Origin of the sequence: Bradyrhizobium sp. 22 (genome assembly GCF_000482425.1) — a bacterium.
GTDB lineage: Bacteria > Pseudomonadota > Alphaproteobacteria > Rhizobiales > Xanthobacteraceae > Bradyrhizobium > Bradyrhizobium japonicum_B.
The window spans coordinates 523,702-581,372 of the sequence record NZ_KI519399.1; the positions used below are offsets into that span (position 1 = coordinate 523,702).

Annotated in this window: 46 protein-coding genes and 1 pseudogene (1 of these 47 running past the window's edge); 9 read left to right on the forward strand and 38 right to left on the reverse strand. The window is 65.8% G+C overall.

Features of this window, described 5'->3' with window-relative positions:
• Positions 1–138: 138 nt before the first annotated feature.
• The 12 genes from K410_RS0103840 to ubiE all read right to left on the reverse strand — a co-directional run bounded on the left by K410_RS0103840 (position 139) and on the right by ubiE (position 18,356).
• A complete protein-coding gene (locus K410_RS0103840) occupies positions 139–1,146 on the reverse strand; it encodes an ATP-dependent DNA ligase (RefSeq protein WP_028133614.1) in 1,008 nt (335 codons plus the stop codon).
• Between the two features lie 146 nt (positions 1,147–1,292).
• A complete protein-coding gene (gene trxA / locus K410_RS0103845) occupies positions 1,293–1,613 on the reverse strand; it encodes a thioredoxin (RefSeq protein ID WP_007598398.1) in 321 nt (106 codons plus the stop codon).
• A gap of 69 nt (positions 1,614–1,682) precedes the next feature.
• Positions 1,683–5,192, reverse strand: a complete 3,510-nt coding sequence (gene addA, locus K410_RS0103850) for a double-strand break repair helicase AddA (protein ID WP_028133615.1) — start codon at positions 5,190–5,192, stop codon at positions 1,683–1,685.
• Positions 5,186–8,332 (reverse strand): double-strand break repair protein AddB, encoded by a 3,147-nt coding sequence (gene addB, locus K410_RS0103855; protein WP_028133616.1) that lies wholly within the window; start codon positions 8,330–8,332, stop codon positions 5,186–5,188. The genes addA and addB overlap by 7 nt, the downstream gene beginning before the upstream one ends.
• A 242-nt stretch (positions 8,333–8,574) precedes the next feature.
• Positions 8,575–9,297, reverse strand: coding sequence for a nucleotidyltransferase family protein (locus K410_RS0103860; RefSeq protein ID WP_028133617.1), 723 nt, complete (start codon positions 9,295–9,297; stop codon positions 8,575–8,577).
• A 118-nt stretch (positions 9,298–9,415) separates the two neighbouring features.
• Positions 9,416–9,733 carry a PilZ domain-containing protein gene (locus K410_RS0103865; protein ID WP_028133618.1) on the reverse strand — a complete coding sequence of 106 codons (318 nt, stop codon included), beginning with the start codon at positions 9,731–9,733 and terminating at the stop codon, positions 9,416–9,418.
• Between the two features lie 87 nt (positions 9,734–9,820).
• Positions 9,821–11,353: a tRNA (adenosine(37)-N6)-threonylcarbamoyltransferase complex ATPase subunit type 1 TsaE gene (gene tsaE, locus K410_RS0103870; RefSeq protein WP_028133619.1), complete on the reverse strand. Its 1,533-nt coding sequence runs from the start codon at positions 11,351–11,353 to the stop codon at positions 9,821–9,823.
• Positions 11,350–13,854 (reverse strand): sensor histidine kinase, encoded by a 2,505-nt coding sequence (locus tag K410_RS0103875; protein ID WP_028133620.1) that lies wholly within the window; start codon positions 13,852–13,854, stop codon positions 11,350–11,352. The genes tsaE and K410_RS0103875 overlap by 4 nt, the downstream gene beginning before the upstream one ends.
• Before the next feature lie 206 nt (positions 13,855–14,060).
• Positions 14,061–14,519, reverse strand: a complete 459-nt coding sequence (gene dut, locus K410_RS0103880) for a dUTP diphosphatase (protein WP_028133621.1) — start codon at positions 14,517–14,519, stop codon at positions 14,061–14,063.
• Positions 14,516–15,967, reverse strand: coding sequence for a bifunctional phosphopantothenoylcysteine decarboxylase/phosphopantothenate--cysteine ligase CoaBC (gene coaBC / locus K410_RS0103885; RefSeq protein WP_028133622.1), 1,452 nt, complete (start codon positions 15,965–15,967; stop codon positions 14,516–14,518). The genes dut and coaBC overlap by 4 nt, the downstream gene beginning before the upstream one ends.
• Before the next feature lie 56 nt (positions 15,968–16,023).
• Positions 16,024–17,598, reverse strand: coding sequence for a 2-polyprenylphenol 6-hydroxylase (gene ubiB, locus K410_RS0103890; protein WP_028133623.1), 1,575 nt, complete (start codon positions 17,596–17,598; stop codon positions 16,024–16,026).
• Entirely contained in the window at positions 17,595–18,356 is a 762-nt protein-coding gene (gene ubiE / locus K410_RS0103895; RefSeq protein ID WP_028133624.1) for a bifunctional demethylmenaquinone methyltransferase/2-methoxy-6-polyprenyl-1,4-benzoquinol methylase UbiE, read from the reverse strand. Before ubiE ends, ubiB begins: the two co-directional genes overlap by 4 nt.
• Before the next feature lie 81 nt (positions 18,357–18,437).
• Here ubiE and mutM point away from each other — a divergent pair, with 81 nt between their 5' ends.
• Entirely contained in the window at positions 18,438–19,337 is a 900-nt protein-coding gene (gene mutM / locus K410_RS0103900) for a bifunctional DNA-formamidopyrimidine glycosylase/DNA-(apurinic or apyrimidinic site) lyase (protein WP_028133625.1), read from the forward strand.
• Positions 19,338–19,554: 217 nt separating this feature from the next.
• Here mutM and K410_RS0103905 read toward each other — a convergent pair whose 3' ends face one another.
• Positions 19,555–20,298 carry a ParA family protein gene (locus K410_RS0103905; protein ID WP_028133626.1) on the reverse strand — a complete coding sequence of 248 codons (744 nt, stop codon included), beginning with the start codon at positions 20,296–20,298 and terminating at the stop codon, positions 19,555–19,557.
• 368 nt (positions 20,299–20,666) lie between these two features.
• Positions 20,667–22,028, reverse strand: coding sequence for a serine protease (locus K410_RS0103910; RefSeq protein WP_028133627.1), 1,362 nt, complete (start codon positions 22,026–22,028; stop codon positions 20,667–20,669).
• A gap of 221 nt (positions 22,029–22,249) precedes the next feature.
• Between K410_RS0103910 and K410_RS0103915 the strand changes: the two genes are divergently transcribed.
• Positions 22,250–23,053, forward strand: a complete 804-nt coding sequence (locus K410_RS0103915; RefSeq protein ID WP_028133628.1) for a HesA/MoeB/ThiF family protein — start codon at positions 22,250–22,252, stop codon at positions 23,051–23,053.
• 25 nt (positions 23,054–23,078) lie between these two features.
• Here the strand turns inward: K410_RS0103915 and K410_RS0103920 are convergent, their stop codons facing one another.
• A complete protein-coding gene (locus K410_RS0103920; RefSeq protein WP_028133629.1) occupies positions 23,079–24,080 on the reverse strand; it encodes a 2-hydroxyacid dehydrogenase in 1,002 nt (333 codons plus the stop codon).
• Between the two features lie 324 nt (positions 24,081–24,404).
• Between K410_RS0103920 and K410_RS0103925 the strand changes: the two genes are divergently transcribed.
• Positions 24,405–24,932: an SH3 domain-containing protein gene (locus K410_RS0103925; RefSeq protein ID WP_028133630.1), complete on the forward strand. Its 528-nt coding sequence runs from the start codon at positions 24,405–24,407 to the stop codon at positions 24,930–24,932.
• A gap of 137 nt (positions 24,933–25,069) precedes the next feature.
• On the opposite strand, the gene irrA is transcribed toward K410_RS0103925, so the two are convergent.
• The gene (gene irrA / locus K410_RS0103930; protein ID WP_028133631.1) at positions 25,070–25,561 is read right to left on the reverse strand and encodes an iron response transcriptional regulator IrrA; all 492 of its coding nucleotides are present in this window, start codon (positions 25,559–25,561) and stop codon (positions 25,070–25,072) included.
• 385 nt (positions 25,562–25,946) lie between these two features.
• Between irrA and fabA the strand changes: the two genes are divergently transcribed.
• The 4 genes from fabA (at position 25,947) to K410_RS0103950 (ending at position 30,847) form a co-directional block, all read left to right on the forward strand.
• On the forward strand, positions 25,947–26,468 hold the full coding sequence (gene fabA / locus K410_RS0103935; RefSeq protein WP_028133632.1) for a bifunctional 3-hydroxydecanoyl-ACP dehydratase/trans-2-decenoyl-ACP isomerase: 522 nt from the start codon (positions 25,947–25,949) through the stop codon (positions 26,466–26,468).
• Between the two features lie 51 nt (positions 26,469–26,519).
• Positions 26,520–27,743, forward strand: coding sequence for a beta-ketoacyl-ACP synthase I (gene fabB, locus K410_RS0103940; protein ID WP_028133633.1), 1,224 nt, complete (start codon positions 26,520–26,522; stop codon positions 27,741–27,743).
• Between the two features lie 165 nt (positions 27,744–27,908).
• The gene (gene fabI, locus K410_RS0103945) at positions 27,909–28,709 is read left to right on the forward strand and encodes an enoyl-ACP reductase FabI (RefSeq protein ID WP_028133634.1); all 801 of its coding nucleotides are present in this window, start codon (positions 27,909–27,911) and stop codon (positions 28,707–28,709) included.
• A 128-nt stretch (positions 28,710–28,837) separates the two neighbouring features.
• Complete coding sequence (locus K410_RS0103950; protein WP_433994194.1) at positions 28,838–30,847, forward strand: autotransporter family protein; 2,010 nt, start codon at positions 28,838–28,840, stop codon at positions 30,845–30,847.
• Positions 30,848–30,857: 10 nt separating this feature from the next.
• On the opposite strand, the gene K410_RS0103955 is transcribed toward K410_RS0103950, so the two are convergent.
• The 5 genes and pseudogenes from K410_RS0103955 to K410_RS0103975 form a co-directional block, all read right to left on the reverse strand.
• Positions 30,858–31,454, reverse strand: coding sequence for a glutathione S-transferase family protein (locus tag K410_RS0103955; RefSeq protein WP_028133636.1), 597 nt, complete (start codon positions 31,452–31,454; stop codon positions 30,858–30,860).
• A gap of 112 nt (positions 31,455–31,566) precedes the next feature.
• A complete protein-coding gene (locus K410_RS36465) occupies positions 31,567–31,890 on the reverse strand; it encodes a hypothetical protein (protein WP_245269322.1) in 324 nt (107 codons plus the stop codon).
• A gap of 38 nt (positions 31,891–31,928) precedes the next feature.
• Positions 31,929–32,762 carry a hypothetical protein gene (locus tag K410_RS0103965; protein WP_028133637.1) on the reverse strand — a complete coding sequence of 278 codons (834 nt, stop codon included), beginning with the start codon at positions 32,760–32,762 and terminating at the stop codon, positions 31,929–31,931.
• Between the two features lie 86 nt (positions 32,763–32,848).
• Positions 32,849–33,310: pseudogene (locus tag K410_RS0103970) on the reverse strand (GNAT family N-acetyltransferase).
• Between the two features lie 6 nt (positions 33,311–33,316).
• Complete coding sequence (locus K410_RS0103975; RefSeq protein ID WP_028133638.1) at positions 33,317–34,243, reverse strand: hydrogen peroxide-inducible genes activator; 927 nt, start codon at positions 34,241–34,243, stop codon at positions 33,317–33,319.
• Positions 34,244–34,357: 114 nt separating this feature from the next.
• On the opposite strand from K410_RS0103975, the gene katG reads away from it, so the two are divergent.
• The gene (gene katG / locus K410_RS0103980; protein ID WP_028133639.1) at positions 34,358–36,523 is read left to right on the forward strand and encodes a catalase/peroxidase HPI; all 2,166 of its coding nucleotides are present in this window, start codon (positions 34,358–34,360) and stop codon (positions 36,521–36,523) included.
• Positions 36,524–36,736: 213 nt separating this feature from the next.
• Here the strand turns inward: katG and pnp are convergent, their stop codons facing one another.
• From pnp to rimP, 8 genes are all read right to left on the reverse strand, one after another.
• Positions 36,737–38,893 carry a polyribonucleotide nucleotidyltransferase gene (gene pnp / locus K410_RS0103985; RefSeq protein ID WP_028133640.1) on the reverse strand — a complete coding sequence of 719 codons (2,157 nt, stop codon included), beginning with the start codon at positions 38,891–38,893 and terminating at the stop codon, positions 36,737–36,739.
• Positions 38,894–39,362: 469 nt separating this feature from the next.
• The gene (gene rpsO, locus K410_RS0103995; RefSeq protein WP_028133641.1) at positions 39,363–39,632 is read right to left on the reverse strand and encodes a 30S ribosomal protein S15; all 270 of its coding nucleotides are present in this window, start codon (positions 39,630–39,632) and stop codon (positions 39,363–39,365) included.
• 2 nt (positions 39,633–39,634) lie between these two features.
• Positions 39,635–40,768: a tRNA pseudouridine(55) synthase TruB gene (gene truB, locus K410_RS0104000; protein ID WP_028133642.1), complete on the reverse strand. Its 1,134-nt coding sequence runs from the start codon at positions 40,766–40,768 to the stop codon at positions 39,635–39,637.
• A complete protein-coding gene (rbfA, locus tag K410_RS0104005) occupies positions 40,765–41,199 on the reverse strand; it encodes a 30S ribosome-binding factor RbfA (protein WP_028133643.1) in 435 nt (144 codons plus the stop codon). Before rbfA ends, truB begins: the two co-directional genes overlap by 4 nt.
• 154 nt (positions 41,200–41,353) lie before the next feature.
• Positions 41,354–44,053 carry a translation initiation factor IF-2 gene (gene infB, locus K410_RS0104010; RefSeq protein ID WP_028133644.1) on the reverse strand — a complete coding sequence of 900 codons (2,700 nt, stop codon included), beginning with the start codon at positions 44,051–44,053 and terminating at the stop codon, positions 41,354–41,356.
• 70 nt (positions 44,054–44,123) lie between these two features.
• Complete coding sequence (locus K410_RS0104015; protein ID WP_028133645.1) at positions 44,124–44,807, reverse strand: RNA-binding protein; 684 nt, start codon at positions 44,805–44,807, stop codon at positions 44,124–44,126.
• Between the two features lie 78 nt (positions 44,808–44,885).
• On the reverse strand, positions 44,886–46,496 hold the full coding sequence (nusA, locus tag K410_RS0104020) for a transcription termination factor NusA (RefSeq protein WP_028133646.1): 1,611 nt from the start codon (positions 46,494–46,496) through the stop codon (positions 44,886–44,888).
• A 2-nt stretch (positions 46,497–46,498) separates the two neighbouring features.
• Positions 46,499–47,254, reverse strand: a complete 756-nt coding sequence (gene rimP / locus K410_RS0104025; protein ID WP_028133647.1) for a ribosome maturation factor RimP — start codon at positions 47,252–47,254, stop codon at positions 46,499–46,501.
• A 359-nt stretch (positions 47,255–47,613) separates the two neighbouring features.
• Between rimP and K410_RS0104030 the strand changes: the two genes are divergently transcribed.
• On the forward strand, positions 47,614–48,696 hold the full coding sequence (locus K410_RS0104030) for a DUF2336 domain-containing protein (RefSeq protein ID WP_028133648.1): 1,083 nt from the start codon (positions 47,614–47,616) through the stop codon (positions 48,694–48,696).
• Here the strand turns inward: K410_RS0104030 and K410_RS0104035 are convergent.
• The 9 genes from K410_RS0104035 to K410_RS0104075 form a co-directional block, all read right to left on the reverse strand.
• Positions 48,693–49,403, reverse strand: coding sequence for a tRNA (guanine(46)-N(7))-methyltransferase TrmB (locus K410_RS0104035; protein ID WP_028133649.1), 711 nt, complete (start codon positions 49,401–49,403; stop codon positions 48,693–48,695). The two genes, K410_RS0104030 and K410_RS0104035, sit on opposite strands and share 4 nt — an antisense overlap.
• Positions 49,400–50,557: a M20 family metallopeptidase gene (locus tag K410_RS0104040; protein WP_028133650.1), complete on the reverse strand. Its 1,158-nt coding sequence runs from the start codon at positions 50,555–50,557 to the stop codon at positions 49,400–49,402. Before K410_RS0104040 ends, K410_RS0104035 begins: the two co-directional genes overlap by 4 nt.
• An 86-nt stretch (positions 50,558–50,643) precedes the next feature.
• Positions 50,644–51,057, reverse strand: a complete 414-nt coding sequence (locus tag K410_RS0104045; protein ID WP_028133651.1) for a helix-turn-helix domain-containing protein — start codon at positions 51,055–51,057, stop codon at positions 50,644–50,646.
• A 222-nt stretch (positions 51,058–51,279) separates the two neighbouring features.
• Positions 51,280–52,893, reverse strand: coding sequence for an apolipoprotein N-acyltransferase (gene lnt / locus K410_RS0104050; RefSeq protein ID WP_028133652.1), 1,614 nt, complete (start codon positions 52,891–52,893; stop codon positions 51,280–51,282).
• Positions 52,890–54,008, reverse strand: coding sequence for a hemolysin family protein (locus K410_RS0104055; protein WP_028133653.1), 1,119 nt, complete (start codon positions 54,006–54,008; stop codon positions 52,890–52,892). Before K410_RS0104055 ends, lnt begins: the two co-directional genes overlap by 4 nt.
• Position 54,009: 1 nt before the next feature.
• The gene (ybeY, locus tag K410_RS0104060; protein WP_257178984.1) at positions 54,010–54,498 is read right to left on the reverse strand and encodes an rRNA maturation RNase YbeY; all 489 of its coding nucleotides are present in this window, start codon (positions 54,496–54,498) and stop codon (positions 54,010–54,012) included.
• A gap of 82 nt (positions 54,499–54,580) precedes the next feature.
• Entirely contained in the window at positions 54,581–55,576 is a 996-nt protein-coding gene (locus tag K410_RS0104065) for a PhoH family protein (protein WP_028133655.1), read from the reverse strand.
• Between the two features lie 64 nt (positions 55,577–55,640).
• Positions 55,641–57,035 carry a tRNA (N6-isopentenyl adenosine(37)-C2)-methylthiotransferase MiaB gene (miaB, locus tag K410_RS0104070; protein ID WP_028133656.1) on the reverse strand — a complete coding sequence of 465 codons (1,395 nt, stop codon included), beginning with the start codon at positions 57,033–57,035 and terminating at the stop codon, positions 55,641–55,643.
• Positions 57,036–57,218: 183 nt separating this feature from the next.
• Positions 57,219–57,671 carry the 3' portion of an HAD family hydrolase gene (locus tag K410_RS0104075; protein WP_028133657.1) on the reverse strand. 228 nt of this gene lie beyond the right edge of the window, so the window shows 453 of its 681 coding nt (coding positions 229–681); the start codon falls outside the window, past its right edge; the stop codon is at positions 57,219–57,221.

Consider the following 57,671-nt stretch of genomic DNA (forward strand, 5'->3'; position numbering starts at 1 on the left):
CCGGACAAGGCGCATCGCGCAAGCGATGAGCCGCAGAGCCGGGATCCAGGAGTGACAGAGCACATTTGCCGCGACATGGGCCTGGCTCTGCAGCGCAACGCTGAAGAAGCGCTGCTGCGTCCGGGGCACGAGACCACGCTACTTCAACAGCTTCATCGGATCCGCCGCCTTCTGCGTCAGCTGCTCGAATGTGCATTGTCGCGGGGCCTTGTCGGGACGCCAGCGCAGGATCGAGGTGCCGTGGCGAAAGCGCTCGCCGCTGAAATGGTCGTAGCAGATTTCGATCACGAGCTTCGGCTTCAGCGGACACCATTTCGCCGAGCGCTCGGTCGACCAGCGGCTCGGCCCGCCCGGCGCATTGCCGGTGAATCCAGGCTCGCCGATCAGCGCCTCCAGCCGGTCGGTCAGATCAGGCTTTGCCTCCGCCTTGATCGCCGAGGTGAAGCCGACATGGTGCAGCATGCCCTTGGCGTCGTAGAGCCCGAGCAGCAGCGAGCCGACCACTTTTCGGCCCGCGATCTTGTTGCTGGCATAGCGGAAGCCGCCGACCACGCAATCGGCGCTGCGGAATTTCTTGATCTTCTGCATGCCGTCGCGATTTCCGGCCTGATAGGGCAGGTCGATGCGCTTGGCGATGACGCCGTCCGAGCCACCGCCGGATTGCGCCAGCCATTTCTTGGCCGTGGCGTAACTTGTCGTCGCTGGCGAAAGGCGGAAGGGGCTACCCTTGAGGTTGGCTTTCGCAAAGGCATCCAGCACCGGCCGGCGCTCGTTCAGCGTCTTCTCCGACAAGCCTTTCTCCCGAGCCGTCGCAAGCAGATCGAACGCGAGGTACAGGGCCGGCGTTTCCTGCGAGAGTTTTTTCACGCGGCTTGCCGCAGGATGGATCCGTTGCAGCAGCGCGTCGAAGGAAAAGCCCTTGCCGTGCGGCACGACGAGCTCACCGTCGAGCGTGAAACGATCCGCCTTCAGCTGCAGCGCGGCGGAAACGATCTCGGGAAAATAGCGTGCGAGGTCCTCGCCGGATTTCGAGCGCAGATCGACGACGCTGCCGTCGCGCGAGAGCAGGCAGCGAAAGCCATCCCATTTCGGCTCGTACTGCCACTCCTTGCCGCGCGGGATTTCGTCGACCGACCGCGCCTCCATCGCGACAAGCGAGGTCGATCGTCGGGGGCGCTTTGCGGGAGGAGCAGGCAAGGGCGGGACTCGTCATACGCTGAACACGTCCCATCAACGCAGAACGGCCGGCATTTCGCCGGCCGTTGTCGAAAATATTCCTGATCGCAGGTGGATCAGACCGCCGAGGTGATCCACTGCTGCAGCTTCGCCTTCGGCGCCGCGCCGACCTGGCGGGAGGCCATCTCGCCACCTTTGAAGATCATCAGGGTGGGGATCGACATCACGCCGTACTTCGAGGCGGTCTTCGGGCTCTCGTCGACGTTGAGCTTGACGATCTTGACCTTGTCGCCCATCGCGCCGGCGATCTCGTCGAGGGCGGGCGCGATCATGCGGCACGGGCCGCACCACTCGGCCCAGAAATCGACGACGACAGGGCCGTTCGCCTTGAGCACTTCGGCTTCGAAATCAGTGTCGGAAACCTTGCCAACGGCCATGGGAATACCTCGTTCGGTTGAAAGAGAATCGGCGCGACCTGGAATCGCGCCGGGGATCATGGCGTCAACCTATGAACGGCCCCTTGCCGGGTCAAGGACGCTCACGCCGAGATGAAGGGATGCCAGCGCCGCGTCCAGCGCGGGGGCTGAAATCTCCATATATTCAAGGGTCTCGGTCCAAAGCAGGACGGCCCGGATCGGGGTCTGGGGATAAAGTCGCGAGAGCACCGCCCGGTACAGCGCCAACTGCCGCACATAGGCCGCGGGCGCCTCACTGGCGCTCCTGGGCGCGGCCTGGTTGGTCTTGAAATCGACGATCAAGACCTCATCCGGGCCAACGACCAGCCGGTCGATCTGCCCGGACACCAAGGCCGGAGGTCGGCCCGGCCGTTCCAGCCTCCCGGCGATGGCGACCTCGGCCCGGCTGCCGGCGGCAAAGACCGGCGCAAAGCGCGGCTCGGTGATCAAGGCGAGCACCTTGTCGGCCAGGGCGGCGCGGTCGGCCTCGCTCCAGTCCGAGGCATTGCGCGCCATGAAGCCGAGTGCCGCCTCGCGCCGGCGCTCGGTGGCGATATCGGGCAGCGATTGCAGCAGACGGTGCACCAGCGTGCCGCGTTGCAGCGCCAGCGCGCGGGACTGCACCGATTCGCCGGAGCGTACGCTGCGGCCCTCCTCGGCCGGCTGACCGGACGGGCGGACCAGGTCATCGTCGACGGTCTCGCGCGGTGCCGGCGTTCGCAGCCAGTCGGGCAGCGCGATCGTCTGCTGCACGGACGCCGCCGGCATGCCCAAGGCCGCCACATCCTCCGGGCGGGCGAAACGGGTGACCTTGCCGAGCGGCGTCTCGATCACCTGCTTGTCCAGGCCCGAGCCGGCGAGGCCGGTGTCGACCAGGTCATACCAGCTCAGCTTGCGGACCGTCTTCATGTTGCCGGGCATGCAGCCGCCGACGATCAGGCGGTCGGCCGCGCGCGTCATCGCGACATAGAGCAGGCGGCGATATTCGTCCTCGGTCTCCTCGATCATCGCCTTGCGCGCCTCGGCGACCGGCTTGGGATCGTCAGCCTTGCGCCCGGCCCAGACCACCACCTCGCCGCCATTGCCGCGCGGCACCTGAATCAGGCGCAGGCGCTGGGAATCCGCGGGCGACGACGTGGTGTCCACCATGAACACGACGGAGGCTTCGAGGCCCTTGGCGCCGTGCACCGTCATCACCCGCACCTCGTCGCGCGAGATCTCCATGTCGCGCTTCACTTCAGTGTCAGCCGAGCGCAGCCAGGCCATGAAGCCTTGCAGTGAGGCCGGCGCCTTGCGCTCGTAATTCAGCGCCAGCTCCAGGAATTCGTCGAGCGCGTCGTTGGCCTCGTGACCGAGCCGGCGCAGGATGCGGGCCCGGCCGCCGTCGCCCCCGAGCAGCCAGGCGTAGAACGCGAACGGCGTCTCATCGCGCGCGCGCATCTCGCAGGCTTCGAGGCGGCGCAACACGGTCGCGAACTTCTCGCTTCCAGCTGCCTGCTCGCCGAGCGCGCGGCGCAGCGATCCCTTGCGGCCATTGGCCAGCTGGAACAGGTCGTCGTCGTCGAGCCCGAACAACGGGCTCTTCAGGGCCACCGCCAGTGCAAGATCATCCTGCGGCAGCAGCAGCGCATCGGCCAGGTTCATCAAATCGATGATGCCAATATGTTCGGTAAGCTTGAGCCGGTCAGCGCCGGCGACCGGGACGCCTGCGTGCTTCAGCGCCTGGATCACGGCGTCGAACGCATTGCCGCGCCGGCGCACCAGGATCAGCATGTCGCCGTAGCGCAGTGGCCGGCGCTCGCCTTCGTGTCCCGTCAGCGTGCCGCTTTCGACCAGCCGCTTGATCTCGGCCTGGATGCGGCGCGCGAGCTTGACCTCGGGGCTGGTTACGGCGACGCCGTCGAACGGGGCGCGCCAGCCCTCGATGTCCTGCCGGTCATCGGCCTCGGCAAGATCCCACAGCTCGATCACGCTGGGACCGGCATCGGCGAGCGCATGATGCAGGGGATGGCCGATCTCGACCGAATGGATGCTCTTGTAGATCTGGGGATCGCGGAAGACGTGGTCGACCGAGCGCAGGATCGCGGCGCCCGAGCGGAACGAATAGGTGAAAGCGACAGGATCGAATTTCAACCCGGCGGCGGTGAACTTGCGGTGCAGCTCGCGCCGGCGCGCGTCGAATTCATGCGGCGCCGCGCCCTGGAACGAGAAGATCGATTGCTTCTCGTCTCCGACCGCAAACACCGTGCGGTTCAGCCCCTCGCGCGCGCCTTCGCCGGCGGTGAACTCGGAGATGATGTGGGCGACGATGTCCCATTGCCGGGGGCTGGTGTCCTGGGCTTCATCGATCAGGACGTGGTCGACGCCGCGGTCGAGCTTGTAGTGCACCCAGCCCGAGGCGACGCGGTCGAGCATCGCCAGCGTCTTGTCGATGAGATCGTCATAGTCGAGCAGGCCGCGCTCCTGCTTCTCGCGGCGGTAATTTGCGGCAGCGGCGGTTGCGATATGCAGCAGGGCCGCGGTGCGGTCGCGCATGGTCACGGCGCGGCGCTTCTCGATCAGCGCTTCGAGCCGTTGCGCCTCATTATCAAACAGGCGTGCGATAGACGGATTCAACTTCTCAAATTGCTTGGTTACCAGAGAGTCGCGCGGCTCAAGCTTCTCTGTGAGAAAAACGGTAAGATATTCGTCTACCTGCGCGCTGCCGCTAAATGCAGTCGCTCCATGGAGACGGTCTGCCTGCTTCTGATCCGACTTGGTGCCTTCTCTTAGCGCATGGGCAATTGCCTCCCAGCGCGATCGCGGCAAATAGGGCCCGTCGAGAATCTCCGTCTCGACGTCCTCGATGCGGTCGCTTGCATCGACGCCCAACACAGTCGCCATCTGCGCCGCGGCGGCTTCCGCGTTGCCGGCCTCGTCGGTCCAGGCCATGAAATGATCGCGGCTGAGACAGGCCTCGCGCACGACTTCCTTGAAGGTGACGTCCGCGGCGCTCGCCATCGCGGTCAACAAGGCGCGGCCGGTGACGCTGTCCGGATCGCGCGCGGCCTCCAGCAACACCTTCAGATTGGCGCGCTCCATCATGTCATTCTGGTCGCGCTCGTCAATCACGGCGAAGCGCGCCGGCACGTTGGCCTCGAACGGAAATTGCTGCAGCAGGCGCGTGCACAGCGCGTGGATGGTCTGCACCTTCAAGCCGCCCGGCGTCTCCAGCGCGCAGGCGAACAGTTTTCGCGCGTCGCGGCGCAGCTTTGCATTGGGATGCGGGATGCCGACGGCGCGGATCGCAGCGTCGAGCGCGGTGTCATCCAACGTCACCCAATGACCGAGCGTGGTGAACACGCGTTCGGCCATATTGGCGGCGGCGGCCTTGGTGAAGGTGATGCAGAGGATCTTTTCCGGCGGCACGCCTGAGAGCAACAGGCGGATCACGCGCTGCACCAGCACGTGGGTCTTGCCCGAGCCGGCATTGGCCGACACGAAAGCCGAGGCGGTCGGATCCGAAGCGCGCGCCTGCCGCGCGCGCACTTCATCCGGGATGGGGCGGGGCGCCTTCACCATTCCTCGATCCCCAATCCGCCGGCCGCGGACCATTCCTTGATCCGGGCCAGGTCGTCATAGGTGCCGTAGCGGTTCGCCCACATCGGCAGGTTCAGCGAGGTGTAGGGCTGGTTCTCGTCCTCGAAAGCACGGACCAGCGCCTCTAGCTTCGCCCTTGCCTCGGTGGCCGCCGTATCCGGCGGCTGCGGCTCGTCGCCCTGCTTGTACTTGAGCTCGAGAATGCGCTCTTCGCCCGGCGGATTGTTGCCGCTGAGGCGGACATAGACGAGCTGGCTCACCGACGAGCCCGCGTCGATATCCGGGAAACCGCCTTCGCGCAGGATCGCCGCCTCCAGCGTCAGCTGCGGCGACAGGCCCATGCGGACCTGCTTGCCGGTCGGCGGCTGCCCGGTCTTGTAGTCGAGGATGGCATAGCCGCCGCCCTGGCGCCGCTCGATGCGATCGGCGCGCGCGGACAGATGGAAGGTGCGGGCATTGTCGAGCCGGATCGATATCTCGCCGCGAGTCTCGGCCATGATCGCCTCGATCGCATCCCGCCGCGCCATCTCCCATTCGCCGAACCAGCGTGCGATGCGCTGGAACCGGGGCCACCACAGCGCACGCGCCTCGGGGCGCTCCATCAACGGCGCGAAATGCTTCTCGCCGATCGCACGCAGCACGCGGGCGGGATCATCAGGCAGGCGCGTCGCGTAGTGTTCCGTGAACTCGCCGATGGCCTCATGGATCGCCGAGCCGCGGTCGGCCGCCGACAGCGGCATGTCGACCGGATCGAGCGCATCCAGCCGCAGAATGTGCTTTGCGTAGATCGTGTAGGGATCGCGCAGCCAGTCCTCGATCGCGGTGACCGACATCCTGAGCGGCCGCGTCGCGCGCGGCGGCCGGGGCTCGGGCTGCTTGATCGGCTCGACCTTGTCGGGCTGGTCCAGCGCGCCCGCGAACTGCACGTATTTTTCACCGGCCTGGATCGCCGCCGTCCAGAGATCGTCCCCCGCGACCGCCTCCAGCCGGTGCAGGAAACGCGAAGCCACCGCCGGTGCGCCGCCGGCCTTGGCGGAATGGGTGAGGATCACCTCGTCGCCGCCGAGCAGTTGCGCGAAGTCGTGCGCGGAGAGGCCGATGCGGCGCTCCGGCAGGTCGAGCCCAAGCTCATGCCGCATCGGCCGGCTCAGCCAGGGATCGATGCGCGGCGCCGGCGGCCAGACGCCTTCGATCAGGCCGCCGATGATGATGCGGTCGGCCTGCATCAGGCGCGATTCCAGCGGACCGTAGATCTGCAAGCGCGCTCCGGGCTTGTCACGCCGCCGCACCGCGCGATCGCTGAACGCGGTCTGGAAGACGTCCGGATAGTCCGCGAGCTGCACCATCAATCTGCTGGTCGTGCCACCGCGCAGGAGATCGTCGAAGGCGCTGGCGAGCGCGAGGCCCTCGCGGTCCTCGAAGGCGAGCGGGATGCCCTGCTCGTCGCGTGCCAGCTCGATCATGATCTCGCGATGCCGGTGCGCGAGCTCGGCGAAGTCATACGGCTTCGATGACGCCATGCTCTCGATCGGCGCCAACGCTTTTTGCAGGGCATCGATCAGGCCCTGGATGCGATCGAGATCCTCGGCCTTGAGACGTGCGCGCGGCTCGGCGCGGTGCAGCGCGGAGGCCTCGCCGCGCCACAGCTTGGCAAGCTCCTCGCGAAAGCGATTGAACTCGCGCAGGAGACCGGCCGTGCCGGCAGGCGGCCGCGTGCCGCGCAACACAGCCAGCTCGAGGCCTTCGATCGCCGCCTTCCACGCGCCGGGCGCGCGGCCGAGCCGGCAGAGCGGATGCTTCAGCAGCGCCAGCAGCGTCGGCGGCTCCAATCCCTTCGTCGCCGCCTCTGCGGCAAGGCGTGCGAAGATTCCGGCGGAGGTTTCCATCAGGACGTCGCCGCCGGAATCGTCGAAACTGAGACCCCATCGGCTGAGCGCGGCCATCACTCGTCGCGCCAGCGCACGGTCGGGCGTCACCAGCGCCGCCGTCTTGTCGAGATGCCTCGCTTCGCGCATGGCAATTGCGATGGCGAGGGCTTCCATTTCGGGATTAGGGGCTTCGACGACCGCGAGCCTCGTCATGCCGCCGGCGATCTTTGCGGCGACATCCGGCTGCTTCAGCCGGTCGTGCCAGACTTCCGTCTTGGCCGAGGGCCGCATCGATTCGGAGGCGAGCAGGTCGCGGCCGCCTTCGGCCGGCGGCTGAAGGATCTCGACGTCGCTGCGCTTGATGCCGAAGCGCTGCAACAGCGCATTCATGGCATATTGCGGATGGTTCGAGGCCGGAGGCTCCGCGAACTTGCCGAGCGCATCGCGCACGCCGCCGATCGTTCGCCAGGAATCCTCGTCGAGATCGGTGTCGAGGCCGGGCAGCACCACGGCGCCATGGGCTAGCTGCGCGACGGCGTGCAGGAATTTCGCAGTAGCCGGCATCGAGCCGGTCGACCCCGCCGCGATGACAGGCCCGTTCGGATGCGCGGTCAGCCGTTTGGCTTCCGCCGCGATCAGGAGATCGCGCCGCGCCGCCGGCTCGATCCGGTTGATTTCGGCGAGATGACCGGGCCAGGCGATGCGTGCGATGCGCAGGAACTCGAGCGAGTGCTGCCAGTAGCGGTCGAGATTGTCAGGCACGAGTCCGTCGAGCGCGTTCCAGTCAACGCCGCGCGTGACCATATCGTCGATCAGGCGCGCGAGGTCGCCGGCGAGCGCCAGCGTCGAGGCGGGCCCGCCCACCACCAGCGGCGCCAGCACCGGACCCTTGGCCCAGGCCGCGACGAGCTGCGCCAATGTCAGTCGCCGTTCGAGCTCGTCGAGCCGCGGCGGAATGTCGAGCGGCGTCGTGCCGGAAAACTGCTCGCCTTCACCGGCGAAAGCGAGCTCGTCCTCGTCGATGTCGCCGAGCGCGACGATGCGCGGCAGCACCACTGCGTCGGCCTTCATCTCGTCGAGAAAGATCTCGCGGACGACGCGCATGGCGCGCCGCGTCGGCAGATACAGCGTGGCATCGGCGAGCCGCGCCGGTTCCTTGCGCGCCTCGAAGCCCTCGACCAGGCGACCCTCGAGCAGGGCCGTGACGACCGTGCGCAGGAACGGAACTGAGATGGGAACGCTGAAGACGCGCATGAGCTGCCTGATTCGGAAGATCAGGCAATATAGGGAGGCGGGATCAAATGGTCATGGGTGGAGGGGAGATAGTCCCCGCTGTTCGCGGGCTCACAGCTCTCGTGCCCCGGATGCAGCTCGGCACGCAGTGATGCGCTGCTGAGCCGGGGCCCAGTCTGCCTTCCGCGAGTGAGGATGGAGTGGGTCCCGGCTCTGCGGAGCGGCACTTCGCGCCGCACCGCGTCCGGGACAAGAGAGCGGTCTTACGCCACGCTCTCCAGGAACGCCTCTTCCGCAGCATGGACGGCATCGGGGGTGCCGACATGCATCCAGACGCCGTCGAGGCGCAGGCCGAACAGCCGCTCCTGCTCGTTAGCGCGGTCGAACATCCTGGTCAGCGAGAACTCGCCCTTCGGCGCGCCCTCGAAGATCGATGGCGACAGGATCGCCGCGCCCGCATAGACGAACGGAACGACCTCTTTTTCCTTGCGCTTGCGCAGGGCGCCGTCGGGCAGCATGCCGTAATCGCCGCGGCCGCTATAGCCGATGCTGGTCGCGGTCGGTGCCATCAGCAGCAGGATGTCCATGCGCGCGGGGTCGAAATTTTCAGCGAGCCGCGTCAGGTTCGAGCGCACGCCGTCGATCCAGAGCGTGTCGGAATTGACGTGGAAGAACGGCTCATCGCCCAGCAGCGGCAGCGCCTTGACCACGCCGCCGCCGGTGCCGAGCACCTGGTCGCGCTCGTCCGAGATGGTCACGCGCGGATGCTGGCGCGATGCGACGTGATCGATGATCTGGTCCGGCAGGTAATGCACGTTGACCACGGCCTCGGTCACGCCGGCCTGGCCGAGCTTGTCGAGCACGTGGTCGAGCAGCGGCTGGCCGGCCACCGGCACCATCGGCTTCGGCATCTTGTCCGTCAACGGACGCATGCGCAGGCCGAATCCCGCGGCGAGCACCATGGCTTTGGTCGGTTTGACGGACATCCTTCGCCTTCTCAGACCTTTCGTGTTCGCAACAATCCTAACACGAGGTTCGAACAGCCGCACCGCATCTCGACCGCCTTAGCCACCGGCCGTGACGGTTGTACGACAGGTGTTGCCGTCATGCCCCGACGGCTGCGGAACGGACCTTTTTCTTCTTCTCACCCACCTTGAGGAAATTGACGCCGATCTGGTCGCCATTGAGCCAGGCAAGCTCGCAGCGCCGGTAGGCCAGGCCGGTCGACGACAGCAGCAGAAAGAACTCTTTCAGATGCAGGCCCTCGACCGAGCCGTCGATGGTCAGCTTGGCGCCGCTGTCTGAGACGTCCTCCATGGTGCAATCGCGCCGCCAGGTCCCGTCGATCCCCATCATCTGGGCCGGAATCCCGCGCTCGAAAATAACCCGGCTGTTGCCGCGCTGATCCGCTTTCGCCGCCATCTGCCTTGCTCCAGCCCGTAGTTTCCCGGCTCCCTCGGCGCCAGAATAGCGACATCTTGGCTAACGGCCGGTAAATCGGGCCACGAATTAGACGTGTGGCGGACTTTGGGGCGGCGGGACGTTGGCGAGATACCAGTCGCGCAAGGCGCCCAGCGCGGGGTGCGCCAGCGAGCGCTGGAGATAGGTCCAGATCCGCGGCTGGTGACGCAGATAATGCGGCTTGCCGTCGCGGCGGTTGAGGCGGGCGAAGGTGCCGAGCAGGCGCGTGTTGCGCTGCGCCGACATGATGGCGTAGAGCTCGGCGAAGCCGGCCGCATCAAAACCGGCATCGGCTGCACGGCGCGCCTTGATGTAACGCGACAGCAGCGTCAGCTCGATGTTTTCGGGGACGTCGATGCGGGCGTCCTGAAGCAGCGACACCACGTCGTAGGATTGCGGCCCGAGCACGGCATCCTGGAAATCGATCACGCCGACGCGCGCGATGCCGGTGCGATTGCCGAGCCAGATCAGATTGGGCGAATGATAATCGCGGATGATCCAGGTCCGCGGTGCCGCCAGTGGCTTCTTCAAGAGCTCGCGCCACATCGCGGAGAACTCCGCGCGCGTCGCTTCGCTCAGCGCTGCGTTGCGGTCGGGCAGATACCATTCCGGCATCAACCCGATCTCGATCAGCATCGCCTCGATGTCGAAGACGGGAATGGCATAGGTCTGCCCGTCGAGTGGCAGCGTTTCCGGCAGCGTCTTGCCGTGCAGCGCCGCCAGCACGTCGGTCGCGACCTCGTAACGCTCGACGATCGGGCGCGGCGGATCGCCTTCGATCACGCCTTCGCTGCCGAAATCCTCCGAGATCAGGAAGCCATGATCGAGGTCGAAATGGTGGATCGCGGGCGCCGAGAGTCCCTGCGCACGCAGGCCTTCGTCGACGGCGACGAAGGGCGTGACATTCTCGGCGAGATGTACGGCCGCGCTGTAGGATTTTCCGTTGTAGAGTGCAGCGCCATCGGGGCGCTGCGGGGAGTTCATGAGGATGACGCTCTCGTCGTCGCGCAGCAGCCGCGCGTAGGAGCGGGTCGAGGCATCGCCGGCCATGCGTCTGCGCGTCGCATCCATGTAGCCTGACGTGTCGAGGAATTCGCGCAATGCCTTCAACCGCGCAACGACGGCCGCACCCTTGCCGGAGCCGGTGATGTCGGCGGCGCGTGCGTTCGATCCCAGCGCATGCCGGTGCGTCAGCGCGATGTCGATGCGGTCCTGCGGCATCGCCGACGGCGCGCGCTCCGGCCATTCGATCAGGACCAGCGTGGCATCGGGCAGCGGCGAAAGCCCGATCTCCTCCAGCTCGCTCTCGTCCTCGACCCGATAGAGATCGGCATGCAGCACCGGGAAGGACGGCAGCTCGTAGCCTTGCACGAGCGTGAAGGTCGGGCTCGGCACCTCCAGCTCCTCGTCGCCGGCGAGGTAGCGGATCAGGCTGCGCGCCGCCGCAGTCTTGCCGGCGCCGAGATCGCCGGTGAGCGTGATGACGTCGCCGGGGCCGACCAGCAGCGCGAGGTCGGCCATCAATTGCGCGGTGGCCGTCTCGTTGTGGAGCGCGACGGAGAGCTTGGTGGGTTCTGTCATTCGGCGGCGTCGCGATGCGCCGCCTGGTCGGTCGGGAAATCGCAGATCACGACCGTGCCGCGGCCGACGATCGAATCCACCCGCACCTTGCCGCCATGCAGCTCGACGAAGGAGCGCACCAGCGACAGGCCGAGCCCGGCGCCGCGGTGACGCGAGCCCTGCGAGCGGCTTTCGAACCAGTTGAACACCTTGTCCTTCATGTCGGCAGGTATTCCAGGGCCGGAATCTGTCACGGTGAAGACCACGCTGCGCTCGGTGCGCCGCGCGCTGATGCCGACGGTGGAATCCTGTGGGGAAAACCCGACGGCGTTGGCGAGGAGGTTATAGAGCACCTGCACCACGCGCTTCTCGTCGCCGACGAAGCTGCCGACATCGGGCGCGATCTCGACCTTGAGGCGGATGCGGTCGGTGGCGAGCCGGTCCTGGATGCCCTCCGCAGCGAGCTCGATGGCCTTGCTGACGTCGACCTGCCCGAGCTCCAGCTTCATCGCGCCGGCGTCGATGGTGGCGAGATCGAGGATGTTGTTGGTGAGCGCGAGCAGCGCATTGGTCGATTTGGTGACGTAGTCGAGATATTCGGCCTGCTTCGGCGTCAGCGGCCCGGTCGAGGGATCGCTGAGGAAATGCGCGAAGCCGATGATGGTGGTGAGCGGCGCGCGCAGCTCGTAGGAGACGTGGTGGACGAAATCCACCTTCATCTGGTCTGCGGCCTCCAGCGCCTCGTTGCGCTCGCGCAGCGCGCGCTCGACGTTCTCGGTGTCGGTGATGTCCTGGAACGTCAGCATGGTTGCGCCGTCGGGCAGCGGCCGGATCATGCCGTCGAGCACGCTGCCGTCCTTGCGCTCCAGCTTGAGCGGGACGTCGGCGCGGTTCTCGATCGAGGTGATGGCCTCGCGAATCTGACGCCACACCGCGGGGTCGTCGAACAGCTGATGGCACCAGCCTTCCACAGTCTGGATGTGCGGCTCGTCGCGCATGGCATCGCTCGACAGCTTCCACATCCGGACGAAGGCCGGGTTGAACAGCTGCGCCTTGCCGTTGCTTCCGAACACCGCGACGCCCTCGGCGAGGCTGTCCAGCGTCTCGCGCTGGACGCGGATCAGGCCGTCGAAGCGGCGGGCGAGGTCGAGGCTCTCGGTGACGTCGTCGAACAGATAGGTGACGCCGCCTTCCGGGTTCGGCGTGGTGACGACCGAGAGCGCGCGGCCGTCGGGGAGATACCAGGTCTCCTTCGCGGTCTCGACCGCGCGATAGGCTTCGTGCAGCTTGGCCTTCCAGGCCCGGAAGTCCGGTTGCTCCGGTAGCTTGCGCGCGGCGCGGAGCTGATCGAGCACGCTGGAATCGTCCGGATGGGCGTCGAGGAAGCTGCGGTCGAGGTCCCACAGCCGCCGATAGGAATCGTTGTAGAAGGCAAGGCGACGCTGGCCGTCGAACACGGCAACGCCGGAGGAGAGCTGGTCGAGCGTGCGGCGATGCGCCTCCGCCATCCGCACCAGTGCCGCGCTGAGCCCGTCCGCCTCGCTGGCATCGATGGCAACGCCGACGCTGCCGCTGCCGACATTGACGGCGCGCACGTCGTAAATGCGGCGCTCGCCGCCGATCACGATCGGCAGCCGCGCGTTGAAATTGGCCGCCTCCTTCAGGCCCCGCTCCATCGCGCTGCGGTCGGCGCTGTCGAGCAGCTCGAGCTTGCGCTCCTGCGCGTCGGCGACGCTGTTCGCCTCGGTCGCACGGACATAGGCCGGGTTGGCGTAGGTCAGCGCTCCGTTCTCGCCCTTGGCCCAGATCGGCCAGGGTGCGGCGGCAGCAAAGCCGCGCAGCATCTCGGTCTCGTCGGAGAGCGCATTGTAGCGGAGATGGGTCTCGGCCAGCTCGCGCCGCAGCCCCGAGAGCTCGCGAATCCGGACAATGGCCTGGCCGCCGATGGCACGGCCGATCGCTTCCAGCGTATGGCCGTGCGCAGTGCTCAGCGTCAGCTGGAACCCGTCGCCGCGGTCCCGCAGGGCGTCGACCGCGTGGTCCATCTGCAGCGCGGGTTCCGGCGGCAGCCAGGTTCCGAATGCGAGCACGCGTTGCGGCGAGGAATCGCGCGGCAGCACCATGGAGATGTCGCCGGAGATCTGGGCGCGATTGTCGCCAGCCGGCCAGGAGATCAGAATCTGCGGCTCGGCGAACAGCAGCGCGCCGAAGCGGTCGGCCTGGAGCTGGAGTTCACCGATTCGGGCCCGCAGCCGCGCCTCGTTCTTCGCCGTGCGCACCCGCGTGCGCATCAACAGGATCGCGGCCATCACCGAGAAGCCGAGCAGGGCCAGCGCGGTGGCGAGCACCGCGAGTTCCTGCCGGTTGAAATCCAGTATGATGGAGAGGGTTTCGATGAGGTCGGCGGCCTCGGCCGGCGCAGCCGGCAGCAGCGCTGCGAGAGCGCCTCCCAACAAGCCGTTGCGCGCAAGCGATGTGCACGACAGCAGCGTCCGACGCATCGACCCGATCACGCCTGACATAGTTGCCCCAAGACCGCGGAGTTCAAGACCGCACGAATTTGCGCGCGGCGACCCCCGTCGCGCGCGAATCAAAAGACAATACCCTCACCGTGACTCCGCCGGTAAGAGTCCAGATCGTGAACGTAAAAGCGGTCCCTAAAAAATGCCGGCTGTGCTGTTCCAGCGCACGTCGGCCTTCGGGATGATTCGGCTGAGATCGCCGCGCCTTAGCGGCCGGTCGAGCCGAAGCCGCCGGCGCCGCGATCGGTGGCCGACAAGGTGGCGACGGGAACCAGCGCGGCCTGCACCACGGGCGCGATCACCAGCTGGGCGATGCGCTCGCCGCGCTTGATCACGAATGGCTCTGTGCCGTGATTGATCAGGATCACCTTGATCTCGCCGCGATAATCCGCGTCGATTGTGCCCGGCGAGTTCAGCACGGTGACGCCGTGCTTGGCGGCAAGCCCCGAGCGCGGCCGCACTTGCGCCTCGTGTCCGGGCGGCAACGCGATCGCAAGCCCGGTCGGCACCAGCGCGTATTGGCTGGGTGCGAGCGTCAGCGGCGCGCCGTCCGCCACCGCCGCCATCAAATCGAGCCCGGCAGCCTCGGCGGTCTGGTAGGCCGGCAGCGGCAGGCCTTCGGCGTGGGCGAGACGTTGCAGTTCGACCATGACGTTCGTGCTCAAGATGCCGGCTCCCGGGATTTGTCGGTCACGCTTTTCGCGATATGCGCGACCAGCTCGATGGCGACCTGTTCCTTGGTCATGACCGGCCAGGAATCAACTGCGATCTCGCCGTCCTTCGCACCGTTCTTGCGGCTGAGCAGGTGGACCGTGTTGCGATCGCCGCCCATTACGCCGGTCGTGGGAGAGACGTCGTTGGCGACGATCCAGTCGCAGCCTTTGCGCGCGAATTTGGCTTTGGCGTTGTCGATGAGGTGCTCGGTCTCGGCGGCAAAGCCGATCACCAGCGGCGGGCGCTGGTCGGTCAGCTTGGAGATCGTGGCGAGGATGTCGGGGTTCTCGACCAGCTGCAGCGGCGGCATGCCGGCGGAAGTCTTTTTCAGCTTCTGCTCGCCCTCGTTGGCGACACGCCAATCGGCGACCGCGGCCGCGAAGATCGCGATGTCGGCCGGCAGCGCGGCCTGCACCTGCTCCAGCATCTGCCGCGCCGATTCGACGTGCTTGACGGTGACGCCGGCGGGATCGTCGAGATCGACCGGGCCGCTCACCAGGATCACCTCGGCGCCGGCCGCCTGCGCGGCCGCGGCAATGGCAAAGCCCTGCTTTCCGGAGGAGCGGTTGGCGATGTAGCGCACCGGATCGATCGGCTCGTGCGTGGGGCCTGCGGTGATCAGCACGCGCTTGCCGGCGAGCGGCTTTGGCACCGGCGGCCGCAGCAGCCGTTCGGCGGCATTGGCGATCTCGATCGCCTCGGACATGCGGCCGACGCCGGCCTCGCCCGCCTCCGCCATCTCGCCGGAATTGGGTCCACACAGCACCACGCCATCGCGCTGAAGCTGCGTGACGTTGCGGCGCGTGGCCGCGTTGCTCCACATCAGCGGATTCATCGCCGGTGCCAGCAGCACCTTGCGGTTGGTCGCGAGCAGGATGGCGCTGGCGAGATCGTGGGCATGGCCATTGGCCATCTTCGCCATCAGGTCGGCGGTGGCCGGCGCCACCACGATTAGGTCGCAGTCGCGCGCGAGACGAATGTGTCCGGCGTCGAACTCGCTCTGCGGGTCGAACAGGTCGGTATAGACGCGCTCATGCGACAGCGCGCTCACTGCCAGCGGCGTGACGAATTGCTGGGCCGCCTTGGTCAGCACGCAGCGCACCTCGATGCGGCGCTCCTTCAGCCGGCGGATCAGGTCCAGTGATTTATAGGCGGCGATGCCGCCGCCGATGATCAGGGTGACGCTGGCTTCGGGAACGGCGCCGGTGCGTTGCGGCGTCGGGGCGGTGGATGCGGCCGGCGGCGCCGAAAAGGGCGTCAGCGGCTCTTCGCGGCCCTCGATCAGCTCCCGCAGGATGACCCGGACTTCTTCCTCGACCGATCTGCGATTCTTGGCGGAGCGCAGCCGCAAATAGGTTTTGACGGTGTCGTCGAGCTTGCGGATGGTCAGGCTTGCCACGGCGCCCTCCAGCACGGAATGATAGCGATGCTATCATTCTAGTGATTGCAGTGCAATCACAGATTCCGGACGGCGATCAGGATGCCGATGAAGGTCGCGGCGATGATCCAGAGCGCTACGGTGCGCCAACGGTTCTTGCGGCCCTCGCTACGTCCCATCGCGGCGATGCTCTCCGGCGACAGCCTGATGCCGTCCCGCGTCATGCTTTCGAGCTGCTCCAGCACCTTCACCGACCGCTCGGCGATCTCCGGCAGGCGCATCAGCACGCGCGCCAGGTCTCCGGTCCCGGCGAGCGCGCCCTGCACCCGGCCGACGGGTCCGAGATTGCGCTCGATCCATTCGCGCACCACGGGGTCGGCGACCTTCCAGATGTCGAGCCTGGGATCGAAGCCGCGCGCCACGCCTTCGACCACGACCATGGTCTTCTGGAGCAGGATCAATTCGGGCCGCGTCCTCATGTCGAACAGGCCGGTAACCTCGAGCAGCAGCGTCAATAGCCGCGCCATCGAAATCTCTTCCGCCGTGCGGTTGTGGATCGGCTCGCCGATGGCGCGGATGGCTTGTGCGAAATTCTCGACTGAGTGATGCGCGGGCACGTAGCCGGCCTCGAAATGCACCTCGGCGACGCGGCGATAATCCCGGGTGATGAAGCCGAGCAGGATTTCGGCGAGGAAGCGCCGCTCCTTCATGCCGAGCCGGCCCATGATGCCGAAATCGACCGCGACCAGACGCCCGGCGTCATCGAGGAACAGATTGCCCGGATGCATGTCGGCGTGGAAGAAACCGTCGCGCAGCGCATGGCGCAGGAAGCTCTGGATCACCTTGCGGCCGAGATCGGGCAGGTCGACGCGCGCCTCTTCCAGCCGCTTGTGATCGTTCAGCGCGATGCCGTCGATCCACTCCATCGTCAACACGTTGTGCGTGGTGCGGTCCCAGTCGACGGTTGGCACGCGGAAGTCGGGATCGTCGCGCGTGTTCTCCGCCATCTCCGACAGCGCGGCCGCCTCCAGCCGCAGGTCCATCTCCATGGCGACCGAGCGCGACATGGTGTTGATGACCTCGATGAGGCGCAGCCGCCGCGCTTCCGCCGAGTAGGTCTCGGCCTTGTGTGCGACGAAGAAGAAGTCGGAGAGATCGCGGCGGAAGCGCGCGGCGACGTTCGGCCGAAGCACCTTGACCGCGACCGACTTGCGGATCCCGTCATGCAGGACTTCGCCGCGATGCACCTGCGCGATCGAGGCCGCCGCAACCGGCGGGCCGAATGTCACGAAGATGTCCTTCAGCGGCCGTTCCAGCGACGTCGCGATGGCGGCCTCGGCTTCGTCCTGTGGAAACGGCGGCAGGCGATCCTGCAGGCTTTCGAGGTCGCGGGCCATGATGACGCCGACGACGTCGGGGCGCGTGGCCAGGAATTGCCCGAGCTTGAGATAGGCCGGGCCCATCCGCGTCAGCGCGCGCGAGATCCGTGGGCCGTGCTTGGCGCCGCGCCGTTCGACGAGGCGGGCCAGCTTCAGCGCGAGTTGTCCCGGCGGCGGCACCAGGCTCGGATCGACCGAACCGAACACGCCCTCGCGGGCAAACACGAACGCGGCGCGGATCAGGCGCGAAATGTGGGTGAAGGCAGAGATCACAAACGCCAGCCCGAATGCAGAGCGACGATGCCGCCGGACAGTGTCTGCCAGCCGACGCGGGCAAAGCCGGCGTCGCGGATCATGTCGGCGAACGCGGCAGGCTTGGGAAACTTGCGGATCGATTCGACGAGATATTGGTAGGATTCGGCATCGCCCGTGACCATGCGGCCGAGCGGCGGGATCACCTTGAACGAAAACAGGTCATAAAGACGATCGAGCCCGGGCATCTCGACGGTGGAGAATTCCAGGCAGAGGAAGCGGCTGCCGGGCTTGAGCACGCGATAGGCCTCGCGCAGCGCCAGGTCGATCCGGGGCACGTTGCGGATGCCGAAAGCGATCGTATAGGCGTCGAAGCTGCGATCGGCGAAGCCAAGCGCTTCGGCATTGCCTTCGACGAAATCCACCCGGGTGTCGAGATGCCGCTTGACGGCGCGCTCGCGGCCGACGGCGAGCATGTCCGCGTTGATGTCGCAGACGGTGGCATGGAAGCCGGGGCCGGCCGCCTTGGCGGCGCGGAACGCGATGTCGCCGGTGCCGCCGGCAACGTCCAGCAATGCGAACGGCCGGTCGCTTCTGGGTGGGTCGAGCGCGGTGATCATGATGTCCTTCCAGACCCGGTGCAGGCCGCCGGACATCAGGTCGTTCATCAGATCATAGCGCGACGCCACGCTGTGAAACACGTCGTTCACCAGCGTCTGCTTGTCCCCGAGCGGGACATCCTTGAAGCCAAAATGCGTGGTTTCGCCCGGCCGATCCATTACTCTACTCCACTGGGCGGACCATAGCGCGCCCGCCGCAATGGCGCTATCACACCGCCCTCATAAGGTGAATGCCTGACCATGCCTGAATTGCCCGAAGTCGAGACCGTCCGCCGCGGCCTTCAGCCCGTCATGGAGGGCGCGAAGATCCTCAAGGCGGAGGCTCGCCGGCCGGACCTGCGCTTTCCGTTCCAGCCGGATTTCGTGGCCCGGCTGCAGGGGCAGGTCGTCACGGGGCTCGGCCGCCGGGCAAAATATCTCATGGCGGACCTTGCCTCGGGCGATGTGCTCCTGATGCATCTGGGCATGTCGGGCTCGTTCCGTGTCATCAAGCCGGACAACGACGCCGTGCCTGGCGAATTTCACTATCCGCGGGGCAAGGACTCCGCGCACGACCACGTGCTGTTTCGGATGTCCTCCGGCGCCGACATCGTGTTCAACGATCCGCGCCGCTTCGGCTACATGAAAGTGATCGCGCGTGGCGCGCTCGAAGACGAGCCGTTGCTGCGTGGGCTCGGTCCCGAGCCGCTCGGCAACGAATTTGATGCCGCGATGCTGGCGCGCGCCTGCGCCGGCAAGACCACCAGCCTGAAGGCGGCGCTGCTCGACCAGCGCGTGGTGGCCGGGCTCGGCAACATCTATGTCTGCGAGGCACTGCATCGCTCGCATCTGTCGCCGCGCCGGATCGCCGCGACGCTGGCGACCAAGGGCCGCAAGGGCGTCGGCGGAGGCGAGCCGACCGATCATGCGAAGCGACTGGTCGGCGCGATCCACACCGTGCTGAACGACGCCATCAAGGCCGGCGGATCGTCACTGCGCGATCATCGCCAGACCTCCGGCGAGCTCGGCTATTTCCAGCATTCGTTCAAAGTCTATGACCGCGAAGGCGAGAAATGCACGACGCCGCGTTGCGGTGGGACGGTGAAACGATTCACCCAGAACGGGCGTTCGACGTTCTGGTGTCCGAAATGTCAGAAGTGATGTAGCGCCGTAGCCCGGATGGAGCGCAGCGTAATCCGGGGTTTTCGCGCAACGGGATGCAGACGTCCCGGATTGCGCTGCGCTTCATCCGGGCTACGAAGACATCTTGCCCGGAACGCGAAGCGAAGCAATCCGGCCGGGCTGGTGACCGGATTGCTTCGTCGCTGAGGCCCTTCCGGATGGTGAAGGGCCGGCTGCCGTCCGAGCGATGCCCCGCTCAGGACGCCAGTGTCGTGGTCTCGTCCGCCGCAAGATCGGCGGCGACATGCAGTATGTCGTCCGCGGCCGACATCACCTGGTCGATCAAAACGTTGGTCGTGGCTTCGAGCTCGAGCCGGGCCGCGATCCAGCGCCACAGGCCGCGGATTTCGTCCGCCGACTTGCCGCTCGGCGCGAACTCGCTCACGGCAAGGCCGCTGGCGAGCGCGTCCTGGTGGTCGTTGCGCATCGCGATCAGGGGGCGCGCGAGCACCTCAGCCAGATCGAGCGAAGCTTCCTCGGCGAGCGCGCCCGCGGCGTTGTCGATGCGCTGGCCGCGGATCGGCGTCTGGTTCAGCACGAAGCTGTAGGGCCGCTTCCAGGCACGCGCGACGCTGAGCGTTGAGGCCGTCGCCTCGATGTCGGCGACGCTCGGGCGGGCCGGGATCAGGCAGAGATTGGAATGGCGGATCGCAGCGGTGGTGGCGGCGCTGAGGCCGGCGGCGGTGTCGACGATCGCGAGCTGCAGGCCGCTGTCAGCCAGCATCTTCAGGCGTGGCTCGATGTCGGCGGCATGGTAGATCGGCTCGACGACGAGATCATCGGCGCTGCGGCGGCGTTGCCAGTTGGACAGAGTGCCCTGCGGGTCGGTCTCGATCAGGCGGACGGTGAAGCCGGCCTGCTTGGCTGCGAGCGCGAGGCCGATGGCAAGCGTGCTCTTGCCGCTGCCACCCTTTTGGGTGGCCAGTACGATCGTGTGCATGTGAGATCAATCCTTTGGAGTGCTTGGGTCAGGAATACGCCACGCGAACGTGCATCGATCTCGATGCTGAGCTCTTCTCGCTCAGGACGTGCCGGCCCGATCCAAAAGGGGATCGCGGAGGTCCGAATCAGCAGTAACGATGATGGCGAAATAGGGAATGTCAGCGAATCCGTACCATTACTGGAGCAGTAATCGTACGTAAGGTGGTGGGTCATGCCCCGGACCAAGCGCAGCGCGAGAGCGATGCGCTGCAGAGCCGGGGCCCAGAAGCCACTTGCACGGTGTTTGCGGACGCATGGTCCCGGCTGAGCGGAGCGGCATTTCATGCCGCACCGCGTCCGGGACAAGAGAGACGTCGGCAGCGCGTTCTACTTCCGCACGCAGATTACGCGCACGACGGCGGCTTTCGCCTCTGTCGACGAGCCATTCGCAGTGACGCCGTTCACCCTCAGGAAATCCCGTACCCTCTCGGCGGACACCATCACCGCCTGCGAGGCCGCCACCGATGTCGCAGGTCCCGCCACCAGGGCCGGCTTCAGCAGCGCGATGCCGGCGAACTTGCCGTCGCCATCGATCGCCGGAGCACCGGAGAATCCGACCGCCGGCGCTGGCGACAGCGTGGAATTGCTGCTCGAGACCGGCGCCAGCGCGCCCTTGACGACCGACACGCCGGCCGCGCCGCCCTGACTCTGGGGATCGGCGATGCCGACGACATCGACATTCGTCTTCGCTGCCGCGCCGGCAGCCAGGCTAAGCGGCTTCAGGCCGCGTGCGCCGTAGATGCGCAGCAGCGCGAGATCGTGCTCCTTGTCCTCGGCGAGTCGGTCGGCATTGCCATGACCGGCGATCGTGATCGCAAGGCAGCCGTCGGTGACGAGGCGGTCGGTGACGATGGCACCGTCGTCGCTGACGACGATGCCGGTGCCGTATTCGACCGTCTTGCGCGGCGGCGGCCCGGCCTGCGGTCCCGACGGGAACGCATTGAACGCACTCGACATCGCGATCACGACCGGCTCCACAATGTTCTCGGTGGCCTGGTCGTAGAGGATCGTCATCGTGCGGACCTCGTCGCCCTTGAAGGTGCCGCGGACGTAAAACTTCTTCAGGCCCTGCAAGCCCGACAGCACGAAGAAGTCGGGCTTCACCACGGTGTAATCGACCTTGCGCCCGGACGGTTCCTTCTCGAGCTCCGCGAGCTTTGCCGAGGTCGGGTTCGCCTCCTTGCGGCGGCTGAGAACCACCTGCACCGTTCCGGTCGGCGAGGTCCATTTCGAGCCGTTGGCATCGCTGGCCTGCTGTGGCACCAGCTTGGAGGGGATGCCGAGCCGGGCGCCGCTGGTCGGCTCCGTCACGATCTTCCAGCCGACGCTGTCCTGCTTCTTTCGTGCCGTCTCGGCGAGCGCGGCGCGCTCCTGCGGATTGAGCACGCCGGTCGGCTTGCCGCCCTTGACCTTCTGGTATTCCTTGATTGCGTTCACCATGCGCTCACTGACGTCGCCGGTGATGGCGCCGTTGTACTGGCCGACCCAGGCGAGGTCGGATTGCAGCGCCAGCCGCTCGGCTTTTGCCATGGCATCCGCCGTCGCCGACGGCGTCTGCATCGCCGGAGGCTGGATCGGCACGGTCTGAACCGTCTTCGGCTTGGTGCCGGGGATCTGCGGCGCCGTCATCTGGGCGTTCGCAGCCGTGGCGGCCGCAAACACGAGGGTTGCCGCAAGCATCGATCTCATGACAAATCCAGCCAGCCCATTGAACGCAATGCCATTGAAGCACATCTCGTTGGTCGCGAACAATGTTGGGCTGGTTCAGGTGCCATAGAGGCCACGAGCTCAGACCTCATTCTGAGGAGCAGCCGAAGGCGAGATCCCCGGCCTGCATGGTTCGAGACGCGCGTCAGCGCTCCTCGCCAGGAGCGGATGGAGCGATGGCTCGGTAGGAGAGACGAAAGACGATGCTGAGCCCGGACGAACTCGAACGTTATGCCCGCCACATCGTGCTGCGCGATGTCGGCGGCCCGGGCCAGGCCGCGCTGAAGCGGTCCTCCGTGCTGGTGATCGGCGCCGGCGGCCTCGGCGCGCCGGCCCTGATGTATCTGGCCGCTGCCGGCGTGGGCACGCTCGGCGTGGTCGACGACGACGTGGTGTCGCTGTCGAACCTGCAGCGCCAGGTGATTCACACCACGCCCGATATCGGCCAGCACAAGGTCGAGAGCGCCGCCGAGCGGATCGCGGCGCTCAATCCCCATGTTCGCTTCGTCGGCCACCCCACCTGGCTGAACGCCGACAATGCGCTCAGCCTGATCGGCGACTACGATCTCGTGCTCGACGGTTCCGACAATTTCGCGACGCGCTACCTCGTCTCCGACGCCTGCTTCTTCGCCAGGCGGCCGCTGATCACTGCGGCGCTCGGCACCTTCGACGGCTCGCTCACCACCATTCGCGCGCATGAGCGCAATGGGCAGGGTGAATTCAACCCGACCTATCGCTGCCTGTTTCCGGAGCCGCCGCCGCCCGGCACCGTTCCGGCCTGCGCCGAAGCCGGCGTCATGGGCGCGCTGGCGGGCGTGCTCGGCTCGATGATGGCGCTGGAGGCGATCCGCGAGATCGTCGGCTTCGGCGACGGCCTCGTCGGCCGCCTCCTCATGATCGATGCGCGCGCGATGCGCTTCGAGACGCTGCGCTATGCGCGCGATCCGGCCAATCCGCTCAACGGCGACGGGCCCGTGGTCGCCGATCTCGGCGCCCATCGCAGCTGATTGTCGCACGCACCGGACGGCGCGATCACAGCATGCTCGGCAGCACGCGATCCGGCGGCTTGTGGGCGTCGAGGAAGGTGCGGATGTTGATGATCACCTTCTCGCCCATCTCGACGCGACCTTCGATCGTGGCCGAGCCCATATGCGGCAGCAGCGTCACCTTGCCGGCCTTGGCGAGCCGCACCAGCTTCGGGTTGACCGCGGGCTCGTGCTCGTAGACGTCGAGGCCGGCGCCGGCGATCTCGCCGCCTTCGATCAGCTTGATCAGCGTGTCCTCGTCGGTGACCTCGCCGCGCGCGGTGTTGACGATATAGGCGTCCTTCCGGATCAGCTTCAGCCGCCGCGCCGAGAGCAGATGATAGGTCGCCGGCGTGTGCGGGCAGTTCACCGAGATGATGTCCATCCGCGCCAGCATCTGATCGAGGCTTTCCCAATAGGTCGCGCCAAGCTCCTCGGCGATGACGGGCGCGACGGGACGGCGGTTGTGATAGTGGATCTGCAGGCCGAAGGCGCGGGCGCGGCGCGCCACCGCCTGGCCGATGCGGCCCATGCCGATGATGCCGAGGCGTTTTCCCCCGATGCGGTGGCCGAGCATCCAGGTCGGCGACCAGCCCGCCCAGGGTTTGCCTTCGGTCAGGATCGAGGCGCCTTCGATCATCCGCCTCGGCACGGCGAGGATCAGCGCCATGGTCATGTCGGCGGTGTCTTCGGTCAGGACCTTCGGCGTGTTGGTGACGGTGATGCCGCGGGCGTGCGCGGCCGCGACGTCGATATTGTCGACGCCGTTGCCGAAATTGGCGATCAGCCGCAGCTTGCAGTCGGGCTGGTTGACGATGTCGGCGCTGACATGATCGGTGACCGTGGGAACCAGCACGTCGGCGGTGCGCGCGGCTTCGGCAAGCTGCTCGGTGGACATCGGTGTGTCCTCGAGATTGATCCGCGCGTCGAACAATTCGCGCATCCGCGTCTCGATCGAATCCGGCAGCTTGCGCGTCACCACGACGAGGGGCTTCTTCTTCACCGACATGTCCTGCTCTCATGAGGCGTCGCAGGCCGCCTCTGTCGCCAAAGGCAGGCCGTTGAGGTCTCATTAACCCGGTTGTTCGACACTGCCCTTGCCGTGTCCGTCCCCGGCGTTTCCTTCAAGCTCTCCCGAGATTTCCGGCCGGAAAATCGGGGCAAACTGGTTGTTCAAGTGCCCGTCCTCTCTAGCAGAAGGCCGGGCCAAGACAAGAACCACGGGCCAGGCCTGGGGAACACCGGCGTGGGGCGGGTCGGGATCGACGCGGCAGGATTTGGAATTTCGGGGTGAGGGTCCGGCAAGGCCGGGTCTTCGACAGGAGACGGGTTGATGGCGTTGGGGCGTTTTTGTTCGGTGATGGCGCTTGTCTGCGCCTGGTGGAGCGCCTCGGTCGGTCCCTCGCATTCGGCCAAGGATACCCCGCAGACCTCCAGCGGCCTGCCGGTGCCGCGTTACGTCAGCCTCAAGTCGGATCACGTCAATGTTCGCGCCGGCCCGACCAAGGACAATGACGTGGCCTGGGTCTATACCCGCGCCGGCCTGCCGGTCGAAATTACCGCCGAGTTCGAGAATTGGCGCCGAGTGCGCGATTCCGAGGGCGCCGAAGGGTGGGTCTACCACTCGCTGCTCTCGGGCCGCCGTACCGCGGTGGTCACCATGAAGCACAAGGATGAGCTCGCCCCGATCTACGATCGGGCCGATCCCGACAGTGCGGTTGCTGCAAGGCTCCAGGCGGGCGTCGTCACGCAGGTGAAGAAGTGCGCCGCAAACTGGTGCCGCGTCACCGGCAACGGTTTCGACGGCTGGATCCAGCAAGAGCGCCTCTGGGGCGTGTATTCGGACGAGCAGGTCAACTGACGCCACATAGCGAGGTGTTGCTCCAACGTCCTGCCCGGGCTTGTCCCGGGCATCCACGCCCTTCACGCCTGGTCCAAAAACGTGGATGGCCGGGACGAGCCCGGCCATGACGATCTCAGTTCGGTCTTAGGACGAGTTCAGCGCTTCTTGCGCAGGCGCACGACCATGTCGATGCGGGCGATCTCGTAACCCTCCGGCACCTCCGGCATCTTGGACAGCGCCAGATGCGGGTCCTCGATGTCGACCAGCTCGTGGCTGTTCTCGAGGTAGTAGTGGTGGTGGGTGGTGACGTTGGTGTCGAAATAGGTCTTGGTGCCGTCGACGCTGACCTGGCGGAGCAGGCCGGCATCGGTGAGCTGGTTCAGCGTGTTGTAGACGGTTGCCAGCGACACCGGAACCTTGGCCAGCGTCGCCTCCTCGTAGAGCATTTCGGCCGTCAGATGGCGTGCACCCTTGCCGAACAGCAACCAGCCCAGCGCCATGCGCTGGCGCGTCGGACGGAGCCCCGCGGACTGGAGCATTTCATTGACGTCGTGCCAGGGGCAGCCGGTCAAAGCCGGCTGACGCCCGGACAAGAGGGCCGCGGCGTGGACGTCGTCGTCGTGATGGGACGCGGTGTTCTCGGTCATTTCCAGATTTCAGGCACGCGTGAACGATATCTCTCTGCAATATAAGAACAGAAAGATGCAGATGCAAGTTTCTCGCAACTAGAGAGGTTCTAATCAGACTTGAAAGGCCTAATGAGTCTTCAAGGTCCAATCGGTCTTGGAACCGGGCCGGGATCGCGTCATTTTACCTTCATGGACGCACTTTGCCACCCGATTGGCCTGTGTTAGAGAGCGCGCGGTTCCGCTTAGCCGATCTTGGCGCAGCCGGGCATGGGGGCTCGGCCGGCAATCCATTCGGGGCATGCGGGAGCCGCGCCTGACGGTGGCAATTGGCGTTGCTCTCCGACCGACGGGGCCCATTTCGCCAAAAACGCCGCTCAATCGGAATTCAAACAGAGGCTCGTGCATGCTGAACAGGCGCAACGGTTACGAATACGAAGATCTGCTGGCCTGTGCCCGCGGCGAGATGTTCGGCCCGGGCAATGCCCAGCTGCCGTTACCTCCGATGCTGATGTTCGACCGCATCACCGAGATCAACGAAGATGGCGGCGATTTCGGCAAGGGGCTGGTGCGCGCCGAGCTGGATGTGAAGCCCGACCTCTGGTTCTTCGGCTGTCACTTCAAGAACGATCCGGTGATGCCCGGCTGCCTCGGCCTCGACGCGCTGTGGCAAATGGTCGGCTTCTATCTGGGCTGGATCGGAGGCGAGGGTCGCGGTCGCGCGCTTGGCCTCAACGAGCTGAAGTTCAGCGGCCAGGTGCTGCCCGAGGCGCGCAAGGTCGTGTATCAGGTCGATATCAAGCGCGTGATGCGCGCAAAGCTGGTGCTCGGTATCGCCGACGGGTGGCTTTCGGTCGATGATCAGATTATTTATCGCGCCAAGGACCTGAAGGTCGGCCTGTTCAAGCAGGGCACGAGCTTGGGCTAACGCGCATCATCACGAAGACAACGAGAAGACAACGAGCAGGGCGAGGCTGTCATGAGGCGGGTTGTGGTCACCGGGATGGGCATCGTCTCGTCGATCGGAAACAACACCCAGGAAGTGCTTGCGAGCCTTCACGAGGCGAAGTCGGGCATTTCTCGGGCTGAGAAATATGCCGAGCTCGGCTTCCGTTCGCAGGTGCAGGGCGCACCGACGCTCGATCCTGCGACGGTGGTCGACCGCCGCGCCATGCGCTTCCTCGGTCAGGGCGCGGCGTGGAATCACATCGCGATGGAGCAGGCGATCCAGGATTCCGGTCTGTCGCCAGACGAAGTCTCCAACATCCGCACCGGCATCATCATGGGCTCCGGCGGCCCGTCCGCCCGCACCATCGTCGAGGCCGCCGACATCACCCGCACCAAGGGACCGAAGCGCGTCGGGCCGTTTGCAGTGCCGAAGGCGATGTCGTCCACGGCGTCCGCGACGCTTGCGACCTGGTTCAAGATCAAGGGCGTGAACTACTCGATCTCCTCGGCCTGCGCGACGTCGAATCATTGCGTCGGCAATGCCTATGAGACGATCCAGATCGGCAAGCAGGACGTCATCTTCGCCGGCGGCTGCGAGGAGCTGGACTGGTCGCTGTCGGTGCTGTTCGACGCCATGGGCGCGATGTCGTCGAAGTACAACGACACGCCCGCCACGGCCTCGCGTCCCTACGACGTCAACCGCGACGGCTTCGTCATCGCCGGCGGTGCCGGCGTGCTGGTGCTGGAAGAGCTCGAGCATGCCAAGGCGCGCGGCGCCCGCATCTACGGCGAAATCGTCGGCTACGGCGCGACCTCGGACGGTTACGACATGGTCGCGCCGTCGGGCGAAGGCGCCGAGCGCTGCATGCGCATGGCGATGTCGACGGTGAAGACCAAGGTCGATTACATCAATCCCCATGCGACCTCGACGCCGGCCGGCGATCCTCCGGAGATCGACGCGCTTCGCCGGGTGTTCGGCAGCGGCGAGAAGTGCCCGCCGATCTCGGCGACCAAGGCGCTGACCGGCCACTCGCTGGGCGCCACCGGCGTGCAGGAGGCGATCTACTCGCTGCTGATGATGAACAACGGCTTCATCTGCGAGAGCGCCCACATCCAGGAGCTCGATCCCGTGTTTGCCGACATGCCGATCGTGCGCAAGCGCATCGACAACGTCAAGATCGGCACCGTGCTGTCGAACTCCTTCGGCTTCGGCGGCACCAACGCCACGCTGGTGTTCAGCCGGATGGATGTGTGACGACGTCGTCGACGCGTTCGTGATTTCTCGTCATGGCCGGGCAAGAGCGCGAAGCGCGTCTTCGCGCTAGATGTTCCGGCCATCCACGTCTTACGTTCCGGCTGCAAAGGGCGTGGATGCCCGGGACAAGCCCGGGCATGACGAAGAGCGGAGAGTAATTTCGCAATGGAAGGTCTGATGAAAGGCAAGCGCGGTCTGATCATGGGCATCGCCAATGATCATTCGATCGCCTGGGGCATGGCGAAGACGCTGCATGCCCACGGCGCCGAGCTCGCCTTCACCTTCCAGGGCGAAGCCCTGGGCAAGCGCGTCAAGCCGCTGGCCGAGCAGCTCGGTGTCGATCTGGTGCTGCCTTGCGACGTCGAGGACATCGCCAGCGTCGATGCCACCTTCGCCGCGCTGCGCGACAAATGGGGCAAGCTCGATTTCGTCATTCACGCGATCGGCTTCGCCGACAAGAACGAATTGAAGGGCCGCTACGCCGACACCAGCCGCGAGAACTTTTCGCGCACGATGGTGATCTCCTGCTTCTCGTTCACGGAGGTCGCAAAGCGCGCCGCCGAGCTGATGACCGAGGGTGGCAGCATGATCACGCTGACCTTCGGCGCCTCCGAGCGCGCGATGCCGAACTACAACGTGATGGGCGTCGCCAAGGCGGCGCTGGAAGCTTCGGTGCGCTATCTCGCCTCGGATTTCGGACCGCGCGGCATCCGCGTCAACGCGATCTCCGCAGGTCCGATCCGCACGCTCGCGGGCTCGGGCATCGGCGAGGCACGCGCCATGTTTGCCTTCATGCAGAAGCATTCGCCGCTCCGCCGCGGCGTCACGCTCGACGAGCTCGGCGGCTCGGCGCTGTACCTGCTGTCCGATCTGTCCGGCGGCGTCACCGGCGAGATCCACTATGTCGATTCCGGCTACAACATCGTGCTGATGCCGCGGCCCGACGATCTGAAGTCCTCGGAGTAGCTTCGTAGCACAGGCTCTACGGGTCTCCTCCCGCCCCACGATCATGGGGCTGACTCGATCACCAAATTATGCATGCTGCCGCGGTGGCGCCGCAGGGTCGTATCTCCTGCGGTCCGGGAGGAGGGATCGTGCCAAGGCTGCATGCGACGAGGCTGCATGCGATAGGTCGCGCGAGCGCGCTGGCGTCCGTTGCGGGCGCGATGCTGCTCTGCGGCGGTTCGCGGGCCCTGGCACAATCGGCGATCTGGGACACCACCCTCTCCAACACCAATTGGTACGTGCCGACGGCGCAGCTGCTGGCCTATGCGTCGCCGAAAGCCGGCTTCTCCAATCCGATTCCGATCGGCGACCAGACCCTGTGGTCGCTCGCGACCGCGACCAACGGCTCGTTCACGGGAACAAGCGTGGCGCAGCTCAAGATAGGGCCCGCGCTTCTCACCGATAACTCGACCATCCAGGGATTTGTCACGACGGCGGGCCAGATCACGATGCAGTTCACACCGACGTCCGGCGGCGCGGTGACCGTTGGTCTCGGTCACATGAGAACCATTGGCGGCGTGACCTCGATGGAGATGCAGATGATCACGGGCGACAGCGTGCTCGTGACTCATTGGGCCTACATGTTGCCCTACGATCCCGCGACTTTCACGCCGCCGGCCTCGCAGCCCGTTCCCGCCAACTCCGTCCCGCAATGGGCGTGGATGCCAGGCACGCCGTGGCGGATCACCAGCAATTCGTTGTTCGGCACCTCCGCGCCCGGCCGCTTCGTCATCACGAATTACCAGAACGGATATTTCTGGGGCGGGGGCGTCGCGCCCGCAGGCAGCTCCGCCGCCAACTTCACGCTGCTGGGATCTGTGACTCCGGAGGGCAATGTCCTGTTCAACACGCTCTCGCGCGGCACGCTCGCCAGCCTCTATGGCACCGCGAGCGGCGACGCCTCGGGCGCACAGATGCTCGTCAGCACCTACGATCTCTCGGGCAACCCGACCGGCGGCGTCGCCTATATCTCCCTGGTGCGCCCCTATGCCGAGACGCTTCAGGCGCAGAACAGCCGCGCGGGCTTGGGCGCGGCCGACATGCTCTATCGCCTGTCGGCGACATCGCTCGGCTGGACCGGGAGCATGGCAACCGGCTTCGCCGCGCTCGACAATCTCAGCGGAACCGGTCTCGTCGATGCGGTTAACCAGACTTTGCCCGTCCTCACCGGCGCCGCATCGCAGGCCACCTATGCCACGCAGCGAATGTTTCAGCAGGCGATGACGGGGCGGCTGGACGACGTGCTCGGGCTGAACACAGGCGCCACGCCAGAGCGGAATTTCTGGCTGAAGCCGCTCGGCGGCAGCATCCGGCAGGGCGGCGTCGACGGCGTCCCCGGCTACAACGCGTCGGGCGGCGGCATTGCCGTCGGCGCGGACGGGGCGATCTCCCCGCGCGCGATGCTCGGCGGCGTGTTCGCCTATTCGCATCAAGCCGTCACCGGCAGCGAGGCTGCCGTCCCGAACCGGCTCGCCATCGATTCCTATCAGGTGGGTCTTTACGGGGCTTATGCGCTCGGCCACGGCCTTCAGGTCGACGGCCAGATCGACGGCGCGCAGAACGACAATGGCGAGAGCCGTTCGCTCACCTTTATCAACGGCATGGCCGGCGCCGGCTATCACTCCTACAGCGGCCACGCGGGCGCCGGCATCCGCAAACTGATTCCGGTCGAGCCGGGGCTTGCCATCGCGCCGTCGCTGCGGCTGGACTATGGCGAGGTCCGCTCATCCGCGTATCAGGAGGGCGGCGCCGGCGGCTTCGGCCTCAACGTGGAGTCGCAAACCTATCGCGAACTGACGCTGACGGCGGGGCTGAAGAGCGCGTACCAGATCACGAAGCAGCTCCATCTCACGGGCGATGTCGGGGTCGGCTACAACACGTTGAACCAGGGACTGCAGATCAAATCGGCGTTCGCCGGCGGCGGCGACAGTTTCGTCACCAACGGCCTTGCGTTGTCACCCTGGATCTATTCGACCGCGCTGGGTCTCGTCGCGGCCGACGGCAAGGGATTTGACCTCGGCATCCGCTATGGCCTTGCGGCGACATCCTCCGGACTGCTTCAGCAGTCCGGGCTCGCCGTCCTCAAGATCAAATTGTAAGCGCGCCGTCTCACCCTGCCGCGATCTTCTCCGCGCGCTGGAACGCCGGCCGCGCGGCGCAGCGCGTCAGATAGGCATCGAAGGCGGGGCGCGTCGGCACCATCTTGAACAGGCGCACCGCGAAGTTCAGACCCGAGCCGACCACGATGTCGGCCGCGGAAAAGTCCTCGCCGAGAATCCACGGTCCCTTGGCGAGCGCAGCTTCCAGCACGTCGAACACCTGCGTGGCGCTGCCCCAGGCCGCGGTCGAGGTCGGAATCTCGATCTTGGTGAAGATCTGGATGATGGCGGGCTCGATGCAGCCCGGCGAGAAAAACAGCCATTGGAGATAGCGCGCGCGGCGTGGATCGGTCACTCCTGGCGCGAGCTTGGTCTCTGGATAGCGGTCGGCGATGTAGGCGCAGATCGCCGCGGCTTCGCCGAGCGCCGCATCGCCGTCGGTCAGCGCCGGCACCTTGCCCATCGGATTGATCTTCAAATAATCCGGCGTCTTCTGGGCACCGGTCGAAATGTCGGTCAGCACCCGCTCGTAAGGCAGACCGCTCTCCTCCATCAGCCAGAGCGTCGTGAACGAGCGCGAGCGGGGCGACCAATAGAGCTTGATCATGGCGTGAAACCTTTCATCGGCAGAAGGCAGCGCGCAATTCATGCCGCGTTTGCCGCGCATTCGCAACGCACTACGCCTAGATTGAAGCCAACCAGCGCAAACGACATGTGGGTCAATGTTGTCTGGTGTCGCTTTGGCGTGCGGCTGGCCGAAGTCCAAGCAAGAGCGGCAGCGTCTTATCGAGGATTTCCGCCAACATGGCGCGTACGTCGTCGCGCAGTTCGGGACTCGCGGCGGCATCTTCAGGGCGCGTTGGAAACGACTCTGCGGGCAACTCGCGATAAGGGCCGCCGACGAGCTTGCCCAAAAACCTCTGCATCGCCAGCGAATGATCCAGGTTGATCAGCGCAGAGCTCTGTCTGACGATGGCAAAGTCGCGCCCGTCAAAGATACGGATAAATGCCAGGGCGTGGAGAAAGATGCGACGCCCGAGCACCACATCCTGGTTGAGGATGCCGAAGGCGGCAAAAGCGCTTACTCTTCCTTTAGATAGCCGGGGAGGTTCCGGTCGAGCCGCTCTACGACGAGCGCACGCGTTCTCTCGCGCAACGCCGCGTTGGTCGAAGCTGTCTCGGGCGGATCTGGGAATAGCGAATTGTCGAGCTTCGTGATCGGGTCTTCAAACAGACGCATGCTTGTGGCGAGGTTCGCGCCGATATCCGTAAGGGGGCGCTTGATCTGTTCGTAGCTGCGGCCGTCAATCAGCGTGATCGCAATATTGGCGAAAAGGTGTGAGTGCCGAATTAAGCTGCCGAGCCCCTGGTTGTAGGTGCCGATGCCGTTCAGCGTCATGTTCGAGTTCGGCAGCTTCGTCTTGAAAGTGGTTGCGACGAGATAGCGATCGCAATTCGCATTCGCGGTGAACCCCTTCACGATCACCGGCAGCGTCTCTTTGGGGTCCGGGATGAAGATCGCCTTCGCATGATAGAAGGGATCGAAGGCGCCCTTGGGATAAGCGATCCTGCGTATCGAAGAATCGTTCTTCGCTGCCGCGCGCACGCGCGCGAAAACGAGATCATCGAGGCCCCAGTCGATCGGGATCTCTTTTGCTTCCGCCTCGAAGATTGTCACGCCGAATTTCTGTACGGAGTAATGCTCGCCGATTGCCGAGATTACGCCGAGACGGCACGGACCGCTGTTCATCTGCTCGGCCGGTTTGACTGCCGCAGCTTTCGGCTTCGTCGCCGCTTTCTTGACGGTCGGCTTTGAGGGAGGCGTCGGTGGCGCGGTGGTTGCAGGAGGAGTTTGAGCTGCTGCCAGAGTTAGAGAAGACAGCAGAACGATCGCGGAAGCAGCAAATCGACTCATGGATTCCAGGGTATCAGCAGCGGGAGAATATCGGTCACCCTAGATTAGGATGGCGACAACCGCAAGCTGCATGAGGAGATCACTGCTTATCCGGTCGACTGCCGCTTCCACCGGTAGCACTTCATCACGAACCCGTTTGACGGCTCGATCTCTTCCTTCTCGAACACGAAACCTTCGCGCTCGTACCAGCGCCAGGCTTTTTCGTTCTCGCGGACGCAACGCAGATACATCTCATCCGGCATTTGCGTGCGGGTGAAGGCGAGCAATTGCCGGCCGAGCGATTGGCCCTAATAGGCGGGCGCGACGAAGAGCATGTCGAGATAGCGCCTCGGCACATGCAGCGCCAGCATGGCGGCGATGGTGCCGCGATCGTCGGCGACGAACAGGCTCCAGCCGTCCTCGATCTCGCGCCGGATGCGCGCGCGCAGGTTCGCCAGCAGGAAGTCGCTGGCCTCGCCGAGCCCGGTCGAGACCCAGCTCTCCATCCAGACGCGGCCGACCTCGTCATATTCGTCTGCGCCGGCGGGACGGATGACCGGAGGCGGCATCGGACGCTAGGCTCTCTGGCTGCGCACGGATTGCCGCGCTCGCACCTTGCCGGCCGACAGGCACACCACTTCGGAGATTTGCAGCAGCTGCCGGGCCAGCGGGCTGGTCTTGCGCCAGACCATGCCGATGGTGCGGGACGGCTGCGGATCGCGGAAGCGCGCGAGCGAGACCGAGGCCGATCGCGTCTCCACCGGCACTGCCATCTCCGGGATCAGCGTCACGCCGATGCCGGCGCTGACCATCTGCACCAGCGTCGACAGCGAGTTGGCATCGAGCATCTCGCGCGGCGGCGCCGACTGCATGTTGCAGAACGACAGCGCCTGATCGCGGAAGCAGTGACCCTCTTCGAGCAATAGCAGCCGCATCTCGCGCATCATCTCGCGCGAGGGGGCCGGCGTCCCCTCATCGGAGCCCGGCCGGACCAGCAGGAATTTTTCCTCGAACAGGGCGACCTCGGTGAGCGAGGTCTCCGACACCGGCAACGCGACGATGGCGGTGTCGAGCCGCCCCTCCACCAGCTCCTGGATCAGCCGCGGCGTCATGGTCTCGCGCACGCGGATATCGAGCTCCGGATGCAGGCGCGTGAGATTCTTGGTAATCGTGGGCAGCAGGTAAGGCGCGATGGTCGGGATCATGCCGATGCGCAAGCGGCCGGCAAACCGGTCCTGCGAGGCGCGGGCGAAGTCGCCGAGCTCATCGACCGAACGCAGAATGTCACGGACGCGCTGGGAAAGCTCCTCGCCGAACCGGGTCAGCGCCACCTGGCGCGCGCTGCGCTCCAGCAGCAGCCCGCCCAGCGCCTCCTCCAACTCCTTGATCTGCATCGACAAGGCCGGCTGCGAGATGGAGCAGGCCTCGGCCGCGCGGCCGAAATGGCCATGACGCGCCAGCGCATCGAAATACCGGAGCTGGCGGAGCGTCACGTTCAGCATCAGCAAATCTTATTGCAGCGATCATTAAAGTCAACTTCCCCTGATCGAACGCGGCGCTTAGAGTGGTTCTACCTGGTCAAAGGCGCGAGTTCGACGCCACCAGAGGAGGTATTCATGGACGACACTTCGAAGTGCCCGTTTTCGGGCGGAAAACCCACGCGCGTGAACCGCGACTGGTGGCCGACGCAGCTCAATATCGAGGTGCTGCACAAGAATTCCGACAAGTCCGATCCGATGGGGAAGGACTTCGACTACGCCAAGGAGTTCAAGTCGCTCGATCTCAACGCGGTGATCAAGGACCTGACCGCGCTGATGACGGATTCGCAGGAATGGTGGCCGGCCGATTTCGGTCATTACGGCGGCCTCATGATCCGCATGGCCTGGCACAGCGCGGGCACCTATCGCATCACCGACGGCCGTGGTGGCGCCGGCGCCGGTCAGCAGCGTTTTGCACCGCTCAACAGCTGGCCCGACAACGCCAATCTCGACAAGGCGCGCCGCCTGCTGTGGCCGATCAAGCAGAAATACGGCCGCAAGCTGTCCTGGGCCGACCTGATGGTGCTCGCCGGCAACGTCGCGCTGGAATCGATGGGCTTCAAGACCTTCGGTTTCGCCGGCGGCCGCGCCGACGTCTGGGAGCCGGAAGAGCTGTATTGGGGTCCCGAGGGCACCTGGCTCGGCGATGAGCGCTACAGCGGTGAACGCCAGCTCGCCGAGCCGCTCGGCGCGGTGCAGATGGGTCTCATCTACGTCAATCCGGAAGGCCCCAACGGCAAGCCGGATCCGGTCGCCGCGGCCAAGGACATCCGCGAGACCTTCGCCCGCATGGCGATGAACGACGAGGAGACCGTGGCGCTGATCGCCGGCGGCCACAGCTTCGGCAAGACCCACGGCGCGGGCGATCCCTCGCTGGTCGGACCGGAGCCGGAAGCGGGCGCGCTGGAGGATCAGGGCCTCGGCTGGAAGAGCAAGCACGCGTCGGGTCACTCCGGCGATGCCATCACCAGCGGCCTCGAGGTGACATGGACGACGACGCCGACGAGGTGGAGCAACAATTTCTTCGAGAACCTGTTCAATTTCGAGTGGGAGCTGACCAAGAGCCCGGCTGGCGCGCAGCAATGGACCGCCAAGAACGCCGAGGCGATCATTCCGGACGCGTTCGATCCGTCGAAGAAGCATCGGCCGACGATGCTGACGACCGACCTCTCGCTGCGTTTCGACCCGATCTATGAGAAGATCTCGCGGCGCTTCCTAGAGCACCCGGACCAGTTCGCGGACGCCTTTGCCCGCGCCTGGTTCAAGCTCACCCATCGCGACATGGGTCCGATCCAGCGCTATCTCGGCCCGCTGGTGCCGAAGGAGACGCTGATCTGGCAGGATCCGATTCCGGCCGTGAACCACGAGCTCGTCAGCGAGCAGGACATCGCTGCGCTGAAGAGCAAGATCCTGGCGTCGGGCCTGTCGGTGTCGGAGCTGGTCTCGACCGCCTGGGCGTCGGCCTCGACGTTCCGCGGCTCGGACAAGCGCGGCGGCGCCAACGGCGCGCGCATTCGCCTGGCTCCGCAGAAGGACTGGGAGGTGAACGAGCCGGCGCAGCTGTCGAAGGTGCTCGGCAAGCTCGAGGCGATCCAGAAGGACTTCAACGCCTCGTCGGGCGCGAAGAAGGTTTCGCTGGCGGATCTCATCGTCCTCGGCGGCACCGCCGCGGTCGAGAAGGCGGCGAAGGATGCCGGCGTGGACGTCAAGGTCGGCTTCACGCCGGGCCGCATGGATGCTTCGCAGGAGCAGACCGATGCGGAATCTTTTGCACCGCTCGAGCCGCGCGCCGATGGCTTCCGCAACTATATCGGCAAGCGGCATCAGTTCATGCAGCAGGAGGAGGCGCTGGTCGATCGTGCGCAGCTCCTGAGGCTGACCGGTCCGGAGATGACCGTGCTGCTCGGCGGCCTGCGCGTGCTCGGCGCCAATGCGAACGGTTCGAAGCATGGCGTCTTCACGTCGAAGGTGGGTACGCTCAGCAACGACTTCTTCGTCAACCTGCTCGACATGAGTGCGCAGTGGACGCCGGGCGCCGACGGCAGCTACGAGGCCCGCGACCGCAAGACCAATGCGGTGAAGTGGACGGGAACGCGCGTCGATCTGATCTTCGGCGCGCACTCGCAGCTCCGCGCCTTCGCCGAGGTCTATGCCACCTCGGACGCCAAGGAGAAGTTCGTGACTGACTTCGCCAAGGCCTGGACCAAGGTGATGAACCTCGATCGCTACGACATCGTGGCGTGAGGCCGGTTCACCTCTCCCGCTTGCGGGAGAGGTCGGATCGCGCAGCGATCCGGGTGAGGGCTCTCACCTCATTGGGAATCTCTCTGAGGAAGCAGCCCTCTCCCCGACCCTCTCCCGCAAGCGGGAGAGGGAGCGCGGATCGCCCGGAGCGAACACAAACAAAAAGGGCGGCCTCTCGGCCGCCCTTCGTGTTTCTAGCGATGGTGCGGGAGCTTACTCGCCGGCGGCTTCGCGCGGGGCCTTCTCGCCCTCGCCGCCCTTGCCTTCGAGATCTTCGCCGGTAACCTGATCGACCACCTTCATCGACAGGCGGGTCTTGCCGCGGTCGTCGAAGCCGAGCAGCTTGACCTTGACCTTGTCGCCTTCCTTGACGACGTCGGAGGTCTTCTGCACGCGGTTGGCCGCGAGCTGGCTGATGTGAACGAGGCCGTCCTTGGAGCCGAAGAAGTTCACGAAGGCGCCGAACTCCATCACCTTGACCACGGTGCCGTCGTAGATCTGACCGACTTCCGGATCAGATGCGATCGACTTGATCCACTTGATCGCGGCCTTCATCGCCTCGCCATCGCTGGAGGCGACCTTCACGGTGCCGTCGTCCTCGATGTTGACCTTGGCGCCGGTCTTCTCGACGATCTCGCGGATCACCTTGCCGCCGGTGCCGATCACTTCGCGGATCTTGTCGGTGGCGATCTTGAAGGTCTCGATGCGCGGCGCGTATTCGCCGAGCTCGGCGCGCGCATTGGTGAGCGCCTTCGCCATCTCGCCGAGGATGTGGATCCGACCTTCCTTGGCCTGGCCGAGCGCCACCTTCATGATCTCTTCGGTGATGCCCTCGATCTTGATGTCCATCTGGAGCGAGGTGATGCCCGCTTCGGTGCCGGCCACCTTGAAGTCCATGTCGCCGAGATGGTCTTCGTCACCGAGGATGTCCGAGAGAACCGCGAAGCGCTTGTCTTCGAGGATCAGGCCCATCGCGATGCCCGCGGTCGGCCGCTTCAACGGCACGCCGGCGTCCATCAGCGCGAGCGAGGCGCCGCAGACCGAAGCCATCGACGAGGAGCCGTTGGATTCGGTGATCTCCGAGACCACGCGGATCGTGTAGGGGAACTCGTGATGCGGCGGCAGCACCGGGTGGATCGCGCGCCACGCCAGCTTGCCGTGGCCGATCTCACGGCGCTTGGTGCCGCCGAGGCGGCCGGTCTCGCCGACCGAGTAGGGAGGGAAGTTGTAGTGCAGCAGGAATGTTTCCTTGTACGTTCCCGACAGCGCGTCGATGTACTGCTCGTCCTCGCCGGTGCCGAGCGTGGTGACGACCAGGCCCTGGGTCTCGCCGCGGGTGAACAGCGCCGAGCCGTGGGCGCGGGGCAGCACGCCGACTTCGGCGACGATGTTGCGCACGGTCTTGCTGTCGCGGCCGTCGATGCGCTTGCCGGTGTCGAGGATGTTCCAGCGAACGATCTTGGCCTCGAGCTCCTTGAACACGGCGCCGATGCGCAGCTTGTCGTATTTCGGCTCCTGCCCTTCGGGGAAGTAGTGGGCGATCACCTTTTCCTTGACCTTGCCGACCGCGGCGTAGCGATCCTGCTTGATCGGAATGGCGTAGGCGGCGCGCAGCTCCTGCTCGACGAGGCCGAGCATTTCCTTCTCGAGCGCGGCATTGTCGATGACGGTGACTTCGCGCGGCTCCTTGGCGGCCTTCTCGGCCAGCTCGATGATGGCGTTGATCACCGGCTGGAAGTGGCGGTGACCGAACATCACTGCGCCGAGCATGATGTCTTCGTTCAGCTCCTTGGCCTCCGATTCCACCATCAGGACGGCGTCGGCGGTGCCGGCGACGACGAGGTCGAGCTGGGTGTCGACCATCTCGTCGAGCGTCGGGTTGAGCACATACTCGTCATTGACGAAGCCGACGCGGGCGGCGCCGATCGGGCCCTTGAACGGCGCGCCGGACAAGGTCAGCGCAGCGGACGAAGCCACCAGCGCGACGATATCGGGGTCGTTCTCCATGTCGTGCGACAGCACGGTGGCGATCACCTGGGTCTCGTTGCGCCAGCCGTCGACGAACAGCGGGCGGATCGGACGGTCGATCAGGCGGGAGACCAGCGTCTCCTTCTCGGTCGGACGGCCCTCGCGCTTGAAATAGCCGCCGGGAATGCGGCCCGCGGCGTAGGTCTTCTCCTGGTAGTCGACGGTCAGGGGCAGGAAGTCGACGCCTTCGCGCGGCGCCTTCGCCGCGACGACGGTGGCAAGCACCACGGTCTCGCCATAGGTGGCGACGACGGCGCCGTCGGCTTGGCGGGCGATCTTGCCGGTTTCAAGCTTGAGAGGGCGTCCGCCCCAGTCGATCTCGACTGAATGCTTATTGAACATAGAGGTCTTCTTTCATGGGTTCTCGAAAGAGGGGACGGCTCTCGAAAAACAAAAACCATGCGCAAGATTGCGGGACGCTGATCGGAGCGGATGATCAGCGTCCTGCGATCCTGCCATGGTTTTTGGATGTCGGATGGCGTCCATCCTTTCGGGTCATACGGGCGCCTTGCCCGTTGTGCCCAGCCGCCGGATTGCTGCTGGACTTTCAGTCGGCACGAACGCGAACACCGAACCTTCGGTCTTCGCCCTTCATGCCCCGGATGCCGGCCGTCACTCGAGCATGATCCGGAAAAGCGTGAAGCGGTCTTCCGTAAAGATCATGCTCAAACGACCAACCAAAGTGCGATTCTTATCGCGCTTTGGGCCCGCATTCGACGCGCGCGCAGCCTCGATCAAAAAAAGCTTAAAATAAGCGCCTTCGTTCGAAACCGCGTGCGAAAACGCGCGCCAAGGGCGCGCGCAGGAACTCTTAACGACGAATATTGTGCTTCTCGAGCAGCGCCTTGTACCGCGCCTCGTCCTTCTTCTTGAGATAGTCGAGGAGCGAGCGGCGGGTCGAGACCAGCTTCAAGAGGCCGCGACGCGAATGGTTGTCCTTCACGTGGGTCTTGAAATGGCTGGTGAGGTTGTTGATGCGTTCCGACAGGATCGCGACCTGAACCTCGGGCGAGCCGGTGTCGCCGGCTTTGGTGGCATTCGTCTTGATGACTTCCGCTTTGCGTTCTGCGGCAATCGACATCGTCAATTTCTCTCGTTGCGACCGGGGCTGGCAGTCAGGCCGGTCAGGTTGAACACACGCTTGGGGATGATTTCGCCATTGCCGACTTCGGCAAGCGCGAGAAGCCGGCCTGCCACCGTGACATAGACTGTGCCGCTACAAGTGGGCGCATCCCGTCCGCGCAACAAAACGGCCTGGCCCCGATGGAGCCTTGCCGCATCAGCCCGAGTGACGGCCAGTGCCGGGATGTCGTCCAGCGCGGTCTCAACGGGCAAAAGCGCGTCGGCGAGGCTGCCCTCGCCGGACGCGGCTCTATCGCACAAAGCCTCCAGCTGATCCAGTGGAATCATGTCGTTTTCGCCAAATGGGCCGACCAGGGTCCGCCTGAGCGCGCAGATATGGCCAAAAGTGCCGAGAATCCGGCCCATATCGCGGGCCAGCGCGCGGACATAGGTGCCCTTGCCGCATTCGGCCTCGAACACGGCGTGGTCGTTATCCGGTTGATCCACAAGGGTTAAATGGTGAATTTCGACCGGGCGGGGGGCCAGTTCCACGACCTCGCCGTCGCGGGCGAGATCGTAGGCGCGCTCGCCCTGGACCTTGATCGCGGAATAGCGCGGCGGGATCTGCTCGATCACCCCGGTGAAACGGGGCAGCAGGGCCAGGATGGCCTCCCGGCTCGGGCGCTGGTCCGAGGTCGCAGTCACCCGGCCCTCGATGTCGTCGGTGTCGCGCTCCTCGCCCCAGCACACCGTGAACTGGTAGCGCTTGCGCCCATCCATGACGAAGGGCACGGTCTTGGTGGCCTCCCCGAGCGCGATCGGCAAGCCCCCCGAGGCGAGCGGATCGAGCGTGCCGGCGTGGCCGGCGCGCTTGGCGTTGAACAGACGCTTGAGCACCGCAACCGCCTGCGTCGAGGTCATGCCGATCGGCTTGTCGAGCACGACCCAGCCGTGGACGTCGCGCCGGTCGCGGCGGACCTGATTGCCCTTCTGCTGCTTGGCGCGCGGATCGTTGTTGACGCGGCGCGGCTCGTGATGCGGCTCGGAATTGCCGCCCAAGCCTGCGAAATTATCGTCCGCAAGATTATTTTTCTGCACGTCGCGCTGATCGGCCTGTTCGCCGCTGATCGTGTCGTGAGCCGGGTCCATCGTCATCGTTCTTCTTCCCGATCCGTCGCCGGATCCTGTTCCAGATCCTTCTGCACCGCAGGTGTTCGCAAAAGCTTCTCGATCCGTTCCGCTTCGTCGAATCGTTCGTCGACGCGGAAGCGAATGTCGGGTGCAAATTTCAGGTTAACGCGCCGCGCGACTTCGCCGCGCAGGAACTTCTTGTTGCGTGCGAGCGCAGCGAGGACGACCTCGGTGTCGCGGCCACCGAGCGGCATCACGTAGACCGTTGCGAGCTTCAGGTCGGGCGACATCCGCACCTCCGGCACGGTGATGATGTGACCTTCGAGATCCGCATCATGCACGTTGCCTTGCGCCAGAATATCGGCCATCGCGTGGCGAACCTGCTCGCCGACGCGCAACTGGCGTTGCGAGCCGCCGCCGGGTGCGGAACTCTTTTTCTGATGATGGCGTGGCATTTCTCGAAATCACCTCGTCATGCCCGTGCTCGGGGCACGGGCATCGTCATTTGTCCTGTTGAAACGAAGAGGGGTGGATGGCCGGAAAAATCCGGCCACCGCACTCCCGCAATTTCAGTTCAAAAAGATCCGGGCGCTTCGGTAAGATTTGGACTTACAGGGAGCGCTGGATCGTCTCCACGCGGTAACACTCGATCACGTCACCGGCACGCATGTCGTGGTAGTTCTCGAAGGCCATGCCGCATTCCTGACCGGACTGGACTTCCTTCACCTCGTCCTTGAAGCGCTTCAGCGTCGACAGCTTGCCCTCGTGCACGACGACGTTGTCGCGGATCAGGCGCACATTGGCGCCGCGTTCCACGGTACCGTCGGTGACGCGGCAGCCCGCGACCTTGCCGACCTTGGAGATGTTGAAGATCTCCAGGATCGCGGCGTTGCCGAGCATGGTTTCGCGCAAGGTCGGCGCGAGCAGGCCGCTCATCGCCTTCTTCACGTCGTCCACGAGATCGTAGATGATGTTGTAGTAGCGGATCTCGATGCCGTTGCGCTTGGCGGCCGCAGCGGCTTCCTTGTTGGCACGAACCGAGAAGCCGATGATCGCGGCGTTGAAGCCTTCCGCCAGCGTCACGTCGGATTCCGAGATGCCGCCGACGCCGGCATGCAGGATGCGGGCTGCGACTTCGTCGGTGCCGAGCTTCTCCAGCGAGCCGAGGATCGCTTCCAGCGAGCCCTGCACGTCGGCCTTGATGATCAGCGGGAATTCCTTGCGGCCCGCGGTCTTCAATTGCGACATCATCTGCTCGAGCGAGCCGCGCATGCCGGAGATCGAGGCCGCCGCGTTCTCGCGCTTCTGGTGCGCGCGGTAGCTGGTGACCTGGCGGGCGCGGGCTTCGTTCTCGACCACGGCGAGACGATCGCCGGCTTCCGGCGGACCGTTGAAGCCGAGCACTTCGACCGGCACCGAGGGACCGGCCTCCTGCACGGTCTCGCCCTGATCGGAGATCAGCGCGCGGACGCGGCCCATCTCGGCGCCAGCGACGATGATGTCGCCGACCCGGAGCGTGCCGCGCTGAACCAGCACGGTCGCGACCGGGCCGCGGCCGCGGTCGAGCTTGGCCTCGATCACGGTGCCCTCGGCCGGTCGTTCCGAATTGGTCTTGAGGTCGAGGATGTCGGCCTGGAGCGCGATCATCTCGAGCAGCTTGTCGAGATTGGTCTTGTTCTTGGCGGACACCTCGACGTCGACGACGTCGCCGCCGAAGGATTCGACCTGCACCTCGTGCTGGAGCAGCTCGGTGCGCACGCGCTCCGGCTTGGCGTCGGGCTTGTCGATCTTGTTGATGGCAACGATGATCGGCACGCGCGCAGCCTTGGCGTGATTGATGGCTTCGACCGTCTGCGGCATCACGCCGTCGTCGGCCGCGACCACCAGCACGACGATGTCGGTGACCTTGGCGCCGCGGGCGCGCATCGCGGTGAACGCGGCGTGGCCGGGCGTGTCGATGAAGGTGATCTTCTTGCCGCTCTCGGGCGATACCACCTGATAGGCGCCGATATGCTGGGTGATGCCGCCGGCTTCGCCGGAGACGACGTTGGCGTGACGGAGCGCATCTAGCAGCGAGGTCTTGCCGTGGTCGACGTGACCCATCACGGTCACCACGGGCGAGCGCGTCTCGGTGTCGGTGGAATCGTCGACGGTGTCGAACAGGCCTTCCTCGACGTCCGATGCGGCAACGCGCTTGACGGTGTGCCCCAGCTCTTCCGCGATCAGCTGCGCGGTGTCGGCGTCGATCACGTCGGTGATCTTGTGCATCGCGCCCTGCTTCATCAGCATGCGGATGACGTCGACCGCGCGTTCGGCCATGCGGTTGGCGAGTTCCTGGATGGTGATCGCTTCCGGGATGACCACCTCGCGGATCAGCTTCTCCTTGGGCTCGTTCGAGGCGTGGCCCTTCAGGCGCTGGGTGCGGCGGCGGAACGAGGCGATCGAGCGCTCGCGGACTTCGTCGGCGTTGAGCGCGGTGACGACCGTCAGGCGGCCGCGCTCTTTCTGCGGGCCGGGCTTGTGGGTGGTCTTGGGAGCCGCCGCAGGACGCGCGGCGCCGCCGGGACCGCGACGGATCTGGCGCGGACCATCGTCCTCGTCGGGTCCGGCGGCGACCGCAGGGGCGCGACCGAGCGGTCCGCCGGCTGGCCGCTGCGTGCTAGTTCCGGGGCGCGCGGTCGTCGTTCCCGGGCGTGCTGTCGCAGTTCCGGTTCGCGCTGCGGGCGCTCCGGGCCGCGACGTTGCAGCGGCCGGGGCCGCCGCGGCGGCGCGCGGGGCGGATTGCGGCTGCTCGCCTTCGCCGAAACGCTTCTTGGCCTCGGTCTCGGCCTTGCGCTTGGCCTCGTCCTCGTGGCGGTGGCGCTCTTCCTCGGCCTTGCGGCGGGATTCGGCGGCCTCGCGCTCGGCGCGTTCGGCGGCTTCGCGGACCGCGCGGCGCTGGGCCTCTTCCTCGGCCTGGCGGCGCTCTTCGACTTCGCGCACCTTGGCATCGGCCAGCGCGCTGGCGCGGGCGGAGCGCTCGTCCTCGGTCAGCGTGCGCAGTACCACGCCGGAGCCGGCGTTGCGCGGCGGCGCGGGACGCGACGGGGCGGGCGTGGGCGCGGCCGGCGCGGGCTTCGCCACCTCGGCAGCCTGCGGCTCGGGGGTGCCGTCGATGCGGCGCTTGCCGCGCTTCTCGACCACGACCTGCTTGCTGCGGCCATGGCTGAAGCTCTGGCGCACAGTGCCCGTTTCGACGCGCGGCTTGAGCGATAGCGTCTTGCTCGGAACGCTCAGCTTCTTGTCGCCAGGGGTCTTGGTATCAACCATTCAGCAGTCCTAATCCTGATTTATCAGTGTTGTGCGTTGCCGCACCGTCCAATTGGGTCGTCGTTGTCTCTCAGAAATCCTGGCCGTGCTCTTCGGCAGTCTTGTCATCGTCCGCCATCCGGTATCGGACCAGCATCTGGCTACGTGACAGGAATGACTTGCTCGCCGGGCCCGCGAGCACGGCAGCATGTATCACATTTGACCGGGTCAGTGCCAAATCCAATTCTACCGATTTCAGCGCGGTGACGACGGGAATCTGCGGCTTGGCGCCGCGATTCCCGGCATTTTGACGTGCCAGCATGTCCAATTTGCGGATTCCGTCCGCGGCCCCGTCGCTGGCGTGGATCAGGACCTCGACCGTGCCTTCCTTCAGGGCGCTCTCGACCTTGCCGAACCCAGTCACGATCTGGCCGGCCTTGGCGGCGATCCCAAGGGCTTCCGTCACGCTCCGAACCAGGAGTGTCTCGATGTCGGCAGGAAGCGTCTGAGGAGGCCGCAGCTCGCGCTTGAAGGCCTTGCTAAACTGGTGACGCCGTACCGCTTCCGCAACCACCCCGCGGGAGGCCGTGAGCCACATGCCGCGTCCGGGCAGCTTGCGCTTGAGATCCGGAACTACCTCGCCCTGCGGCGAAATGACGAAGCGGATCAGCTCATCGATCGGCCGGACCTGCCGACTGACAGCGCACATCCGCATGGTCGCGGACCTTTCGGTCCGCGGTCCATGGTCGAGTTCGCTGTCAATATTGGCGAGCATCCGGGCGACATCCTCCTTCGCCTTCTAAATCGTGTGTTCTCTAGGCAAGACCGGCCTCCGCTTTCGCTGAAACACGTCTCAAGCCGGCTGATCTTCGGTCGCCTCAGCCTCCTCGGTGGGCTTGGCGAGATCGGCCTCGGTGATCCAGCCGGCCTTGACGCGGGCCTGCATGATCATCGCTTCGGCATCGTCGCGGGAGATATCGATGCCGTCGAGCGCGCCCGGATGCTTGGTGGGCTCGCCGCCTTCCTTGCGCTCGGTCCAGCCGACCAGATCGTCGGTGGCGCAGCCGGCGAGGTCCTCGACCGTCTTGATGTCGTTCTCGCCGAACTTCACCAGCATCTTGGAGGTGACGCCGGGCACGTCCTTGACGGCGTCCTCGACACCGAGCTCCTTGCGCCTCGCCTCGATCTCGGCTTCCTGCTGCTCGAGATACTCGCGGGCACGGCTCTGGAGCTCCTGCGCGGTCTCCTCGTCGAAGCCCTCGATGCTGGCGAGCTCCTTGAGGTCCACCATGGCGAGTTCCTCGACCGAGGTGAAGCCCTCGGACGCCAGCAATTGGCCGACCACTTCGTCGACGTTGAGCGATTCCATGAAGACGCGGGTGGAGTTCTCGAAGTCGGCCTGGCGGCGCTCCGATTCCTCCTGCTCGGTCAGGATGTCGATGTCCCAGCCGGTGAGCTGCGAGGCCAGACGCACGTTCTGGCCGCGGCGGCCGATCGCCAGCGAAAGCTGGTTGTTGGTGTCGGGCACGACGACCTCGATGCGCTCGCGGTCTTCGTCGATGACGACCTTGGACACTTCGGCCGGCGCCAGCGCGTTGACCACGAAGGTCGCGATGTCAGGCGACCAGGGGATGATGTCGATCTTCTCGCCCTGCAATTCGTTCACCACGGCCTGCACGCGCGAGCCGCGCATGCCGACGCAGGCGCCGACCGGATCGACCGAGGAATCGCGGGAAATCACGCCGATTTTCGCGCGCGAGCCCGGATCGCGGGCGACCGCCTTGATCTCGACGATGCCGTCGTAGATCTCCGGCACTTCCTGCGCGAACAGCTTCGCCATGAACTGCGGATGGGTGCGGGAGAGGAAGATCTGCGGGCCGCGGGTTTCGCGGCGGACGTCGAAGATGTAGGCGCGGACGCGGTCGCCGTTGCGGAACACTTCGCGCGGCAGCATCTCGTCGCGGCGGATGATGGCTTCGCCGCGGCCGAGATCGACGATCACGCTGCCATATTCGACGCGCTTGACGACGCCGTTGACGATGTCGCCGATGCGGTCCTTGAATTCCTGGTATTGCCGGTCGCGTTCGGCCTCGCGCACCTTCTGCACGATCACCTGCTTGGCCGATTGCGCGGCGATACGGCCATATTCCAGCGGCGGCAGGGTGTCGGCGATGGTGTCGCCGACCTGGGCACCAGGATTGGCGCGCTGCGCGTCGACCAGCGAGATCTGGTTGGAATGATTTTCGACCTTGTCGACCACCAGCATGTGGCGCGACAGCCGCAGCTCGCCCTTCTTCGGGTCGATCTCGGCGTGAACGTCGGTCTCGCTGCCGTAACGGGCGCGCGCGGCCTTGGCGATGGCGTCCTCCATCGCCGCGATGACGATACCGCGGTCGATCGATTTCTCGCGCGCAACGGCGTCGGCGATCTGGAGCAATTCAAGTCGATTGGCGCTGACTGCCATGGCTAGTCTCCTTGGTCAGGATCGGTCTCGCCGCGCCGCGCGCGTTCGGCGGCAAGGCGATGTTTCTTCGTGTTGGTCGGAGCCGGCTTCTTTTTCGGCTTGGTGTTCTTGGTGATCTTCGCGCTGATCTCGGCGTGCGGGGGAGCCGGCGGCTCCAGGCCGAGATCCCTGCGCATCTTGCGCTCCTCGGCCTTGCCGCGGCGCATGGATTCGGCGATCAGCTCGTCGGTCAGCACCAGCCGGGCCTCGCCGATATCCTCCATGGTCAGGAGCACGTCGGCATTGTCGCCCGGCTTGACGTCGTCGCGACGCAGATGCACGCGGTCGCCTTCGACGGCGCCGAGCGTGCCCCGGAACCGCTTGCGTCCCTCGTGCGCGACCGCCATCTCGATCTTCACCAGATGGCCGCCATAGCGCTCGAAATCGGAGCGGCGGACCAGCGGACGGTCGATCCCCGGCGATGAAATTTCCAGCCGATAGGCGCGATCGATGGGGTCGGCGACATCGAGCACGGGGGAGAGCGCCCGCGAGATCGCCTCGCAATCTTCGAGCTGCATCGAGCCGTCCGGCCGCTCGGCCATGATCTGCACGGTGCAGCCGGCCTCGCCGGAAATGCGGATCCGGACCAAGCGATATCCCATGCCTTCCAGCACCGGCGCTGCGACCGCGGACACCCGTGCCGCCACGCCCGGCTCGACCACGAGTCTCGGCTCGGCCAGCAATTCGGCGTCCGTGGAACCAGTATTCGGTTCGGTCATGTCCAGGGTCAGGCGCTCGATGGTTAAGGCTTGGTTAAGATGCCAAAGCCCGCTTCGGAATTTCCCCGACACGGGTCGGGCCGCATCTTCCGCCACGCCGCGTTCAGGTAATAAAAAAGAGCGGGTCCTTTCGGGCCCACTCTCACTACGCGGATCGTATGAGAAGATGAATTGGCGCTGATATAGCGCTTTCCCGCCGCCCGGACAAGGCCCATTGCGGGGGAACGGGGCCTTTTTGCGCCGTTCCGCGCCCCGCCTGCGGCAACGCTTCCTTCACCCGGGGCGGCTAAATTCCCCGATTGTGGGGCGGCTTGGACCAAGGGCGCACCCGCGGCGTGCCCTGATCGAGTTGCGTTTTCATGACCGTTGCCACGTCGCTCATTCCCGGACTGGACGATATCGTCAAACGCGGCGATCCGCGGCGGCGCGGCGAGATTGCGCGCGCCATCTCCGAATTGTTCTTCCAGGATTCCGCCAATCTTCGTCCCGAGCTCATCGATCTCTTCGACAATCTCCTGATCGATCTCGTGCCGCATGCGGAGCTTGCCTCGCGCGCCGACCTCGCCGAGCGCTTCTCGCATTTGAACAACGCGCCGCCGCACCTCATCAACCAACTCGCGCGCGAAAACGAGATCATGGTGGCAGGCCCCGTGCTGCGCCGCTCGCCGGTGCTCGATGACACCGCCCTGGTCGAGATCGCGCGCCTGAAGGGCCAAGGCCATCTGCTGGCGATGACGGAACGCCCGACATTGTCGCCTGCAATCACCGATGTGCTGGTCGAGCGCGGCGATCGCGACGTGGTGCGTCGCGCCGCCGGCAATGCCGGCGCGGCGTTCTCGCCCGGCAGCTATTCCCAGATGATCAAGCGCGCGGCGCGGGACGGCGTGCTGACGCTCAAGATCGGCCAGCGCGACGACCTTTCGGGCGAGAACCTGAAAGAGCTTCTCGGTGGCACGCTCGACGTCATCCGCCGGCGGCTTTCCACCGTGGTCAATCCCGCGCGCCAGGCCGAGATCAAGCGCGCGATAGCGGCGATCGAGGAAGCCGCGCTGCCGCCCGGACCCCGGCGGGATTTCTCGGCGGCCCAGCGCACAGTGCTCTCCCTGCACCGCGAGGGCCATCTCGGCGAAAGCGCGCTGCTCGGCTTCGCCAAGGCGAACAAATACGAGGAATCGATCGCAACGCTCTCGGCGATGTCCGGCGTCCGCCTCTCGGTTCTCGACCGCCTGATCTCAGGCGACCGCTACGATCCGATTCTCATCCTCGGCCGCGTGCTGAATCTGGGCTGGCCCACGGTGCGCGCGCTCATCCTGCTTTGGTACGGTCCGCATCGCATTCCGGCCGATGCCGACATCGAGGCCGCGCGCGCGAACTTCACCCGCCTGATGCCGACGACCGCCGAGCGCGTCGTGAATTTCTGGCGCAACCGGCAGACGATCTAAACTCGCTTGAACCGCAAGTAAGCCGCCTTGCGGCCTTCGCGCGCGGCCTTGCGGCCGTAGCGCGTCATGGTGTAGCCGGCCCAGGGCCGCCTGAAGTCGTCGGCGCGTTCGGCAAGCCAGACGAAGTCCTGCGAGCGCGCAAGGTGCGACAGCGTCCAGGCGCAGTAATCGTCGATATCGCAGACGAAGCGGAATTCGCCGCCGCTCCTGAGCACGCGCGCCATCGCCGCGATGGTGCGGTCCTGGACGAAGCGCCGCTTCCAGTGCCGCCGCTTCGGCCAGGGATCGGGGTGGATCAGGTCGATCCGCGACAGCGATGCCTCGGGCAACCAGGCCAGCAGCTCGGCGGCATCGCCCGCGAAAAGGCAGATGTTGCCGATATTGGCGGCCTCGATCTGCGCGAGGATCTTCGCCATGCCGTTGACGTAGGGCTCGCAGCCGATGAAGCCGGTCGTGGCGAATTTCTGCGCCTCGGCCGCAAGATGCTCGCCGCCGCCGAAGCCGATCTCGAGCCGCACATCGTCGGTCCCGGGGCCAAAGATCTCGCGGGCGTCCGCCGGCGTCTCACTGTGGATGTCGAGCGCAAGATGCGGCAGCAGATGATCGACCAGCTCGGCCTGGTGCTGCCTGAGCTTGTGGCCCTTGCGGCGCCCGAAGAAGGCGCGCTCGCTGTCGTCGCGATCGGGTTCTGATTTGCGTTCGCTCATCGCAGCGTCTGATACAGGCGATGGAGCAGCCGCGCGCGCGGCGCAAGCGAGGAGACGTAGAGCTGCTCATAATGGGTGTGCGCGCCCTTGCCGTCGACGCCGAGCCCGTCCAGCGTTGCGGTATGCGGGGCGGTGAAATTGCCGTCCGAGCCGCCACCGGTGTGCGTATCGATCAGCTCGAAGCCGATCTCGCCGGCGAGCGTCTTCGCGTGCTCGAACAGCGCGGCGCCCGCATTGCTCTTCTCGTAGGGCGGACGGTTGAGCTCGCCCGTGACGGTGACGGTGACGCCGTCGGTTTTCGAGGTCAGCGCGAGGATCCTGCCGACGAACTCGTCAGCGTCCGCGAGGCTCAGCACGCGCAGGTCGACTTCGGCATAGGCTTCTTCCGGCGTGACGTTGGGGCGCGTGCCGCCGCGCACCACGCCGACATTGACGGAGACGCCACGCGCGAGGTCGTTCATCCCTTCCAGCGCCAGGATGACGTTGGCGAGCTCGCGGACGGCGCTGCGGCCGTCTTCGGGCCGCGAGCCGGCATGCGCCGGCACGCCCTTGACGAACACGCGGAAGCGTCCGACGCCCTTGCGTCCGGTGACGATCTTGCCGCCGTCGCGCGCCGGCTCCGTCACCAGCACGTATCTGGCCTTGCGTCCTTCCTGCTCGATCAGCGCGCGCGAGGTCGGGCTGCCGATCTCCTCGTCCGAGGTGAAGAGGTGCGTGATGCCGAGCGGCGAGCGATCGGCCGTCGCACACAGCGCGCCAAACGCGTGATGGGCGATGTAGGCGCCACCCTTCATGTCGTAGATGCCGGGGCCGAAGGCGACGTCGCCTTCGACCTTGAACGGCAGGCGCTCGATGAATCCCATGGGATGGACCGTATCGAGGTGGCTCAGCACCAGAATGCCCGGCTGGTCCTGGCCCCAGGTCGAACGCGCCAGGAGATGGTCTCCGCAGCCGCCGACACCGGCGACGCGCTCGAGCGTGACGGGCAAGTCGCGATATTGCTCCGTGACGACGGAGACCAGCTTGTTGACCTGCTCAGGCGCTTCCGTCGGCGTCTCGATCTCGACCCAGCGGCGGATGCCGTCGAGGATAGTTTGGGAATCGAACCAATTGGTGCTGGCCATGACTGCATCTGTGCCCTTGAATCGCATCATCGAAGCGGACGCACGACGAAGCGCGGCCACAAATGACGACATAGGCCAGATTTCACGCGGTCTCAAATCGCCATCGAGACGGCGCGTCAGCGCTTGTCGGGACCTTCCCGGGCCGCGATCTGCTCGACGAGATCGACGATCGAGCGGCGCATCTTCGAATCGGTGATTCGCGTGAACGCCTTGGTCAAGGCCAGGCCTTCGGAAGTCGCGAGAAAATCCGAGACGTAAGAGGGCGAGGCGCCTTCGCTGAAGCCATCCGGCCCCGGCACGCCGCTCGGACCGCCCTCGAACAGAAACGACACCGGTACCTGCAGAATTTCGGCGATCTGCTGGATGCGGCTCGCACCGACCCGGTTGGTGCCCTTCTCGTATTTCTGGATCTGCTGGAAAGTCAGGCCCAAAGCGTCACCGAGCTTTTCCTGACTCATGCCCAACATGATGCGGCGCATACGCACGCGACTGCCGACATATTTGTCAACAGGGTTGGGCGCTTTCGACATTTCCTCAGCCCTCCAAACACCACCTTCAGCGCAATCAATCGCAGTGCTTCAGGTGCAAGCAACGCCAAATCAAACCCTGTTATTGGGAAACATTGCGGAGAAATTTAGCAACGCACCGCTGTCTTTTGCAGCCGGGGCAGAATGGGGAGCCCGCATGCAGTCTGTCAACCGTGGGACTACGGTTGTCAAAAGTTTCCGGCTACCTCCGCGGCGATGGCGCGATCAGCTCTGCCGCTTGCTGACGCGTCGGCGGAGGGCCAGAAGCACGGCCAGCGCGACGAGCATGGCTGCGGGCGCATCGCCCACCCGCGCGTAGACGGTCGGCGGGATCGCGGCGGGCAGATTTGCATCCAAAATGCCCTCGATTCCGAGTCCGAGGCTGGAAACGGTGCGGCCCACCGGATCGATCACTGCGGAGATGCCGGTATTGGCGGAGCGGACCAGCGGCAATCCGAGTTCGATCGCGCGCATGCGCGACTGCTCCAGATGCTGATAGGGGCCGGTCGAGATGCCGAACCAGCCGTCATTGGTGAGGTTCACGATCCAGCCGGGACGTTCGCTGCGACCGGCCACTTCGCCGGGAAAGATCGCTTCGTAACAGATCAGCGGCAGCGCGGGCGGGGCGCCGGGGACCTGCAGCGCATGCCGTACCGTGCCGGGAATGAAGCCGCCGCGCACACGCGTCAGTTGCTCGAATCCGAGCTTCTCCATCAACGACTGGTAGGGCAGAAATTCGCCGAACGGCACCAGATGCAACTTATCGTACACGGCCAGCACGCTGCCGTCGTGGTCGATGACATAGATCGAATTGTAGGCACGCGTGATCGGCTTGCCGGGCGGCAGGTCGGGCGCGCGGACCGAGCCCGTGATCAGCACGGTGCCTTTCGGAAGAAGATCGGCGATCTGCGCCATCGCGTCGGCTTCGCGGGTCAGGAAGAACGGAAAGGCGGATTCCGGCCAGATCAGGATGGTGGCATCGCGCACGCCGGTCGATTGCGGGCCAGAGGCGCGGTCCGACAGCGCCAGATATTTCTTCATCACCTCCGTCTTGGCGGCGTAGTTGAACTTCGCGTCCTGCTGCAGGTTCGGCTGCATCAGGCGCAGCTTGGCGCCCGCGACCATCGTGGTCGGATGCAGCGACAGGCGGATCGCGCCGAAAATGCTCATCACAAGCAGGAGCCCAATGGCCGCCGCCGGCACGCGCCATGGCAGGCGGCGATCGGGCGTGCGGTCGATCAGCGTCGCCGGGCTCGCGAAGATCGCAACCGCCAGGAACGTCATGCCCCACAGGCCGATCAGCGACGCCGTCTGCGCCAGCGGCAGCGGCTCGGACAATGCATAGCCGAACGCGTTCCAGGGGAAGCCGGTCAGCGCGTGGCCGCGCAGCCACTCGCTGACGGTGAGGCTTGCTGCGAGCGCAAGCACGCGCGTGGCGTTCTTGGTCCAGAGCAGGCGCGCCAGCGCAAAGCCGATCGCCGTGAAGATGGACAGATAGGCCGGCAGGCCGAGCACGGCGAACGGCGTCAGCCAGGCGAATATATCGGCGTCGACGAAGAAGGCGTAGCCGATCCAGTAGAGCCCGGGCACGAAATAGCCGAGCCCGAACCAATAGCCGGTCAACGCGGCGGCGGGGATGCCGCCATATCGGCCGGCGCCGGCGCCGTCGATCAGCCAGACCAGCACCGGGAAGGTGATGAACAGCACGGGGAAGAGGTTGAACGGCGCCAGTGCCAGCACCGACAGCGCTCCGCACCCCATGGCGATGACCGCACGCTTCCATCCCCAGGCGAGGATGATGGCAAGCGCGATTTGCCGAAGTCGCTGGAACGGACTCACTGCTGGCTGGTCCCGTCGCTCGGCGGCGGGCTGGGCGTGTCGCCGGCCGGCGGCTGGCTGCTGTCCGGCGCGGCCTCGCGGCGGTTTCTCTCGCGCTGGGTCCGCGGCGCGGGACGCTCCTTTCGCGTCGAGATGCGCAGCCGCTTGACGCGGCGCGGATCGGCATCGAGCACCTCGACCTCGTAGGTGCCGGGGCCCGAGATCACCTCGCCGCGCACCGGCAGGCGCCCGACGAAGCTGACGAGATAGCCGCCCAGCGTCTCCACCTCCTCGCCGGCTTCGCCGGTGACGAAATCCTCGCCGATCACCGAGCGAACGTCGTCGAGGCTGGCGCGGGCGTCGGCGATGAAGGCGTTGTCGGGCAGGCGCACGATCGAAGGCGGCTCGTCGCTATCGTGCTCGTCGTCGATCTCGCCGACGATCTGCTCGACGATGTCCTCGAGCGACACCAGCCCGTCGCTGCCGCCATATTCGTCGACCACCAGCGCGAGGTGGATGCGCGTGGCCTGCATCTGCGCGAGCAGGTCGATCGCCCGCATCGACGGCGGCACGTAGAGCAGCTTGCGGATGATGTGGGCTTCCTCGAGCGGCATCGCGAGATCGACGGCGCGCAGGTCGAGCCCGGCCGGCAGCGGCTTCTTGCGCTTGGTCTTGGTGGTTTCCGACACGCGGGCGCGCGCGGTCATGAAGGCGAGCAGGTCGCGGATGTGGACGATGCCGACGGGATCGTCGAGCGTCTCGTTGTAGACCACGAGGCGCGAATGGCCGGCGCTCTCGAAGCGGTCCATCAACTCGCCGAGCGGGATATCCCGCTTCACCGCGACGACGTCGGCGCGGTGCACCATCACATCGGCGATGCGGCGCTCGTGCAGGCCGAGGATGTTGCGCAGCATGGTGCGCTCGACCGCGGAGAAGCCGGAATCGCCGGGCGTCGTCGCATCGAGCACGACCTGGAGGTCGTCGCGCACCGATCCCGCCTTCCAGCCGAACAGCGTGCGGATGGCGCGCAGCAGCCAGCCATCGGCGGCCGGGCGCATCACCTCGCCCGGCGTCACCACGGCCGGCAGGTTCGCCGTGTTGCGCGGGTTGTCCTGAACCGGGTCGGAATCGGGCATCTCAGTGCGTCCCCGCGCGGTCTGCATAGGGATCGGGAATTCCAAGCTGCGCCAGGATCTGGGTCTCCAGCGCTTCCATCTCCTCGGCGTCGCCGTCGTTCTCGTGATCGTAGCCGATCAGGTGCAGGAAACCATGCACGGCGAGATGGCTCAAATGGTGATCGAACGGCTTTTGTTCCTCGTCCGCCTCGCGCCGCATGGTCTCGTAGGCGATCGCGATGTCGCCGAGCATGCGCGGCGCATCGCCCGGCTTCCACTCGCCCTCCGGCTGAAGTGCGGGAAACGACAGCACGTTGGTCGGCTTGTCGATGCCCCGCCAGTTGCTGTTGAGGGTGCGGATGCCGGCGTCATCGGTCAGCATCACCGCCACTTCGGCGTCGGCAACGTCTTCGTCGACGCTTTCGGCGGCGGCCGCAACCGCGCGCTGGATCACGGCTTCGGAATCGGGCTCGTGCTGCCAGCAATCGGCGACGACGAGGACTTCGGTCATGGGAAGGTTGGGATGGGACATCATGTTGTCTGGGACGAAAAGGCGCAATGTCCGCGCCCTCCGGGGTCCAGCTGTTGCCTCGTCAGGATTGGCCGGTGGCCGGCCGCTGCGGCGAACCTTCGTAGGCGGCAACGATCCGCGCCACGAGTTCGTGGCGGATCACGTCCTCGGCCTTGAAATGAACTTGGGCAATGCCCTCGACGCCGTTCAACAGGCGAGTCGCTTCGGCGAGGCCCGAGGTCTGGCCGTTCGGCAGATCGATCTGCGACGGATCGCCTGTGACGATCATGCGGCTGTTCTCGCCGAGACGGGTCAGGAACATCTTCATCTGCATCGACGTGGTGTTCTGCGCCTCGTCCAGGATGATGGCGGCGTTGGTGAGGGTGCGGCCGCGCATGAAGGCGAGCGGCGCAATCTCGATCTCGCCGGTCTGTAGCGCACGCTCGACGATGCGCGCATCCATGAGGTCGTAGAGCGCATCGTAGATCGGGCGAAGATAAGGATCGACCTTCTCGCGGAGATCGCCCGGCAGGAAGCCGAGCCGCTCGCCGGCTTCCACCGCCGGACGCGACAGGATGATCTTGTCGACCTCCTTGCGCTCGAACAGCTGCGCGGCATGCGCCACCGCGAGCCAGGTCTTGCCGGTGCCGGCCGGGCCGATGCCGAACACCAGCTCGTGGCGCTTCAGCGCGCGGATGTAGGAGTCCTGCGCGGCGGTGCGCGCGCGCACCGGGCGCTTGCGCAAGTTGATGCTGTCGAAGGCCGATTTGGCCGACTTGGCGTCGAACTCGAACAGCGATCCCTGGGCGATCACGGCGCGGATCGCGCCTTCGACCTCGCCCTGGTCGAGATCCTGTCCCTTCACGGCTTGCGCGTAGAGCATCTCCAGCACGCGGCGCGCGGCATCGCAGCCGTCGCGGGTGCCGCCGATCGTGATGTGGTTGCCCTTGGAATCGACCACGACGCCGAGCCGCCGCTCGAGTTGCGCCAGATGCTGGCCGTAAGGGCCGACCAGCGCGGAAGCGGCGCGGTTGTCGTCGAAGTCGATGACGACCTGGGTCTCGGGCGGAACTTGCATGTCGCGGTCAAATTTGCGGCTGGGAGCGAACGAAGACGAATCCGATGCGCTTTTTGGCAAGGGTTCAGGCTCCACTGGCTTGCGATAAAGCGGGCTCGCCCGCTCTGGGCGGAACGGCGAGCTCGCCGAGAAAGCTGTAGCGCTCGAGGCTGTCGATCCGCACGGGCAGGATCTGTCCGATGATATCGGGCGAGGCCATCACATGAGCGGGCTGGAGGAAGGCGGTGCGGCCGACGATCTGGCCGTCCTTGCGCGCCGGACGCTCGAACAGCACGTCGACCGTTGAGCCAATCGCGGCCTTGTTGAAGGCCGATTGCTGGCTGTCGATCAGTTCCTGGAGCCGCTCCAATCGCTGGTCCATCTCGGCGGGGGACACCGTCTCCTGCATGTCCGCGGCCGGCGTTCCCGGCCGGGCGGAATATTTGAACGAATAAGCCGCAGCGTAGCCGATTTGCGTGACAAGCGCGAGGGTGGCGAGAAAATCTTGCTCGCTCTCGCCGGGGAAGCCGACGATAAAATCTGATGAAAAAGCAATGTCTTGGCGCGCGGTGCGGAAACGGTCGACGACCCCGAGGTAATCAGCGGCGGTATGCTTGCGGTTCATGGCCGCCAGAATCCGGTCCGAGCCCGACTGCACCGGCAGGTGCACGAACGGCATCAGGGCACCGAGATCGCGATGGGCCGCAATCAGGCTGTCGTCGACGTCGCGGGGGTGGCTGGTGGAGTAGCGCAGCCGCGCGATGCCGGGAATTTTGGCCAGATGTTCGAGCAATCGGCCGAGCGGCCAGGTTTTTCCGTCGGGCCCCTCGCCGTGATAGGCGTTGACGTTCTGCCCGATCAGCGTGAGCTCGCGCACGCCGTTGTCGGCGAGCCGCTTCACGTCGTCGACGATCTTGGCGACGGGGCGCGAGACTTCGGCACCGCGGGTATAGGGGACGACGCAGAAGGTGCAGAACTTGTCGCAGCCTTCCTGCACCGTGACGAACGCGGAAATGCCGCGCGCCCGGATGGCGTCGGGCTTCGGCTGGGCCAGGAAGCCGAACTTGTCGGCGGCCGGAAATTCGGTCTCGATCGCGCGGCCTTCGTTGCCGGCGCGCTTCAAGAGCTCGGGCAGATGATGATAGCTCTGCGGCCCCACCACGACATCCACGACCGGCGCGCGGCGCACGATCTCCTCGCCCTCGGCCTGCGCCACGCAGCCGGCGACCGCGATCTGCATCGCGCGGCCGCCGCGCGCGGCCTCGTCCTTGGCGACGCGCAGCCGCCCGAGCTCCGAATAGACCTTCTCGGACGCCTTTTCGCGGATATGGCAGGTGTTGAGGATGACGAGATCGGCCTCCTCGGCGCTCGCGGTCTCCACGAATCCCTCCGGAGCCAGCGTGTCCACCATGCGCTGGGCATCGTAGACGTTCATCTGGCAGCCATATGATTTGATGTGCAGCTTGCGCGGCGGCGTCATGGAACCCGAAAATGGCGGTGGGGACGGCCTTCACATATAGGCTGGAGCGCCGAAAATCCAGCGAATGGGGCCCTCCAAACCGTCACTCCGGGGCGCGACGCAGTCGCGAACCCGGAATCCCGAGGGTTTTCGCGCGAGATTCCGGGTTCGATGCTGTGCATCGCCCCGGAACGACTGCAAGAATCAGCCCGCCAAAGCGTCGGCCTCGACCCGCCGAACCAGCTCCGGCAGCTGATGCATGTCGGCGAAGAGCAGGTCGGCGCCGGCCTCGCGCAGCGTTTCGGCATAGCCGTCGCGGCAATGGCTGCCCCCGTAAAAGCCGAACACCGTCATGCCGGCCGCCCGGGCGCCGGCTATCCCGGCCAGGCTGTCCTCGATCACGACGCAGCGCTCGGGCGGCACGCCCATTTCCCTGGCCGCGAACAGGAACAGGTCCGGCGCAGGCTTGCCGTTCTTCACTTGCGAGGCGGAGAAGATGTTCGGCGCGAGGCGCTCGTAGAGGCCGGTGCTCCCGAGGCTCACGCGCATGCGTTGGTGCGAGCCGCTCGATGCGACGCAGACGCGTTGCGTGACGACATCGAGCACGTCATGGATACCTCGGATTGCCTCGAGGTCGGCCTCGAACGCGCGGAACAG

Bases quoted from the DNA above. Each gene is read 5' to 3' on its own strand.
- addA (WP_028133615.1), bottom strand. From the start codon at position 5,192: ATGGTGAAGGCGCCCCGCCCCATCCCGGATGAAGTGCGCGCGCGGCAG.
- fabA (WP_028133632.1), top strand. From the start codon at position 25,947: ATGCTGAACAGGCGCAACGGTTACGAATACGAAGATCTGCTGGCCTGT.
- K410_RS0103875 (WP_028133620.1), bottom strand. From the start codon at position 13,854: ATGTCAGGCGTGATCGGGTCGATGCGTCGGACGCTGCTGTCGTGCACA.
- K410_RS0104065 (WP_028133655.1), bottom strand. From the start codon at position 55,576: ATGCAAGTTCCGCCCGAGACCCAGGTCGTCATCGACTTCGACGACAAC.
- K410_RS0103865 (WP_028133618.1), bottom strand. From the start codon at position 9,733: ATGGCGGCGAAAGCGGATCAGCGCGGCAACAGCCGGGTTATTTTCGAG.
- katG (WP_028133639.1), top strand. From the start codon at position 34,358: ATGGACGACACTTCGAAGTGCCCGTTTTCGGGCGGAAAACCCACGCGC.
- rimP (WP_028133647.1), bottom strand. From the start codon at position 47,254: ATGACCGAACCGAATACTGGTTCCACGGACGCCGAATTGCTGGCCGAG.
- miaB (WP_028133656.1), bottom strand. From the start codon at position 57,035: ATGACGCCGCCGCGCAAGCTGCACATCAAATCATATGGCTGCCAGATG.
- K410_RS0103965 (WP_028133637.1), bottom strand. From the start codon at position 32,762: ATGAGTCGATTTGCTGCTTCCGCGATCGTTCTGCTGTCTTCTCTAACT.
- K410_RS0104015 (WP_028133645.1), bottom strand. From the start codon at position 44,807: ATGCTCGCCAATATTGACAGCGAACTCGACCATGGACCGCGGACCGAA.
- K410_RS0104030 (WP_028133648.1), top strand. From the start codon at position 47,614: ATGACCGTTGCCACGTCGCTCATTCCCGGACTGGACGATATCGTCAAA.
- K410_RS0103955 (WP_028133636.1), bottom strand. From the start codon at position 31,454: ATGATCAAGCTCTATTGGTCGCCCCGCTCGCGCTCGTTCACGACGCTC.
- trxA (WP_007598398.1), bottom strand. From the start codon at position 1,613: ATGGCCGTTGGCAAGGTTTCCGACACTGATTTCGAAGCCGAAGTGCTC.
- infB (WP_028133644.1), bottom strand. From the start codon at position 44,053: ATGGTTGATACCAAGACCCCTGGCGACAAGAAGCTGAGCGTTCCGAGC.
- K410_RS0103975 (WP_028133638.1), bottom strand. From the start codon at position 34,243: ATGCTGAACGTGACGCTCCGCCAGCTCCGGTATTTCGATGCGCTGGCG.
- pnp (WP_028133640.1), bottom strand. From the start codon at position 38,893: ATGTTCAATAAGCATTCAGTCGAGATCGACTGGGGCGGACGCCCTCTC.
- K410_RS0103860 (WP_028133617.1), bottom strand. From the start codon at position 9,297: ATGTCCGTCAAACCGACCAAAGCCATGGTGCTCGCCGCGGGATTCGGC.
- tsaE (WP_028133619.1), bottom strand. From the start codon at position 11,353: ATGACAGAACCCACCAAGCTCTCCGTCGCGCTCCACAACGAGACGGCC.
- mutM (WP_028133625.1), top strand. From the start codon at position 18,438: ATGCCTGAATTGCCCGAAGTCGAGACCGTCCGCCGCGGCCTTCAGCCC.
- K410_RS0103925 (WP_028133630.1), top strand. From the start codon at position 24,405: ATGGCGTTGGGGCGTTTTTGTTCGGTGATGGCGCTTGTCTGCGCCTGG.
- irrA (WP_028133631.1), bottom strand. From the start codon at position 25,561: ATGACCGAGAACACCGCGTCCCATCACGACGACGACGTCCACGCCGCG.
- fabI (WP_028133634.1), top strand. From the start codon at position 27,909: ATGGAAGGTCTGATGAAAGGCAAGCGCGGTCTGATCATGGGCATCGCC.
- K410_RS0104055 (WP_028133653.1), bottom strand. From the start codon at position 54,008: ATGCCCGATTCCGACCCGGTTCAGGACAACCCGCGCAACACGGCGAAC.
- K410_RS0104040 (WP_028133650.1), bottom strand. From the start codon at position 50,557: ATGATGCGATTCAAGGGCACAGATGCAGTCATGGCCAGCACCAATTGG.
- rpsO (WP_028133641.1), bottom strand. From the start codon at position 39,632: ATGTCGATTGCCGCAGAACGCAAAGCGGAAGTCATCAAGACGAATGCC.
- rbfA (WP_028133643.1), bottom strand. From the start codon at position 41,199: ATGCCACGCCATCATCAGAAAAAGAGTTCCGCACCCGGCGGCGGCTCG.
- truB (WP_028133642.1), bottom strand. From the start codon at position 40,768: ATGACGATGGACCCGGCTCACGACACGATCAGCGGCGAACAGGCCGAT.
- K410_RS0104035 (WP_028133649.1), bottom strand. From the start codon at position 49,403: ATGAGCGAACGCAAATCAGAACCCGATCGCGACGACAGCGAGCGCGCC.
- K410_RS0103905 (WP_028133626.1), bottom strand. From the start codon at position 20,298: ATGCACACGATCGTACTGGCCACCCAAAAGGGTGGCAGCGGCAAGAGC.
- K410_RS0103840 (WP_028133614.1), bottom strand. From the start codon at position 1,146: ATGGAGGCGCGGTCGGTCGACGAAATCCCGCGCGGCAAGGAGTGGCAG.
- addB (WP_028133616.1), bottom strand. From the start codon at position 8,332: ATGCGCGTCTTCAGCGTTCCCATCTCAGTTCCGTTCCTGCGCACGGTC.
- fabB (WP_028133633.1), top strand. From the start codon at position 26,520: ATGAGGCGGGTTGTGGTCACCGGGATGGGCATCGTCTCGTCGATCGGA.
- K410_RS0104045 (WP_028133651.1), bottom strand. From the start codon at position 51,057: ATGTCGAAAGCGCCCAACCCTGTTGACAAATATGTCGGCAGTCGCGTG.
- nusA (WP_028133646.1), bottom strand. From the start codon at position 46,496: ATGGCAGTCAGCGCCAATCGACTTGAATTGCTCCAGATCGCCGACGCC.
- K410_RS0103910 (WP_028133627.1), bottom strand. From the start codon at position 22,028: ATGAGATCGATGCTTGCGGCAACCCTCGTGTTTGCGGCCGCCACGGCT.
- K410_RS0103915 (WP_028133628.1), top strand. From the start codon at position 22,250: ATGCTGAGCCCGGACGAACTCGAACGTTATGCCCGCCACATCGTGCTG.
- ybeY (WP_257178984.1), bottom strand. From the start codon at position 54,498: ATGACCGAAGTCCTCGTCGTCGCCGATTGCTGGCAGCACGAGCCCGAT.
- ubiE (WP_028133624.1), bottom strand. From the start codon at position 18,356: ATGGATCGGCCGGGCGAAACCACGCATTTTGGCTTCAAGGATGTCCCG.
- K410_RS0103920 (WP_028133629.1), bottom strand. From the start codon at position 24,080: ATGTCGGTGAAGAAGAAGCCCCTCGTCGTGGTGACGCGCAAGCTGCCG.